Raw genomic sequence first — 57,671 nt, 5'->3', positions numbered from 1 at the left:
TTCTATAATAATCCCCCTCCACCCATTGGATATTTGTCAACTTTACAGCAATCGCAATTGCCATCAAAAAGATAGCGAATGCAACCAGATAAATTCTGTACGATATGTGTTTATCTTCTACTGCCATATTTTTTTGAAGAAACTTTTTTCTTCTTCTTTTTTAACTTCAATTTTAACTGGAGGAACTGTTGACGGAAAAATATTTTTTTCTACCATTTTTTCAGAAACTGTTGATTCCATTTTCAATTTCATTAGCTCCGAACGTCTGTCTACAAATTCCGAACGCAATTCTTTTACTTTATTTGTCAACTCAGTAATCTTAAAAACTTTTTGTTCAAATCGCTGCGTATTAGCAATCATAATTATAGCTAAAACAATTACAAAAACAATGAAACGCCAGTTTTTAACTGCATCATCATCGATCAGAAACCTTGCTTTTAATAGATTATAAACTCCGTTTTTCATTTTTTATATAACTAATTATATCTTTTCCGCTATTCGTAGTTTAGCACTTCTCGCTCTGTTATTTTCCTTTATTTCAGCAGCATCCGGCACAACTAATTTACCAACAGTTTTAAATGGAACCGAAAAATTACCAAAAAAGTCACGCTCAGGTTCTCCTTCAAACATGCCATTTTTCATAAATCGTTTTACCAATCTATCTTCTAAAGAATGATACGAAATCACGCTTAATCTACCGCTTGGATTTAATATTTCTAAGGATTGTTCCAAAAACTCTTTCAAAACATCCATCTCTTGATTTACTTCAATACGAATCGCTTGATAGATTTGAGCCAATATTTTATTTCTAACTCTTTCCGGTAGATATTTCGCCAATACCTCTTTCAATTTATCTGTGGTTTTGATTGGTTGCTCCTCTCTTGCTTCTACAATCGTTCTTGCTAAAACAGGTGCATTTTTCAATTCTCCATAATCCACGAATACTCTTTTCAGGTTCGCCTCATCATATTCATTAACCACACGATAGGCATTCAAATCATTTTTTTGACTCATTCTCATATCCAACTCTGCATTAAATCGGGTCGAAAAACCTCTTTCTGCAACATCAAACTGATGTGATGAAACCCCCAAATCACCTAAAATTCCATCAACACTTTTCACCCCGTAAAAACGTAAAAAACGTTTAATGAATCTAAAATTTTCATTAATAAGTGTAAATCTTTCGTCATCCAAAGCATTCGCTAAAGCATCCTCATCTTGGTCAAAGGCAAATAATTTTCCGTTTCGACCAAGTCTTTTTAAAATTTCTTTTGAATGACCACCGCCACCAAAAGTCACATCTACATAAATGCCGTCAGGCTTAATATTTAAACCATCTACTGATGCCTGAAGCAAAACCGGATTATGATATTCCATAGTCGTTGTCATTTATATTTCCCATTACTTCTTCTGCTAAATCAGCAAAATCTATTTCTTCATCACCTATAGATTTCTCATACAAGTCTTTATCCCAAATTTCCACAATATTGATTGCTGATGAAAACACTACCTCTTTACTAATACTAGCAAAAAGCACTAAATCCTTTGGCACTAATAATCGCCCCAAAGCATCTATCTCAACTATTTTCACCCCGGCAGTAAACTTGCGTATGAAATCATTGTTCTTTTTAACAAATCGGTTCAGCTTACTGATTTTTTCTGTCATCAATAGCCATTCCTGCATAGGGTACAACTCCAGACACGACTGAAAAACGGAACGCTTCAAAACGAACCCGTTTTGAAGAGAAGAGGCCAACTGCTTTTTCAAAGGTGCCGGTAACAACAACCTCCCTTTAGCATCGACTTTACATTCATATGTTCCAACAATTGTATCCAAGGAAAATGTATTAAATGGTGTAGAGCAAAAATATAAAAAATATTACCACATTTTACCACTATATACCACTTTGTTAATAAGTTTAACCACTTTTGAATAAAAACCCTTAATTTTTGGACAATCAGAACGTTATGTCAATTTTATTTTATTTGTAAGAAAGATAACATCATTAAAAAAGAAGACTAAAAACACTGTACAATTTGAATCTTACTATTGGCAAAAAGAGCAAATAATTAACATTTTAGATCATAAACAAGTAAAATTTATCATAATTAACTTAAAGAATTAACTAATTAAAATTGTCGTAAAAATTTATTTTTATTTTTTAAATCCTATATTTGTCAAAATTGAAAATCCGGATTCTAAAAACATGGAAAAATACTATAAAAAAGAAGGTAGATACAGCTATTATGAAGCTGGAGAAGGAATCCCTATTGTCATTCTTCACGGCTTGATGGGAGGGTTAAGTAATTTTGATGCTGTTGCCAGTTATTTTTCTAACAAAGGATACAAAATAATAATCCCTGATTTACCAATTTACACTCAAAGCATTCTAAAAACTAATGTTAAGAGTTTTGCTAAATACGTAAAAGATTTTATTACGTTTAAAGGCTTAGAACGAGTAATTCTTCTAGGAAATTCCCTTGGGGGACATATTGCTTTATACCATACAAAAATGTATCCTGAAAAAGTAGCAGGTCTCATAATAACTGGTAGCTCTGGACTTTACGAAAGTGCTATGGGAGACAGTTATCCAAAAAGAGGTGACTACGAATACATTAAGAAAAAAGCAGAAGATGTATTTTATGATCCAAAAGTAGCAACTAAAGAACTTATTGACGAAGTGTATGCTTCCGTAAATGACAGAATAAAATTAATCAAAACATTGACGATTGCCAAAAGCGCCATTCGTCATAATATGGCTAAAGATTTACCAAAAATGCATGTACAAACTTGTATTATTTGGGGTAAAAATGATAAGGTAACTCCTCCTGATGTTGCTGTAGAGTTTAATAAATTATTACCAAATTCTACTTTATATTGGATTGACCACTGTGGCCATGCTGCCATGATGGAACAGCCGGAAGAATTTAATCGTTTGCTGGAAGAGTGGCTATCAGTAACCCATTTGCAAGTACACGCTTAAAAAAAAGAATAATTAGATACGCAAATCATGAAAATTAATACTGCCGAATTTATTATCAGCAACTCTGATGTAACAAAATGTCCCAAAGACTTTATGCCAGAATATGCTTTTATAGGCCGATCAAATGTAGGTAAGTCCTCATTGATCAATATGCTGACTAATCAAAAGAAATTAGCGAAAACGTCTGGAAGACCGGGAAAAACACAATTAATTAACCATTTTTTAATTAACAACAATTGGTTTCTTGTCGATTTACCGGGTTATGGCTACGCCAAAGTTTCTAAAAAGACAAAATCTATTTTTCAGGAATTCATTACTGATTATTTTGAAACAAGAGAGCAATTAGTTTGTGCTTTTGTTTTAATTGATATTCGTCATGAAGCACAAACGATAGACATTGAATTCATGTCCTATATGGGAGAAAGTGAAATTCCATTTTGTATTGTTTTCACCAAAGCTGATAAAATCAGTAAAGTAAAAATTGATTCTCACGTTGCTGCTTACAAAAAGAAAATGTTTGCTAATAACTGGGCCGAAATGCCTCATTATTTTGTTACCTCAGCAACTGAATCTACAGGAAAAGAAGAATTATTAAGTTATATTGACGAAGTAAATCAAGAAGTTTTCAAAAATAACAATCAGTTTTAGAAATTCGATTCTCTTATTTAAAAACAAATAAAATCCCAAAACTTAAATAACAGTTTTGGGATTTTATATTTTAGATACTGAATCTAATTTATTTCGTCAGCTCCAATTTTTCTGCGAAATAATCGCAAAAATCTTTCATAGTATCCGCCATTTTTTCATCATCAGTAGCGCGTTTAAATGTTTCAGACATAGCCACTAAACTTTGATGAAAGAAAATTTTCATTTCATCTACAGGCATATCTTTAGTCCATAAATCGATACGCATACTCTCTTTGGCCTTACTGTCCCAAATAGACAACATAATAGCTTTAGCCTCCTGCGCCTCAACTCCACCGTCGTTAGCAGACCACATTAATTTTTCGGGAACACGATTATCGTCTAATTCGATTAGAAATTTAATTTCTGATGTATTTTTATCTGACATTATTTTTTAGGTTTGTATTTTGATTTTCCGAATATTTCTTTTGCATCTGTTTTGAATAAATCTGCGAGAGTCACATCATTATTTTTCATGTAAGAACGTACAATTTGCCAGCCAATCCAAGTGCCAACACGTCCTGGTGATTCATTATCAATTTCTAAATAAAACTTAGAAAATGGAGCCGCATTGATAAAACGAGGCAGTAGTTTTTGCTCATCACTATAGAATATTTCTTTTTCTATAAAATAACGCCACATATAACTTTCGTTTTCCTGGCACCATTTAATTTGTTCCGCCGTGTAACCCATTTTATCCGCATCACTATAATCCGGCAAAAGTAAGTCTTTTAAATATAATTGTTTTCCAAAATACACCATTTGATTCAGGAAATTTTTATCTGTAACAGGCGCAATCTTTCCAATAGAAAAGCTAGAAACTATATCCGGAATTATTTGCCCCTGCTCCAGGTTTTGACTTATATAATTTGGAAACTGATAAAATTTATGGTTTTTTCCTAAATACAATTCAAGAGGAATAATAACTAAACTATCCGCATAAATGGCTTTAGTATTATAATCCATTTCTGAGATTATTGTAATAACTTTTGGCGTTTTAGTCTTAGGGAAATAATATTTGATATGTTTAAAAAGAGAATTTAAATCCTTCTTCACAGGATTTAAATCTGGATATTTTTTTTGGACTTCTACATATAATTCTCGCCATAATGGATTTTGCATTTTATTAATCCATACACTATCGTCATTCCCACCGGGAAAGAAATAGGGAAACTTTTTTTTAATTTTTCCTATTTCTTGAGTTGGAGTTTCAAAAAATATTTTATCAAAACGCACTACTTCAACTTCTACAGGAATTTTATCAACTGCGTTTTCTATAGTATGTTTTTTATCACAAGATAAAAAAAAGAGACAAAAGACTATCAAAAACAAGTGTGTTTTCATATTTATTAATTAAGTTTGTAGCCAAAGTAATAGGGAAACGAATAAATTACGAATGATATTGCAAATATACATTCTCCTTTTTAATACCTAAACTATTATGATTAAAAATACCACCATGCAAGTTGAAAAAACAAATACACACATTGTAGATTGGTTAAAAACCTATGCAGAAAACGCAAAAGTAAATGGTTTTGTAATAGGAATCTCTGGTGGAGTTGATTCAGCAGTAACCTCAACACTTTGTGCACAAACCGGATTACAAGTTTTATGTGTAGAAATGCCCATACATCAGGCGCATAGCCACGTAACCCGCGGTCGTGAACATATTGAACAATTAAAAAACAGATTCCCTAATGTTACTAGTATTGAAGCTGATTTAACCTCAGTTTTTGAATCTTTCAAAAAAATTGTCCCGGATAATGTGGAAACAGATAAACTTCATTTATCTCTGGCGAATACACGTGCTCGTTTACGAATGACCACTTTGTATTATTTTGCTGGTATTTATGGATTATTGGTTGCCGGAACTGGAAATAAAGTCGAGGATTTTGGCGTTGGCTTTTTTACCAAATATGGGGATGGCGGTGTCGATTTAAGTCCAATTGCAGATTTAATGAAATCCGAAGTATATCTTTTAGGCAGTTATTTAAAAACACCGGATTCAATCTTGAAAGCCTCTCCATCTGATGGATTATTTGGAGATGAAAGAACCGATGAAGAACAATTAGGCGCCAGTTACGACGAATTAGAATGGGCAATGAATCAAGATGAATCAGGAAAATCAGCCAACGATTTTTCAGGAAGAGAAAAAACTGTTTTCGAGATTTATAAGCGATTAAATACTATCAATCAACATAAAATGAAAGCAATTCCGGTTTGTTTAATCCCAACAAACTAAAACATTAACATTTTTATACTGATTTTCAGTTATTTACAGAATTTATTTATTAAATTTACTATCCAAAATATAAACAACACTAAAAATTAAAACTATGATTAAAGTATGCTTAGCAGACAACTATCCCGTAGTGCATTTTGGAGTAAAATCTTACTTTAAGGATCACGCAGAAATATCAATTGTTGCCAATGTGGGGAATTTTTTGATGGTTCGGGATATACTCCTTACCAAGGACATTGATGTATTAATATTAGACCTGGAACTGGAAGGTCTTTCGAGTATTTTTGAAGTTAAAAATCTCTTGAAAAACTTCCCAAAAACTAAAATTATTATTTTCAGTGGTCTTTCAGAACAAATTTATGCACCTAATGCTATAAAAGCTGGTGTTTCTGGGTTTATTCACAAAAAAGAGAAACTAGAAACCTTAGGCATTTCGATTATTAAAGTCCATCAAGGAAAAATAATCATGAATGAAACAGTCAAGAAAAACTTGGCATTAATTGCAAAACAAAGCAAAAGCGAACGATTATATCGAAAGCTTTCCAATCGTGAAGTAGAAGTTTTACGCTATTTAAGTGATGGGAAAAAGAATCATGAAATTGCTGAAATTCTAAATCTTAACGAAAAAACAATTAGTACGTATAAATTACGTCTCTTAACAAAATTAAATGTCACTAATTTAGTTGATTTGGTAAACAAAGCAAAAACCTTAGAAATAGTTTAGTCTAGTAATATCTAGACATTACTCTTCCTAATTTTTTTGAAAACGAATGAATTAATGTGTTGTAATCCATTGTCAAAGAGAGAGGCTCTGTATTATCTGAATCCGGTTCAGATGATAGAGAGCTTTTTAGTTCTTCAATTATTTTCCCCACTAGATACCAACGCATAGTTAGAATCGTTTCAGATACATTTTGACTAATTGTCTCACTTTTAGACTTTGGAAAAATATTTTGTCCTTCCCAGTTGTGCAATACTACTCTTTCATCTTCCATCAAAATATCCGTAACCTCCTGTGCAAAATCAGGTTGCAAATGCATTAAATATTTTTCTAAACTGAAGTTTTCATTCTGATGGTAAAAATTTATCAGATCATTAAAAATAGCTCTAAACAAAGGATTAGCAAGCTCTACCTCATCTTCCTGCAGGCTCAAATAGATTCTCTGATATACTTTATAATCTTTTTTTTCTATAACATTTTCTATTTCCCCTTCCTCGTTTGTTCTCAAAAAAGCATCTTCAAACTCTTCTGTTTTATTTCCATATAACAAAAGAATCTCAATAATTTTACGTTCCAATCGATATAAAACATCTACTTTCTCTGCATCAATTGGATTTTCATTTTTGACAACTTCAAAAGCTTGTTGTTCCTGTTTTTGTTTTTTTCCAACTTCAGAAACATCTTTTTGAACTAATTGCGCCAAGGTACTTTGCAAAACCTGCTCCGAAATATCCATAATTCTCGAACATTCCTGAATGTAAATCTCTCGTTGAATTCTATCCGGAATCTTGGAAATACTCACTACCATATCCCTAATTAAATCCGCTTTTTTGATCGGATCATTCTTGGCTTCATTCATCAAAAGCGACGCTTTGAACTGAATGAAATCCTTGGCATTATTTTCAAGATATAAAACTAAATCATCATACGATGTTTTCTTGGCAAAACTGTCCGGGTCTTCTCCGTCAGGAAATGTACACACTTTTACATTCATCCCTTCCTCCAGAATTAAATCGATTCCACGGATAGAAGCGCGTAAACCTGCTGCATCGCCATCAAAAAGAACAGTAATATTCTTTGTTAATCTATTTATCAATCGAATTTGATCCGGTGTCAGAGCAGTTCCCGAAGAACTAACGACATTCTCAATTCCGGATTGATTGAATTGAATCACATCCGTATATCCTTCTACCAAATAACAATTATTCAATTTCGCAATAGATTGTTTGGCTTGAAAAATACCATACAACACTTTGCTTTTATGGTAAATTTCACTTTCGGGAGAATTCAGGTATTTGGCCGCTTTTTTATCATTGGTAAGAATCCGACCTCCAAAACCTAGCACTCTTCCTGACATACTTTCTATAGGAAACATAACACGCCCTTTGAACCTGTCGAAAGGCCTGTCATCTCGGGGAATTGTGAGACCTGTACCTTCCAGAAACTCTAATTTATACCCTTTACCTAATGCTTCTTTAGTAAAAGCATCCCAAGCTTCTGGTGAATATCCTAAACTAAATTTCTTAATAGTATCATTAGTAAATCCTCTTTCTTTAAAATAGGAATACCCTATTGCTTTGCCTTCTTCAGAATTAAAAAGGGTATTATGAAAATAGGTTTTTGCAAACTCAGAAACCAAATACATACTTTCCCGAACATCCGTAATGGCTTTCTCTTCATCACTTTGCTCCGTTTCTTCGATTTCAATATTGTATTTTTTAGCTAAATATCGTATGGCTTCCGGATAGGTGAAATGGGAATGTTCCATTAAGAAAGCCACAGAATTCCCTCCTTTTCCAGAACTAAAATCTTTCCAAATTCCCTTAGCAGGCGAAACCATGAACGATGGAGAACGCTCTTCAGAAAAAGGACTTAATCCCTTGAAGTTACTTCCTGCACGTTTTAGCTGTACAAAATCACCGATAACCTCCTCTACTCTGGCAGTTTCGAAAACAGTATCAATAGTGGCTTTTGAAATCAAGTTGTAATTTTTTTGAAATTCAAAGTTACAACGTTTAACTTGACAAATTATAGTTAGTACAAAAAAAAATCATCCCCTAGTAAAACCCATAAATCATTTTATTTGATAATTTAAAAAGTTATTAATATTTTACAAATCAAAGAAACATCTTAATTCATCATATTAATTCAGTTAAAAAAGTTATTAGTTTTTAACTTCCTGTAACTATTCAGCCTGTTCTAAAAAAAACATAGTTATAAACAATTTTGACTTTCTGTTTTTGAAAAAACAGCTTTATTGTAAACATTTGTTCATTACTAATTAACAACTATCTACTTGATTTGCTTTACTTTTTATGGGTGTTTATTTCCTTTGTGCCAAACAAATAGAAATTGAACTCCGACAAAAAACGTGTTGCTGAATTAGAGACCAAAGTTATCCGATTAGAATCATTAATTGAAAAATTACTTGATAAAATCGATGGCTTAACGCATCGTAAAAACAGCCGTAATAGTTCAGTTTCACCATCAAAAGACGAAAATAGGCCTTTAAAAACCAAAAGTCTTCGTGCCAATCAAGGCAAAAAAGTAGGCAAACAACCAGGACACGAAGGCAGTACCTTGGAAATGACTGTAAATCCAGATAGCATCACTGAACATAAACCAGAATTTTGCAATCATTGTGGTGATGATTTGTCTGACCAACCTGCAACATTTATTCTACGCAGACAAGTTTTTGATATACCTCCGATTATTCCTGAATTTTCAGAACACCGTATATTTCAAAAAACTTGTGCTTGTGGTCATCATACCAAAGCTTTATTCCCCAGCGGAGTTAACTCGCCTATCAGTTACGGATCTAACATTCAAGCTACAATTGCTTATATGCACACTAGACAATACTTGTCTTTTGAGAGAATGAGCGAATTTTTCAGTGATGTTTGTAATCTAAAAATCTCACAAGGCACTCTTTGTACCTTACGCAAAGGCTTTGCCCAAAAAGCCCAACCGGCCTACGAGTTGAATGCTCAAAAAGTAGAAAATGAAAAAGTGGTTGGAGGTGATGAAACAGGTGCTAAAGTCAATGGAAAAAAGGGATGGTTCTGGACTTTTCAAAGCCAAGTTGTCACTTATATTACATTTTCAAACAACAGAGGAACTGCTACTATAGATGGAAATTTCCCAAACGGCTTTATAAACTCCATACTCGTTCACGATTGCTGGCGGAGTTATTTTCAAATAAAATGCAAAACTCATCAGATATGTATCCCTCATTTACTTCGGGAACTTGTTTTTTTCGAAGAACGTTATGAATTTCAATGGGCTATAAACTTCAAGGAATTGCTATACGAAGCAATAGAACTTAAACGGAATTTAACCCCAATTCAATATCTCAATCCAATACTTCAAAGAGACAAAATCATTGAACGATTGTCCGTTTTGCTGCTAACTTCTGTTCCAAAAAACAGGAAGGATCTTTGTGCGTTCCATAAGCGGATACATAAATACAAGGAATATGTTTTTACTTTTTTATTCCATGACGAAGTCCCTCCAGACAACAACGCTTCTGAAAGAGCAATCCGCAATGTGAAAGTGAAACAAAAAATATCCGGTCAATTCAAAACTGAAAATGGGGCACAATTCTATGCGGTCATTCGTTCGGTAACAGATACCTGTATTAAAAACGGACCAAATGTTTTAGCTGCTTTTAAAACTATTGCTGTATTGCAACCTGAATAGTTACAACTTCCTTTTATATATCATAAAATAAACGTTATTTTGTAATTGATTCCCCCAATCTACATTCCAATTTATTGCTACATAAACAATTACTTTAAAAAACCTATGTCTATAATGCAGAATAAAAGAAAATTAATAAAATTATTCGATACCATAGATTTTCAGCAAGAATTTAATAGTATTCTATTATTTGTATCAGAAATATGCGAAGTCCCTTGTGTCTTTACATCATTAATTGATTTAACCGGTCAAACCATTAAAGCAAAAATAGGCGTAGATCTTATACCTGTCGCAACTAATATATTAGCATTTAATGAGAATATTATTCAGCAAAATAAAATTAAAATCGTTTCAGATATTAATAATGACGTTTCTAATCAATCTGAAAACTTAGTACATTTTTTCGCTGGGCTTCCAATATGTTTTAATGAAAATCTAGTTATCGGAACTATTTGTATTATGGATACTAAGCCGAAAGAGCTTTCCTCAATACAGTTAAAATATTTAGATCATGCTGTACAACAAATTCAATCTTTATTGCAATTACATATTGAAAACAGGGAATTACAAGAAACAATCAAACAGCAAGAAAATCAATTTCAACTATTTATTGATAATTCAAATGAAATTATCTACGAGATCAATTTAAAAGGAATAATTAGCTATGCTTCAAACAACTGGACTAAATATCTGGGTTATGATATTAAAGAGGTCTTAGGCAAAAGCAACGCTGACTTTCTCCACCCTGAAGATTTAGAAAATTGCATTGCATTTTTAGACAGAGTAATTAAAACCGGAGAAAATGAAGGGGAATTAATCTATAGAATTCGACATAAAGAAGGGCACTATGTTTGGCATGAAACACGTTTGAAATTATCACTAAAAAATGGCTCTCCATTTTTTATAGGAAACTGTAGAGACATTACTGAGCATATTGAGGTCAAACAGAAGCTACTGCAACAAAAAGATTTCTATGAAACCTTATTAAATAATTTACCAACCGATGTTGTAGTATTTGACTCTAATCACAAATACATCTATGTAAATCCAATAGCAATCAAAAATGAAGAGTTGCGCAAATTTATAATTGGAAAAGACGATTTTGAATATGCACAACATATGCAACGAGATCCCTCCATCGCTAGAAGTCGAAGGGAAAAATTTCTTGCAGCACTTCAAAAAGAGAAAACCTCATTTTGGGAAGAAACTTTACATTCTGAAGTTGATGGCATTACGTACCATGACCGAAAATTTACTCCAGTTTTTAATGATAATGGAAGTTTTAAAATGATGATCGGTTTTAGTGTCAACATAACAGAAAGTAAAAAAATTCAAGAGGAAATTCTCAAAAGCCGACAACTTACGGCCAGTATTATCCAAAATGTAGCTGTTGGGATTTTAGTTCAAGGACCACAATCCGAAATATTAGAAAATAATAAAGCAGCTTGCGAAATGTTAGGCCTTACCGAAGATCAACTCCTTGGTAAAACTTCTTTTGATGATACATGGAAAGTAATTCATCTAGATGGTTCAATTTTTAACGCCAATGAACATCCCGTACCGCAGGCGATACAAAAGTTGAAACCAATAAATAATATTGTCATGGGTGTTCATCGTCCGATGCGTAATGATTTGGTTTGGTTAATGGTTGATGCCATACCTGTATTTGGAGATCTTAATGAATTACTATATGTAATATGCTCTTTTAATGATATTACCGCACAAAAAAATGCAGAAGATTCCTTAAAAATCAGCAATGAGCGTTTTATTTATTCCAGTATAGCTACTTCGGATGCGCTTTGGGATTGGAATATGATTACGGATGAAATATTTGTTGGAGAAAGCTATTCTATTCTTTTTGGACATCAATTTGAGAATAACATTATAACAGGGCAAGAATGTGAGAATTTTATTCATCCAGATGACAAAGAAAACTATTTTGCATCTGCAGAAAAAGCCATAAATACAGATGCTTATAGATGGACGGAAGAATACCGTTATCTAAAATCAGATGGTACCTATGCTTATGTAAAAGACAAGACCGTTATCATACGTGATGATGAAGGTAAGGCAATCCGAATGATTGGAGCCATGCAAGATCTAACGAAGGAGGAAAAATTAAAAAATGAATTACAGCAGAGTGAAGAAAAATTTAAAGGAGCGTTTGAGAATTCTGCAGTAGGAATGGCTTTAGTTAATATAGAAGGGTATTATATAGAAGCGAATGACAGACTTTGTGGAATGCTTGGCTACTCAAATCAAGAAATGGAATTCCTGAAATTCCAAGAAATCACCCATTATGAAGACTTGACTCTTGATTTGGATTATAAAGAAAAATTAGACTCTGGAAAAACATCTAACTTCAGTTCAGAAAAAAGGTTTATTCATAAAAACAAATCTATTGTATGGGCACATATGTCTGTTTCGTCAGCAAAAAACAATAAGAATGAAATCAAGTATTATATAATCCAGATAATAGACATTACCGAAAGGAAAAAAATCGAAGAGGAAAACAAATTATTAATGGATGAAAACAACAGAAATAAAACTGCTCAGTTAAATGAAGCTAAGAATATGTATCGTCTTTTAGCCGATAATACTGTAGATTTAGTTTGTTTACATAATGCAGATACAACTTTTAAGTATATTTCACCATCAATACAAAATCTTCTAGGGTATTCTTCCGACGAATTACTAGGAAAATTTCCTTTGGATTATGCTCATCCAGAAGATAAAAATTATCTTCAAAAAAAAATGGACAAGTTCCTCACCCTGAAAACGGATGAACTAGTAATTGCAAGGTTTAAAAAAAGTAACAATGAATATATCTGGATTGAAATTAAAACAAGTTTAATTTTAGAGAACAAAGTTCTAATTGAAATTCAAACAAGTTCAAGAGATGTAACTTCTCAAAAAATAGCCGAAAAAGCAATTGAAAAAGCCCTGTCAAAAGAACGAGAATTAAATGAATTACGCACCAATTTAGTTGCCACCATTTCTCATGAATTCAGGACGCCTATGACTACTATTAGAACTAGCGCTGAACTAATATCTATGTATTTAGAAAATCAAAATATAGTAAACGGAAATCGTTTACAAAAACGAGTTACTATTATTACAGAGGAAATTGACCGAATAGTTGAACTAATGAATGCTGTATTAACCATTTCTAAAGAAGATTCCGGAAAGACTAATTTCAACCCTACTATATTTGATTTGAAAGAATTTTGTCTAGAAATAATTGACAGTTACTATCTCGATAAAATAAATCACGCAAAGGTTACAACAAATTTTAATGGCTCAACTTTCAAAGTTAATGCTGATAAAAAGCTAATGGAATATGGCATTTTTAATATTTTAAATAATGCTTTTAAATATTCTGAAAAATTTGAAGAGGTAATTCTTAATCTTTCTTCTGCTAGTGATACAATTATCCTTGAAATTATTGATTTTGGTATCGGCATTCCCAAAGAAGACCAACTTAAATTATTCAATACTTTTTTCAGAGCAAGTAATACCGACGGTTTTCAAGGAACTGGTTTAGGATTATATATCGCTAAAACATTCACTGAAAAAAATTCAGGAACAATTGCATTAGAAAGCGAATTAGGAAAAGGCACAAAAGTAACGATGAAATTTCCTTTAATAAAATAATTAAAAACGATGGCTAAAATATTAATTATTGACGATGAAGCAAGATTAAGAGAAACTATTTGCGAATTGCTTTCCTACGCAGGTTATGATATCCTTGATGCGCAAGACGGAATGGAAGGATTAGAAAAAGTCAAGCAATTTAAACCTGATCTTATCCTTTGTGACATCATGATGCCTATTCTTGACGGATATGGTTTCATGGAAAAGCACAATATTACTGATTACTCTAATATCCCTGTGATCTTTCTTACTGCCAGAATAGAACTTAAAGATCAAGAAAAAGGTAACGCTTTAGGAATTAAAGGATACTTAAAAAAGCCATTTATTTTTAAAGAATTAAAAAATATCATCGAATCACAATTACTATTAGCCAACACTTCTAAATAGATAACTAATACACTTGCCGTATCTATCTAATAAACAATTCATTAACAAAAAACTCTCAAACTATGCTTCTTTTAGGTTTTGGTAATCAAATTCCTGTTTAACTTTGGTTGTTAATATTGTAGAAACTGGAAATTTAGAAAGAAATATTTTGGCAAAGTGAAGGTTTTCTTTACTTACGAATATTTCGTTAAAATCATAATTAGTTTTATTTATCAGTAATCTATAAGAGTAATTCTCTATGCAACTCACTACAAAAATTAGAATTAATGCCAAAATTAAAGACTCGAATGTAGTACTTAAATATAAAGGTTGTAAAACCATTAAATAAAAGAAAACCGCAAATACTAATACTATAATATTGGCTGTAAAATCTCTTTTTTTTATTAATCTACTATTTGAAATTTGATTTAAGTCGATTACAGCATCACAATTTTTAAAAGTTACTTTGGATTCTGAAATTACAAAAAGAGAATTTTCCTCTAAATCTTTTTCGATTTTTATTGTATTTGTACTCATATATCTCTTATTGAATTAAATTTAAAGAATCTTCCCAAAACAGCTTACCACCTACTAAAGTTTAGTTCATTGCCCCAATAAACATTTAAGTAAGCTGCTTGGTAAGGATAATCCAAAACCTATGGTAAAAGTATATTGTCAAATTCTATTAACCTCATTTTTTAGTTATAGCTTAAAAAAAAATACTAATAATTTAATCCCAAAAGAAATTTAAGAAGTGAATCATACTTATAAAAAGTAAGTCTTTACTTTGTAATAGTATTTAAGTGAGCAGTTTATAATCTTAGCTAAAAAAAAATTCCCACAATAAAGACAATTACAATTAATCCGATTCCAATAACAAAGAGACTAAACATAACTATGTTATTTTCTGTTCCTGTTTCCTTATTATCAGGAAACAATCCTTTTAAATCATCCCAATCGGATTGAGATGGTCTTATTTTAAGTTTCATTAAAAGATCATTTAAAATTCCAAACATTACATTTTTTTGACGAAAACTAATCTATTTCTTTAAAATTGATTTATTTATTACTTCTGATTTAAAGAAAAGAGCCAATAATTTAAAATCATAAAAAAAACACTCTTTTAAAAGAGTGCTTTTTTTATGATTTTAAATTATTTATTCAGATTGTATTTACAAACTTTTAAAGCAACGATTGTTTTTCATTTTGGATTGATTTTATATAATCACGAGGAGTTGCATTAAGATATGATTTAAAGCAGGTAGAAAAATAAGAGAACGAGTTGAATCCCGTTTCATCAACTAAGTATTGTACATTTCTTTCTCCTAAATCAATGAGTTTAATAGCATAATCTAATTTAAACTCTCTTATGTATTGACTGGCATTTTTATTAGTGAGTTTCCTCACTCTTTTATCTAATGTTGATTTACTGATGAAAAGCTGACTTGACAATTCATTCATATCAATTTTTGATTTTAAATGTTTAACAAGAACTTCATTTAACGAGGTCAAAAAATCTTTTTCGGATAATTTAATTGTAACTTTTGAAAATGGGTCAGGAGAATATTTTTTCTCAATATTATTTTTAAGCTCAATTACATTTTTTATTTTGTAGACCAATTCCTTTACTTTAAAGGGTTTCATTATAAAATCATTTACTCCATTTTCCAACTGCCTGAATTTTATATCATCATTCATATTAGCCGTAATTATAATAAACGGAATGGTTTTAAATTTAGTATTTTTCTTGATTTTTAAAAACAGCTCTTCTCCACCCATAATAGGCATCATTAAATCACTTATAATGACATCCGGAATGTTTTTTTGAAAATATAGTAAAGCTTCTCCTCCATCTTTTAGCCATTTTACTTCAAAATCACTCATAATCAATAATTCTAAAATTGAGCTTCCTAAAGCTAAATCATCTTCGATTAAAACTATTTTTAATTTGTGTTTTCCCATCGTACTAAACTAACAATTTCTATTTTAATAAAACCTTATTTTATTTTAAACTATCAGTAATTAAATCCATTAAAAAATTTAATTAAAATACTTTTAACAAGAAATAAAAATACTAACAAAAAAACAAAAAAACAACTTTTTCACAACCCCTACGATCACAACAATGAAAAATCATTTATTGGGAATTTCTATTGCTAATCATGTTCTTTTAAAAGGACCTTCAGTTGAAGTTTCCCTAAATACTTGCATTGAAGTGTTAGGTGAAAGTCATGAAGTTGACAGATGTTATATCCTAAAAATAGAAAAAGATTGTATCAATTATTGTTATGAATGGTGTAATAGTGGCATAAGCCCTTTCCTGAACAATTCAAACCTAAAAAGAGAAATTTGCAATGAATTTTCTGAAATCCTCGCTAAATTATCCAATGATGAACCCATATACGGTTGCGTAAAAGATTGTAATAACGCGTCTTTTTCCAGAATTATGAAGGACCGCAATGTTCAATCCTATTTATTCACCCCTATTTTAGAGAACTCAGAACTCTGTGGTTGGATAGGTTACGAAAGTTGTAACGATGAAAAAAAATGGGATAACAATCAAATAGTTTCGCTTCATTTATTAGCTAAAAATATCGGAATCAGAATAAAGCACGATAAGATATTTGCCAACCTAGGTGATGATCTTGAATGTTTTAATTTTTATATTCAAGGGTCTCAATATTTTATTTGGGAATTAGATTTAAAAACATTTACTACTACAATTTCTCATAAGTGGGCTGAAATGATTGGCTACAATACTACTGGAATAGTTAATACCCATGATTTCTGGAAAAAAAACATCCATTTGGATGATATTGACCGATTAGAAAAAGAGCTGAAAGATTACATCTTAAACAAAGCGGTCTACTATGAAGGTATCTTTAGAATAAAGCATAAAAACGGACAGTTCATCTGGATAAAATATTATGGATTAATAAAAAAAGACAATAGTGGAAAACCCATTAAAATCATAGGAACCCATATAAATGTCAATGAAATTAAAGAAAAAGAAATACAATTACAGATATCAGAAGAAAAATTTAAATTTATTGCTGATCATAATTCTGATGTAATTTGCCAACATAATATTGATGGAAGTTATCGCTATGTTTCAAATTCTATAAAGGAAATTTTAGGATACGAACCTGACGAAATGCTCGATAAAATAGCTTTTTATTTTATACATCCAGACGATTTTAGGCGTGTACTTAACGCGTATAAAAAATGTATTAAGTATTCTAAATATAGAATATTAACTTATCGATTCAGAAAGAAAGACAACACATATATCTGGTTAGAAACCGCATCAAAAAATATTTTAAATGAGGAAAATGTTGTTGTAGGAGTTCAAACTTCTAGCAGAGATGTTAGTGAACGAATTAAATCCGAAAAAAAAATCAAAACTGCGCTCAAAAAAGAGAGAGAGATAAGTGAAATGAAATCAAGATTTGGCGCAATGGCATCCCATCAATTCAGGACGCCACTGACTGTTATCTATTCCAACGCGGAACTTATTGATCTTAAAACAAATCATCTTGATAAAGAAACAGTTAATTCTATTGAAAACATTACTTCAAGAATAAAAAAAGAAGTAGACCGAATGACTGAATTAATGAATAATATTTTAATTTTTGGGAAGTATGAATCTAAAAAAATTAAAAAAGAAATTAAAAAAATTAATCTCAATATATATATTAAAACATTAATCAATACTTATTTTAACAAAGAACTGCAGGAAGAAAAAATTGAAATAATAATAAAGGGTGAAAAAAAAGTACTGCATACTGATGAAACTTTATTGACTCATATTTTAACAAACTTAATTAGCAATGCATTTAAATACTCTGCCGGTAAATCTAATCCACTTATAATCATAACCTATTTAGAAAAAGAAATTGAAATAGAAGTAATTGATTATGGAATTGGAATTCCTGAGAATGAAACTCAATATCTCTTTACCTCTTTTTTTAGAGCTTCAAATACAAATACCATAATTGGTTCTGGCCTGGGTCTAGCAATTGTAAAACAATTTACAGATTTTTTAAAAGGACGAATCAAATTAAAAACCAAAGAAAATTTTGGAACAACAATAAAATTAATTTTTCCTTATGAACAAAAATAAAATTCTCTTAGTTGATGACGAATTAAATTTAAGAGAAACTATTAGCGAGCTACTTATCTATCAGAATTATTCCGTCAAATCTGCATGTAATGGACAAGAAGCATTAGACTTATTAGAATATTGGACACCAGACTTAATTATATGCGATATAATGATGCCGGTTATGGATGGCTATACATTACATGGAATAATTAAAGATATCCATTCTTTAAACTCAATACCTTTTATTTTTTTGACTGCAAAAAAAGAGCATAACCTAATGAGAAAATGTCTATTGGATGGCGCTGATGATTTTATATCTAAACCATTCAAAATAAAAGAATTAACATCCATTATAGAATCAAAAATAGAACGATTTTCAAAAATAAAGAATACTTACACTAATTTGTATCCAGGTAGAAAAAAAGTTTTTTTACATGAAATCAATACACCACTAAATGGAATTTTAGGACCGATTGAACTTCTAATGGAAAATCCAAAAGAGCTTGACAAAAAAGAAATATCCGCATTTTATGAATCGATTAAAATATCAGGTGAGCGATTAAATAGAACCATGCAAAATATAATTCTTTATCAAAATCTAAAAAACAACTTCATCGAATTTAACCTTAATTCAAGTGCTGACATATTAAATGAATTTTTAAAAACAAAAGAAAAAATTTTAAAAATTTATGAAGGTCAAGAAAAAAGAATCAGTTTTGAAATTGACAAAGCGACGATTAAAATCAATAGCGAGCATTTGCAATATATATTTTTTGAATTAATAGACAATGCCTTAAAATTCTCTTCAAATAACAAAGTAATTATTGTTTCTGGAGAACAGTTCAATAATGAATATTATGAATTAGTGATTCGGGATTTTGGGATTGGCTTCAGTGAACAGGAATTAAATAAAATAGGTGCTGCGCAACAATTTAATCGAGAAGAAAGAGAGCAGCAAGGATTAGGATTAGGACTCTTTTTAAGTAAAATTATTATAAAAAAATCAAATGGTGTTTTCACTATTGTATCCAAAGAAAATGAAGGAACAAGTATTAAAATATTCCTGCCTTTATGCGACACCCCAATTCTTGACTAAATTGTCTCTAAAATAAAAAAAACGCTTATTTCAAAGCGCTTTCAAAGAATAAAACTAACCAAACAAATTTTAATTTAAATCAAAACGCAATCCTAAGGAAACATTGTTTTGTTTCACTGCATTATCTTTAAACAAAGGATTCAAATCGTATTTCAGATACAAGCTTGTTTCTTTATAACCAATATAAGTGCTCAAACCATAAATAAAATTAGTCGTATTGAAATCTCCTCTGGTTTTTTCTATAGCTTTTAGATTGTTATCATCGTACTTAGTGATTTGTTTTGATTTCAAATTGATTCCCGTATAACCCCCTATTCCCAAACGGAAACTATTATGTGTTCTAAAAAAAGGTTTTCCTGCAGCATCTCTGTTACCCGAAAAATCAAATTCTAGGTGAACTGGCGCCACTAAATATACATTTCTAAAACGGGAGTCTTTCAAATCTATCACATTGACAATTAAATTAGTTTGATTGCCATTTACTGCAAAACTACGATTTTCTGTAGGACGAAGATTATTATACATTAGTGACAAACCATATTTAGCGTGCAAAAGGTTTTCATTCTTTAAAATTCTACTGTTATAGGTAACTCCCAATTCGTAGAAATGCGAACCTAGAAATCTATAATCCGAATCTTCTAACTTGCTATCCGTAATTAAATTATTGACACCTGCTGCAAGTACAAATTGAGAAGTTGTTCTCTTTTCACTTTGAATACTATCCTTATCTTTATCTCTATTTTTATTTTTACGGAAAGTAAAACTGTATCGTTTTGTAGAATCTTGCTCCTTAATTTTACCATCCACTTTCTCCTGCACTAAATTTTTCAGTTCTTCTTGAGCAATTGCAACTTTATTCTCAATTATTGTTGCCCTTGCCTGCGCCAACTGTTGTTTTTTGAAATCGGCTTGCTCTTTAGTTAGTGTTCCTTTTTCTAACTGAAGATTAACGTCCTCAACTTCTATTTTCAGTGCCGCTTTTTCTTCTTTTGTAATAGTTTCAATTTTTGACGCAATAGTTTTCGCACGTTTTTCGAATGTTTCCTGCCCAAGCATTTTACTGGCTAAAAGGCATAATAGTAGTGCTAAGTAAATCGTAAAATTTCTCATAGTGTTTTGATTTTAAAGATGATTGATGATTTTTATTCTAAGTTGCGATTGGCCAAAGCTACTTTTACTGTTTGGTAATTCTTACTTACCTTATTGATTACTTTCTCTCGAAAAGAAAGCTCTAATTCTCCATCAACCTGCAAGAGTAAATTACTGGCATTTACATGTACAACTGGTTTTTGGTTCAAATGATTTTCCTCTTTCGAAAGACTTTCAACAGCTGCCAGTAGTTCGTCAACTGGGACAGTGCTCGTTTGTTGTTTGATTGATTGTTGTTCTGTTTTTTGATTACTGATTGAAACTTCTGCTACTTGATTTTGATTTGAATAATTTTTACTGAGAATTGATGTTGATTTTACTACTGATTTTTTTTCGGCTTTAGCCAAATTATTTTGCCCAACTACATCTACCGTATACTCCATAATAGGAGTTAGCGCATTTAAAGGCGTCTTACTATTATTTTTCATCTCCGAATTCTGAAGCACAACTCTATTGTCTTGCTTTCCAATTTCGTTTTTATTTTGACTGAAATAAACTGTCCCAACCAATAAAAACCCTAAAATACTTGCAGCAATATACATCCATCGAAACTTCACTTTTGGTTTTTGCTTCGCCTGTTCGCTATTGCTCGGGTCAGCAGCCGTAAGCATTGCATCGAGTCTGTCCCAAGCCATTTGTGAAGGCTTAATCTCCCGAGAATTCAATTGCTCTTTAATCTGAGTTTCTATTTTATTCCGTTCCATACTCGTAATTTTTCAGTTTGACAATCTGCCCCTGCAACATTTTTCTCGCATGTGACAATTGCGATTTTGATGTTCCTTCATTAATACCCAACATACTGGCAATCTCGTGATGTTTGAATCCTTCGATAGCATATAAATTGAAAACCATTTTATAACCATCCGGCAAACTGTCTATCAAAAATTGGATATCATCAATTGAAAATTGGCTTTCGATATTATTAAAGCTTTCTTCAAAATAATCCTCATCTTCAATATATTTGACTTTTTTTGGACTCTGATAAAAGAAATGCATTCGTTCACCATGATTCTTCTAATCCAACCTTCGAAACTTCCTTTGTGCCGAAAATTTTTCAGATTCGTAAACACTTTCATAAAAGCAGTAATCATGATATCTTCGGCCTGATGAATGTCTTTTATGTATTGGCGGCAAACGCTTAACATTTTTGGAGAAAACTGGGTATAAATCTTTTGTTGAGCCTGCCGATTACTTTCGACAGCTAACTGGATCAATTCATTTTCCTCCTGATGTAAGTTGATTACTTTCAAAATATTTATAAAGTGTTTCTATAAGCATAGACGATCAACAATGCAAAAAGGTTGCATCGCAATTCAAATAAAATAATTTTTATAGTTCAAAAACCAGAAAAGACAGTAAAATCATTAGTTAATGACGATAAAATATTTTGGGAAAAATTATTTTTTTCTTTCAATCACATAATTGACCATCAAAATCAACGCATCTTTAAACTCAGAATGCCGATAATTATCTAAAAGCAAAAGTGCCTCTTGCTGGAATTCTACCATTTTTTGTTCGGCATAAAGCAAACCATTATTGTCTTTTACGAAAGCAATAACTTCTTTTACCCGTTTTTTATCTTTATTGTGGTTTTTAATGGAGTTAATCAACCAGCTTTTTTCTTTGGAAGTACATGTATTCAAAACATGAATAAGAGGCAAGGTCATCTTTTGTTCCTTGATGTCAATCCCTGTTGGTTTCCCGATGGCTTCATCTGTGTAATCGAATAAATCATCTTTTATTTGAAAAGCCATACCAATGAGTTCCCCAAATTTACGCATGTTCTCGACCTGGACTTCATCTTCAATAACAGACTTTGCACCAAGGCCACAACAGGCAGCAATAAGTGTCGCTGTCTTTTTTCGAATGATATCGTAATAAATATCTTCTGTGATATCAAGCCTTCTGGCTTTTTCTATTTGAAGCAATTCACCTTCGCTCATTTCCCGAACAGCAACAGAAATAATTCGTAGCAAATCGAAATCCCCATTGTCAATGGAAAGCAACAAGCCTTTAGACAACAAATAATCTCCAACAAGCACTGCAATTTTATTTTTCCAAAGCGCATTGATAGAGAAAAAACCTCTTCGACGATTGCTATCATCAACTACATCATCATGAACTAAAGTAGCGGTATGAATAAGTTCAATAACGCACGCTCCGCGATAGGTTCTTTCGTTTACACTTCCTTCGGAAACCATTTTGGCCGTCAGAAAAACAAACATTGGACGCATTTGCTTCCCTTTTCTATTAACGATATAGTACGTGATTCTGTTAAGCAAAGCCACTTGCGAAGTCATCGATTCGTAGAACTTTTTTTCAAAAAGTTCCATTTCATCAAATATAGGCTGCTTTATTTTAGAGGTGACATTCATTTAGAATTCAAATATACCATTTTTAATAAAAAAGTCACCTATTTATATTAAGTATGTGTTTTATTGTACAATTCAGGCATTATAATTCATTCTGATTATCATGCAAAATTTTAAATTCGTCAATTTCAATTTTAAAAAAAATCAATCATAAGTAAATTTTTATACATTTATCCCTTAATTGAGCCCCAATTAAACCTTTTATGCTTTTGCTAATCAAAGTCTTAACCTAAAAACCATTTATTATGAAAAAGAAAATTTTATTATTTGGAATGCTTTTGAGTATTGCCACTTTTACAAGTTGTTCTTCAGACTCAAATTCAACTACAGCAGACACAGCTGTTACAAGCAATGATGTTGCAGCGAATCAAAGTATGGATAATTCAATCGATGACATCTCGCTTATTGCTGATAATCAGTATGAATTAAGTGAAGGCTCTACAACAGGTAAAATAGTAGGGAATTATTATTCGATTCTGCCAACCTGTGCAACAATTAGTGATTTAGGCTCAACGGCTACTGTTAGAGTTATAACTATTACTTTCGGGACCACAACTAATGCTTGTTTGTTTAGAGGACACTCCGTAAAAGGTCAAATCATTTTGACTCGTACCATTGGAACCTCTTTTCCTAAAATAATGACTGTTACTTTTAACAATCTCTATATAAACGATAATAAACTGGATGGAATGTCGACTTGGAAAAGAGAAATGATTGGTGACGGAGTTACTTTACACCCTAAGACGACATTTACAATGACAGCTATGACATTGACTACAAAAGCAGGAGTTTATGTCCGTAATGGAGAAAGAACAAGAGAAATGACTGCAGGATTCTCGACCCGTTTAAGCCCAACAGACGATATATATTCAACTTACGGTACATTTACTACCACACATCCAAATGGATCTGTTTTTACGTCTTTAATTGAAGTAGCAATTCCTTTAATCAATAAAACTACTTGTAATTTACTGCAAGTTCCTATGCCTTTTCCAGTATCCGGCAAATTGAAAATTACAAAAAATTCTCATATTGCAACAATTGATTACGGAAACGGTGATTGCGATAATTTAGCCATGCTATCGATTGATGGTGCCACTGCAACTCCAATTGTCCTGGGTAATTAATTTATAGACAGATAAAAACCAAAAATGGAGTTCAATTATGAACTCCATTTTTTTTATGCTTCTTTATTTGCTAGTTGCCCGCAGGCAGCATCAATATCTTTACCTCGGCTTCGGCGCACCTTTACTACAATACCGCTAGTTTCGAGTGCTTTTATATACGCATTAATCGATTCTTCTGAGGCTTGCTGAAATTCGCCATCATCAATTGGGTTGTATTCTATAAGGTTGACTTTACAAGGAACGTATTTACAAAATTTCACTAATGCATCAATAGACTCTTTGTTGTCATTGATATCTTTCCAAACCACATATTCGTAGGAGATTTTGCTTTTGGTTTTTCTGTACCAATATTCTAATGATTCGCGTAGATCAGCCAAAGGAAAATTTTCACTGAAAGGCATGATTCGAGAACGGATTTCATCTATTGCGGAATGAAGAGAAACGGCCAGTTTAAATTTTACGTCATCATCAGCCAGTTTTTTTATCATTTTTGGCACCCCCGAAGTCGAAACCATAATACGTTTTGGCGACATTCCTAAACCTTCCGGAGAAATAATCATTTCAATCGCTTTCAATACATTGTTGTAATTCATGAGCGGTTCTCCCATTCCCATAAAAACAATATTTGACAGCGGATGATTGTAATACAAACGACTTTCTTTATCGATGGCAATCACCTGATCGTAAATTTCAGCTGGCTCCAGATTTCGCATTCTTTTTAAGCGCGCTGTTGCGCAAAAGTTACAATCTAAACTACAACCCACTTGACTGGAAACGCAAGCAGTTGTTCTTGTATTAGTTGGTATCAAAACCGATTCGACCACTAATCCATCATGCAAACGAACCGCATTTTTGACGGTTCCATCTTCACTTCGCTGCATGGTATCAACTTTGATATGATTAATCACAAAGTTCGCTTCAAGTATAGAACGTGTTTCCTTCGAAACATTAGTCATATCATCAAAACTGTGCGCACCTTTGCTCCACAACCATTCATAAACTTGATTCCCACGAAAGGATTTGTCGTTATTCGCCACAAAAAACTCACGTAATTGTTCTTTTGATAAGGCTCGTATGTCTTTTTTCTCAATTTGCATGGTGCAAAGTTAGTAAGTATTTTGAGGTTTTCGTTATTTGTGAATTTGGTTATTTGTAATTTTGTGAAAAAATTAAAAAAATGCATTTCATTTCCCCAGAATTAGAAAACTATATCGAGCAACATTCTGAAAAAGAACCTGCATTATTAGCAGCGCTCAATAAAGAAACCTATCAGAAGATTTTGTTGCCTCGCATGTTAAGCGGACATTTTCAGGGACGCGTTTTAAGTATGTTGAGTAAACTGATTTGTCCTGTGAATATTCTTGAAATCGGTACTTACACTGGCTATTCTGCATTGTGTTTATGCGAAGGCATCCAGGAAAGCGGGCATCTTCATACGATTGACATCAAAGAGGAATTAGTAGATTTTCAACGCAAGCATTTTGACAAATCTCCTTGGGGAAAGCAAATTGTACAACATCTTGGCGAAGCAGTTGAGATCATACCAACTCTTACCTTAAAATTTGATTTGGTTTTTATCGATGCTGATAAAGAAAATTACCTCAACTATTTTGAATTAATTCTTCCTAAAATGAATAAAGGCGGCATTATTTTATCCGACAATGTGTTGTGGAGCGGTAAGGTTTTAGAACCGTTGCAACCTAATGATTTAAGTACAAAAATCATTATGGAATACAATGAGTTATTGAAAAACGATCTTAGAGTAGAAACCGTTTTACTACCGATTCGCGATGGATTGACAGTGAGTAGGGTGCTTTAGGTTTTAGTCTTTTGGAAATTAAAAAGACATTTTGGAAACCAATATCCTAGCCCTGATGGAAGCGGCATCCTTTTCTAGTCCTGAACTTGTTTCATCCTGAAACAAAGTCAGGACTAGAAAAGATATAGCAAACAGCAGGAAAAAGCTCCTAAAAAAAATATTATTTGGGCGCAGTAAAGTATTTTTGCTGAACCAGCCCGTATATAATGAACATCATAAAGCCGAAAATAAAGCCGAAAAAATAACCCGTAAGAATATCTATTGGGTAATGCAATCCTAGATATATCCTACTATAAGCAAATATTAAGGGCCATAGGAAAAGAAAACCAAAATATTTAATTTTACTCTTGAAATTACAATATAAAAAAGTAGCCACGGCCATTGTATTTGCTGCATGACCTGAGAAAAAGCTAAACGAATAACTCTTTTTTACTACTCTAATAAAAGTATTGAGTGCAGGATCGTTACAGGGCCTCAATCGTTGAAATCCATTTTTGAATAAATTGGTCGTTTGGTCCGTAATAGTTATTAAAACGGCCACAAACAAAAGCAAAATCAAAGTTTGCTTTGCACCTAATTTTTTAAAAATTAAATAGGCTAATACCAGAAAGAATGGCAACCAATTAAGTTGTTTGGTAATCATTAACCAAAGAGGATCATAGGTTTCTGAACCTAAACCATTCAAATAAATAAATAATTGGGTATCAAGGGAAAGTAATTTTTCTAACATTAGATTTGGCGTTTAATAGGACCTGCAGCATCGTCAATTATTTCCTTCGTTTTTTCAATATGAGTAGCAGTTTCTCCAAGAAGATTTTCCTTAGCTTTATTGATTTCTGATGAAATATTCCCTGTCATGTCCGTCAATGATTTCGCATCAAAGCCATTAGCCTCAGCCCCTTTTTGTATTTCACTTTTTATATCATTAGTCGCATTTTTTATTTGCGCCATTGCTTTTCCCATGGTACGTGCTATTTCAGGCACTTTATCAGAACCAAAAAGCATTAGTACGATAAACATTATAAAAATTAATTCGCCTCCTCCTATGCCAAACATATTTCCTATTTTTAATTACTACAAAGATATCATTTTTTGAAACTTTGTGTTTTAAATTTTTCATAAAAAAAAGACTCAAAATTGAGTCTTTTTTTTATTTTTATTTTTCCCTAATCAAATTTCGTTTTTATTTCAACTTTTGGCCAAGTGTTATTCGTTACATCAATATCCGCCGTTTCTAATTTTGGGTCAATCTGAATCTTTTTTATTGCTTTTTCAGTAGCATATACTTTCTTAGCAGTATCGTTATTTTTCCTCCAGATTTGCGCCGGATATTTAAAAACTTCTTTCGTATCATCGTCATAAGTCATTTCAACAATAATAGGCATCAACATTCCTCCAGGCTTATTGAATTCTACTTCGTAAAAATACTTAGGTGCTTTTAAATTTGCTTTTTCTTCAGCTGAAAATTTTTGGTTTACATATTCCGAAAGTAATTTTACTTCTTCTACCTTCAATGGTTTCTTTGAAGCCAAATTTAATTCGGCGCTTTTATCAGAAACTAAATATACAAATGGTCCTTTATCCAAACCAAAACGTCCTTTTCTTACCTTGACATCTTTCAATTCTGCAGTTGGTGTTTCAGTAACATAATATTGTTTTACTTCATTTATACCAATATCAACAAAATCAGTCGAGTAAAACCAGCCTCTAAAAAACCAATCTAAATCTACTGCCGAAGCATCTTCCATTGTTCTAAAAAAATCTTCCGGCGTTGGATGTTTGAATTTCCATCTGTTTGCATATATTTTAAATGCATGGTCAAATAATTCTCTTCCCATAATGGTTTCTCTAAGAATATTTAAACCGGCAGCTGGTTTCCCATAAGCATTATTACCAAACTGAATAATATTTTCAGAGTTAGACATAATAGGCTCCAATAATTTTTGGTCTCCGCTCATGTAAGGAACAATTTTACTGGGAATTCCACGATTAGATGGAAAATTAGTTCCTAATTCTTGTTCGGCCATATATTGCATAAACGAGTTTAATCCTTCGTCCATCCAAGTCCATTGACGCTCATCAGAATTTACAATCATAGGGAAAAAGTTATGTCCTACTTCATGTATTACCACGCCCATCATTCCATTTTTTGTACGCTCGCTTGTCACGCCATTTTCGTCTGGACGTCCATAATTCCAACAAATCATAGGATATTCCATTCCTTGGTCTTCCGCTGAAACAGAAACTGCTTTTGGGTACGGATAATCGAAAGTGTGGGAGGAATAACTTTTTAAGGTATGAGCGACTGTTCTGGTAGAAGTTTCTCCCCAAAGCGGATTCGCTTCCTTTGGATAAACAGATTCAGCCATCACCACTTTATTGCTCAGCTGCACTGCCATTGCATCGTAGATAAACTTTCTAGAAGTGGCAATACCAAAATCTCTTACGTTTTTAGCACTAAATTTCCACGTCTTTTTCTTATCAGAAAATCCTTTTTCATTGACTTCAGCCTCTGCTTGAGTTACAATTACAACGGGTTTGTCAAATGATTTTTGAGCCAACTCGTATCTTTTAACCTGTGCTGGTGTAAACACTTCGCTTCTATTCATCAATTCTCCTGTCGCATCCATAACATGGTCTGCCGGAACGGTAACGTTCACATCAAAATTTCCAAAAGGCAAAGCAAATTCTCCACCTCCCCAAAATTGCATATTCTGCCAACCTTCAACATCATTATAAACGGCCATTCTAGGGTAAAACTGTGCAATTACATACAATTTATTTCCTTCTTTTTCGAAAGGTTCATAACCGGAACGACCTCCATCCTGAATGTAGTCATTAATATTGTACCACCATTTAGTTGAAAATATAAATTTTTCACCTGGTTTCAAAGGAGTAGCTAAGTTAATACGCATCATGGTTTGATTTATGACATAAGATAAGGGATTTCCTTTCGCATCTTTTACATATTCGATTTTAAACCCACGATCTGTACCTTGCTTCAGATATTTATTTGCAAATTTCTCCGCTGGCAAAACTTGTTCTATTTTTTCACCTTCTGCCAAGGGGGATTGTGAATTTTTAGCTGCTTGGTTTTGGTCCAATTGCACCCATAAATACTCTAAATTATCCGGCGAATTGTTGTAATAAGTTACGGTCTCCAAGCCACTTAATTTTGCGTTTTTATCATCTAATTCCACGTCTATTTTATAATCCGCTTGTTGCTGATAATAGGCTGGTCCGGGAGCTCCCGATGCCGTACGAAACATATTAGGCGTAGCTAATAAATCATACATCTGGCTGAACTTGTTCGTGTCGTACTTTCCTGGTTGTTTTGGGGTTACGGTAGATGCTTTTTCTTGGGCTAATAAAATCGCCGGAAGAAACAATAATAGAGATATTTTTTTCATAAATAAAAAGGGTAGTTATTTCAGTTTGTGAAAATAACAATTTTCAACAAAAGATACTTGCAATATTAATATTTTAACACTCCATTCCTTGAAGAATCGGTAAAGAGTATGCTATTTTTTGTACCCAGTACCGTAATATGTGTAATGTTTTGCTGCTCTGAGCTCCAATCTATTAAAACTGAATTAGAAATTTCAACCGAATAAATTTTGGAAACCCCTTTAATATTCGAATAGCATACCAAAACATCTCCATCCACTTCTTTACTCAAAAAAGTCATAGGTTTCGATTGCCCATTTACTTTGATTGAAAAATTTTCTGCAAGATATTTTTTAAGTAATATGACTTCCTCACTTGCTTCTTTTTCAGTTCCTAAATTCAACTTTTTATTATACTTTTTCTCCAAAGCCTTATTTAAATCATCGACAAAAATACGAGAAGTTATTTGCAACATTTTCTTTTCGGGAGCATAATTTACCTGATATATTGCCATATAAAATTTATGAACACTAAAGGCTGATGTTGTCAAAATTAAAAGTCCGAAAAAGGTATATAAGATTATTTTTTTCATTTGGCAAAAGTAGCAATTCTTTTAAACTCTTCGTTTTTTAGGTTTATTTTTAATACAGTAAACAACAATCATACCACCAATTTTCATAAAGTCTCTTCCGTTTTCAATTCTTAAAACCGGCTACTTTTAGTTTTCAATAGCAGTAATTTTTTTATACTCCTTGTTTTTAGTAACAAGGAAGTCAATTAATTGAAATTCATTTTCGGAATTAAGAAGCAATTTTGATTTAGGATCATTTTCACAAAAAATCAGAAAAAGTCTAATTTCATCATCCTTTAACTGTAATGTATTAGCGAAGAAATCATACCCAACCCTTTTCAAAGCTAGTTCGGTAAAACTTTTATTTTCTGTAAAATCTATTACCTCCAGATTATTTTTTCGCAATGATTTTAGAACATCTTTATAAATTCGTACAAAGTTCATTCCGTTTTCAATATTCCCATTCGGTGGCATTGTTCTATTCTTTGGAGAAGACTTTTCGTCGTCAAAATATTGCTTATCAACAATGCTCTGTGTATTTCCCAAATTTGGCTTTAGTACCTTTTTTACGGGAACAATAACTTCGATTAGCTGATTTGTAAATGCCTCCATTTTCACTCGTAATAGAGGAGTCGAAAGTTGTTTTTCAGTAAGTACAATTTTTCTGGATTTGAATGCTAAGCTCGAAAAAACCAAGGTGTCATTCACTTTTGCCAGAATACTAAAAAACCCTTTTGGTCCTATGAGCAGTCCCGTTTTAGAATTCACATTAAAAACGATCACATTTTCTAACTTAATAGAATCGTTTACGACCTGACCATGCAACGTTTTTCTTGTCAATATCTGACTCACACAAAATTGACAAAATAAACACAAAACAAGGATTGTTATTTTATTTTTCATTTTCAATGGTTTTATTATAATTTTCAGCTAAACTGACAATCAAAAACATCGTTAACGTTTTGTTCTTCGTACTCAATGCGTCTGCAAATGGGGGATCTTCAATACAATAATATTGAAATCCCCGTATATAATCACTCGGAATTTTCAGAGTTTCAGTGTAATATTTATTTTCAAAAAGAACTTCAAGTCTGGATAACGAATTTTCTTTTCTCTCTACAACAATTTCTTTTTTAAGCATTGCTTTACGTCCCGAAATTGTGTTTAACAAACCGTCAATACCACCGCCAGAGGTTGCGGTATATAATTTCCTTTCTGCAGGGCTGTATTTTTTTTGGCCATAAGGGATAATTCCCAGATTTTCAGCCGTTATTTTAGAGCTCTCATTGACGATAATTTCTTTTAGAGGAATGCTTTGGGTTGTCATTTGAATTGCAATCCGATTCGACAAAAAATCTCCCTTAGTGACTTTCTTCCGTAAAGTTACGAGATTCACAGCTGAAAATACTAAAATATCTCCTTCTTTTATAAATAGCGAAAAGAAACCATCTCTATCTGAAACAGTTCCACGCTGACTCCTTGAATTGAATACATTTATCCCTTCAACAGAATCAGCGGTGATTTTACCCAGAATTTCTTTTTCATTACTATTTTGTCCAAAAGCAATTTGTGTCAGAAAAAAGAAAACAAACAGTAGTGTATTATTTATTCTCACTGGCTATAATTTCGTTATACTTAACAGCTAATTCCCCAATCAAAAAAGAGGTCATTGTTTTATTATTAGATTTTAAAATAATTGTAAATTTTTCATTTTCCACAACATAATATTGAAATCCTTTTACATATTCAGAAGGTATTTTTAACTTATTTACAAAATAATCGATATCGAATAAATTATCCAGTTGCTTCAAATATGACTCTTTCTTCTCGACTTCAATCTCTTTTTTAAGCATCTTAGTTCTTCCATTAATTTTGTTTATCAGTGGATCAAGCGGCATTGATCCGCCTAATAAGTTCAATAACATTATGGGTTTGAAATCTCCTGCTGTTTCTAAGCGTCTTTCCGCTGCAGTATACTTCTTTTGACCATATGGAATAATCCCTAAGTTCTCAGCAGTAATTTTTGAATTTTCATTGATAATAACTTCTTCTAACGGAATACTCTTGGGAGTCATTTGAATTTTAATTTTACCCAAAACTAAATCTTGCTTATTTATTCTTCGATATAAAGTAGTAAGATTCACAGCTGAAAACACTAAAACATCGCCTTCTTTTGCAAATAGCGAAAAAGAACCGTCTTTACTTGAAACAGCTGTCTTCTGATTCGTTGAATTCAATACATTTATTCCTTCAACAGCAACAGAATCAGCGGTTATTTTACCTTGAATTTCTATTTCAGCATTATTTTGTCCAAATGCAATTTGGGTCAAAAAAAAGAAAGCGAACAATAGCGTATTATTTATTTTCACTGGCTATAATTTCGTTATACTTAACAGCTAATTCCCCAATCAAAAAAGAGGTCATTGTTTTATTATTCGATTTTAGAATAGTTGTAAATTTTTCATTTTCCACAACATAATATTCAAATCCTTTTACATATTCAGAAGGTATTTTTAACTTATTTACAAAATAATCTATATCGAATAAATTATCCAGTTGCTTCAAATACGACTCTTTCTTCTCGACTTCAATCTCTTTTTTAAGCATCTTAGTTCTTCCGGAAAGAAAATTCAATAAGGGATCTGCAGAAATAGAACCGCCTGCCATCCCGCTTACACTCGCCGACGCATTAAGGTCAGTAGCAGTATATAATTTACGTTCCGCAGCCGTATATTTTTTTTGATTATTAGGAACAATCCCCAATGATTCCGCATTGATATTTGTATATCTTCTAACGATCACTTCCTTTAATTGATTTACAATAGGATTCATTTTAACAGAAAATAAATCTTGTTGAAAATATTCCGAAGTGACGCCAACTCTTATCGTTTTAAATTGAGGCGCTGAAAACATTAACGTGTCTCCAATTGTAGCAGGTATCGAAAATTCCCCTTCTTTATTTGTAATCACAGCCTTTTCAGTTTTTAAATTAATGACATAAATCCCTTCAAGATTTGACAAGCCTGCAATAACTTTTCCATGCAAGTTTTCAGGAATTGGCTCTTGCGTTAATGCTTTTGTCGCCATCAAAATAAAAAAAACGCGTACAGCTCTAGTCATTAGGTTAAAGTGAAATTTGAATTATTGTAAGAATGGTAAAAGTATCTTACTCTTTTCTAAATTAATTACTAATAACTTGGTAAAAATATGTTAATTAAACATTATAAAAAACAACTTTAAAAAGCACGATTTAATATCTTTATCCCAAACTATTTTTACCTATATAAAAATGAAAAATATTATTATCGCTAGCACTTCAACCCTTCATGGAGGGGACTATTTAGACTATCTTTTACCTGAATTGAAGTTGCATTTCAAGGACTGTAAAACAATTTTTTTTATTCCATATGCACGTCCTGGTGGCATTTCACATGATGAATATACCGCAAAAGTAGCTTTGGCTTTCGCCAAAATAAATATAGCGGTCAAAGGAATCCATAAATTTGAAGATCCAACATCAGCAATTCAAGATGCGCAAGGAATTTTTACTGGTGGCGGTAATACGTTTTTATTGGTATCCCAATTGTACAAAAACAACATTATGACCATTCTTGCAGAAGCAGTAAAAAATGGAACGCCGTATTTAGGGACAAGCGCAGGAAGCAATATTTGTGGACTGACGATGCAAACTACTAATGACATGCCCATTATTTATCCTCCAAGTTTTAAAACCTTAGGGTGGATTCCTTTCAATTTGAATCCCCATTATTTAGATGCTGACAAACAATCACAACATATGGGCGAAACACGCGAAACAAGAATCAAAGAATTTCATGCATTTAACTCCGTCCCTGTTTTAGGATTACGAGAAGGAAGCTGGCTGGACGTTAAAGGTGAAAAAATAACTTTAAAAGGCAATTTATCAGCCAGACTTTTTAGACAAAACCAAATTCCTGAAGAATTAGAAAACGGATCTGATTTGAGTTTTATAAAATGATTTTGAAAGGAGATCAGAATAAAAAAAGCCGAAACAATTAAGTTTCGGCTTTGAAGAGCGAAAGACGAGGCTTCCCGTATCACTTCGTTCACGGGATATCCCGAAGTTTCGGGACTCGCACAATTTTAAAATAAAAAACCTCAAACAAAAGTTTGAGGTTTTTGGAGCGAAAGACGAGGCTCGAACTCGCGACAACCAGCTTGGAAGGCTGGAGCTCTACCAACTGAGCTACTTTCGCATTGAAACAGTAAAATAAAAAACCTCAAACCAGAATTTGAGGTTTAGAGCGAAAGACGAGGCTCGAACTCGCGACAACCAGCTTGGAAGGCTGGAGCTCTACCAACTGAGCTACTTTCGCATTAACAACGGTGCAAATATAGATAATAATATAGGTTCAATGCAAGTTTTTTTTTTGAAAAAAATCATAAAATTACATTCAAAAGCTTTTTAAGAAAGCACATTTTAGGCATAAAGAATTTAATATGAAATTATTATACCTTTATTTCCCTGAAAAATTATTTTACAAAGAATACAAAATATCATATAAATTAGTGCAAAAGAAACCTTTCCCTTACCTCATCCTGTTCTTCGACAAGGAAAACCAACAGAAAATACTTGTAGTAACGAAAAAATGGCATACCTAAAAAGATATGCCATTTGAAATCGAAAATATTGAGGAACATATTATAATGTTCAATAAATTACGAAATTAATTCAGAATCCAATTTAAAACTTCTTGATGGATGATAAATAAAGAAACACGATTTATTTTTTATCGCATTGATAATATCTTTAGACAATTCTACCGGTATAGCAGGACAACCCTGACTTCTCCCTAATCTATGATTACTTTGTACAAACGAATTAGAAACATATTCTGCCGCATGCATTACCACACCTCTATTTCTTGCGTTATTATTAATTCCTTTTTCCAATCCATCTAACTTAAGTGACATTCCGTGTTTTCCATTGTAAATCTCACCTGTAGCATAAAACCCTAAACTACTTTTATACGATTCTGCTGCATTTGAAAAAGAAGAGGCAAAATCATCACCTGTATTTCTTCCGTGCGCAACAAGGGAATTATACAGTATTGTATTTGTTGTCAAATCGATAACCCAAAGTCTTTTGGTACTAGATGACAAACTAAAATCAACCAAAGTCAAAATATCTTTTTGAACTAATCCTTTTTCTTTCAACAAATAAAAACCTTTCAAAGCTTCAGTAAAGCTTTCTAATTTTGGCAAACTAAATTCACTGGAATGCAAACTATTATAAACCATTTCAATCTTAGCGTCTATACTAGTAGTTACTACTTTGGCATATATTACAGGTTTAACAATCTTTGGTTCAGAAATATTGGGTTTGCTTGTTGAAAATGAAAAAAGTAAAAACAAAATTGCGGGTAACGTCTTATAAATCATTGAATATCTTTTAGTTAAATATTAATTTGGAATGGCAAACGTACACATAAATTCACCGTTGAAACAAAAATTATGATAAATTTAAATATAATATAACAAAATAAATTAAAAAATATTGCTTAATAACATTGAAATAAAAATACAATATCTACAAATTTTGTTATTTTTGTCCACATACATTACTAATTCATGGCGAAATATCATTATTTATCATTACTTATTTTAATTGTTTGCAGTATTACCACTTATGGTCAAAAAAAAGTCCTTCATGCAAAATCTATAAAGGATAACATTACAATTGACGGAAAAATAAATGAAGAAGCGTGGAATACTGCTTCCGTGGCTACTGATTTCGTTATGTATGAGCCTGATAACGGAAAACCAATTAGTACTGATAAAAAAACAGACGTAAAGATACTATACGATAATAACGCCATTTACGTTGCCGCTGTACTATATGACAATAATCCTGCCAAAATAAAAACAGAAATCACCAACCGCGATATTTTTGGAGTTTCCGATATTTTTTCCGTGTACATCAACGGGTTTAATGACGGACAGCAAGATTTTAGATTTTATGTAAGTTCAGCCGGTGTTCAAATGGATTGTTTAGCGACTGAAGACAGCGAAGATTTTACATGGGATGCCATTTGGGATAGTAAAGCAACACTTACTGATTTTGGCTGGGTTGTAGAGATGAAAATCCCATATGCCGCTTTGCGATTTTCGAACGCACAAAAGCAAACTTGGGGCATCAATTTCATGAGGGAAATTAAACGAGATGTCCAAAAATATACTTGGAACAGAGTTGACACCAAAATAGGCGCGGTGATTCCACAAGCTGGAATTCTTGAAGGGATAGAAAATATAAAAACGCCAACCCGTCTTTTCTTTATACCGTACTCCTCAGCCTACTATCAGCAAAACGAAATAGGATCTAGCACCACATTCAAAGCTGGCCTAGATATAAAATACGGAATTAATGATTCGTTTACATTAGATGCCATTTTAATACCTGACTTTGGGCAAACAAAATTTGACAATGCTATTTTGAATCTTGAACCTTTTGAACAAAGACTTGATGAAAATCGTCCTTTTTTTACTGAAGGAACGGATTTATTTAACAAAGGAGGGTTGTTCTATTCCAGAAGAATTGGTGGCGCACCAAGTACCGAACCACAAATTGCAGCTAATGAAGAAATCACCAATTACCCTAGTAGCGTGAAACTAATCAATGCTGTGAAAATTTCCGGCAGGACGGAGAAAGGTTTGGGAATTGGTTTTTTGAATGCTATTACTAAAAAAACATACGCTACCATACAAAACAATGACACCAACGAAACCAGAAAAGAAGTTATTGAACCATTGACTAATTACAATATGTTAGTTTTAGATCAGCGTTTTAACCAAAACTCATCGGTTTCGTTTGTGAATGCTAATACTACTCGCACTGGGAGTTTCAGGGATGCCAATGTTTCCGCTCTATTATTCGACTTGAATACAAAAGCAAATACGTATAGCTTATTTGGAGACTTTAAATACAGCTCCATTAATACAACCGAAGATTATACCGGTTTTAAAACCTCTCTAAGCTTTGCAAAAACAAGCGGAAAATATCGATACTACCTTTCCGGAAAATATCTCTCCAAAGATTATGATATCAATGATCTAGGAATTATTTTCTACACGAATTATCACAGTGCTTTTGCAAATGCCAGTTACAGAATCTTGAATCCTACAAAGTTTTTTAATACTTTTAAGGTAGAACAAGAATTAAATTTAGAAATCCAGAATACAACCGGTAAATTGCAAGAAGCTTGGTATAAAACGGTCGTAAAAGCCAGATCACGAAACAACAATTACTTTGAACTGGCCCTGGTTCTTACTCCCGTAGAAACTTTCGATTTTTATGAACCACGAGAAAATGGCCGGTATCTGCAAATGCCCAGAAGAGTTTCTTCTTATTTTGGAACAGAATTCAACACCAACAATGCTTTTACTTTTGATTTTACACCTAGTTTCACAAAATACGACCAAAACGGCAGAATTACTTACGGCCTGGCTCTGGGTCCTAAATACAGGTTTAATGATCAATTTTCATTGTCTTATGTATTAGATTATACCCGTAAAAAAAACGACAGAGGCTGGGTAGCTTTTGATGATGCCGGAATTATTTTTGCAGAGCGCAATAGGGAAATACTACAAAATGACATTACTGGAAAATATGCGATAAATAATAAAATGACCATCAACCTTACGGCCCGTTATTACTGGTCCTATTCTCAAAACCATGAATTTTTTACGCTGCAAAACAACGGTTATTTAATTCCAAACAATGAATATTCCGCTAATAAGGACCGGAATTTTAATTCTTGGAATTTTGATTTGGCTTATTCGTGGTGGTTTGCACCAGGAAGCGAAATTTCGTTTTTGTATCGAAACTATTCGCTTGAAAGAGCTAGTAGGGTTGAGAAGAATTTGAATACTAACTTTAAAAGTGTTTTTAATGGAAATCTCACAAATATTGTTTCTGTATCTATTCGCTATTTCATTGATTATAATGTAGTCAAAAATAAATTCTAACCTATATTAGATTTGTATAAAATGAGATTGAACACCTTGGTATTCAATCTCATTTTTTTATGCAAAAAAATACGACTTAAATTTTCCTTAAAAAACTGTAACGAATTCTTAAAAGTTTAGTCTATTATTAAAATTCAATCAAAAGAATTTCATCAATCAAATCAAATTAATCAAAACTGCATGCGAAAATTACTTCTAATACTCGTTCTCTTTTTTTCAGTTCTTGGCCATAGCCAAAAAAAAGTGCTGCAAACTAAATCTATTTCAGAAAACATAACCATCGACGGAAAAATAGATGAAGAAGCATGGAAATCAGCTCCCGTAGCATCAGATTTTATTATGTTTGAGCCAGATAACGGCAAGGCAATTCCAGAAAATAAAAAAACTGAAGTAAAAGTTTTATATGACAATGACGCCATCTATGTTGCGGCATTAATGTATGACAATGAGCCAAAAAAAATCATGAAAGAAATTTCACAAAGAGATAATTTTGGGTCATCAGATCTTTTTGGTGTTTTTGTAAATGGTTTTAATGACGGGCAACAAGATTTTCGTTTTATTGTTTCGGCATCTGACGGACAAGCAGACTGTCTCGGAACAGATACCAATGGAGAAGATTATTCCTGGGATGCCGTCTGGAAAAGCAAAGCCGTAATCACTGATTTTGGCTGGATTGTTGAAATGAGAATACCTTATGCTGCACTTCGTTTTTCTGGCGAAAACAAACAAACTTGGGGATTGAATTTTTTTAGAGAAATACAACGAGACAGACATAAATATTCGTGGAATTTTATCGATTCTAAACTTGGCACTTTTACACAACAATCCGGTACCTTAGAAGGAATTGAAAATATAAAACCTCCTACCCGACTTTTTCTTCTGCCTTATTCTTCCTTTTATGTAAATGCTGGAAAGGGACAGAAGACGTATGGTACAATCAAAGGCGGCTTGGATATAAAATACGGAATTAACGATGCTTTTACGCTGGATATGATTCTTATTCCAGATTTTGGACAAACAAAATATGACGATCAAATTTTAAACTTAGGTCCGTTTGAGCAGCAATTCAATGAAAACAGACCTTTTTTTACAGAAGGAACTGATTTATTCAGCAAAGGAAATTTATTATATTCAAGACGAATTGGTGGTAGACCATCAAATTATCCAACCGTTTCTAACGACGAAAAAATCATTGAAAATCCTTCAAGCGTTAATTTGATTAATGCGCTAAAAGTCTCCGGTCGAACAAAAGATGGTCTTGGAATAGGAATTTTGAATGCTGTTACTGAAAAAACATATGCGTCAATACAGAATAACGATACTCAAGAAATAAGAAAAGAAATGGTTGAACCCTTAGCAAATTATAATGTTTTGGTACTGGATCAGCGTTTCCGAAAAAACTCTTCGGTTTCATTTATAAACACCAATGTAACCCGAAATGGGAGTTTTCGCGATGGAAATGTATCTGCAATGGTTTGGGATTTAAATACCAAGAAAAACACGTATAATCTTTCTGGAAATTTCAAATACAGTTACATAAATGATATTGAAGACAAAAAAGGAACAGCAACATCGTTGAACTTAGGAGAGACTTCTGGCAAATACCGATACAGTGTAGGAACAGAAATAGTGTCAAAAAATTTCGATAATAATGATTTAGGAATCAATTTTGAAACTAACTATTATGCTATGTATGGAAATGCAAGTTATAGAATTTTAAATCCTACAAAACACTTCAATTCTTTCCGTGTAAATCTCAATTTATATACCCAGTTTCAAAAAGAGACTGGAAAAATTCAGGGAAATAAAATCAACCTTAACATTAATTCGAATAATAAACAAAATCATTTTTTTGGTTTAGGGATAAATGCCAGTCCAATTGAATCCCATGATTATTATGAGTCCAGAACGGAAAACAGGTATTTGATTTCTCCAAAAAGATTGGGCGGATGGTTCTACTTTTCTTCAAATTACAATAATAAGTTTGCTATTGACGTCAATCCTTCATTTGCTATATTGAGTGAACCCGGAAGAAATTCTTTTGGCATTGACATAGGCCCAAGATACCGTTTCAATGATAAATTTTCGTTGAATTACAACTTTAACTTTTTTAGACAAAACAACAATAAAGGTTTTGTAGACAGTATTGATGATGATTTAAATGCATCTACGGCTAATGCCATTATTTTTGCCAATCGAAATGTTATTACCTATTCCAACTCTCTTTCCGGGAAATATTCTGTTAACAGCAAAATGACTTTCAATCTTTCCTTACGCCATTATTGGTCGTACGCCGAAAATAAAAACTTCTTATCGTTGCAACAAAACGGCAGATTAGCGGATTATAATACTTACACCCAAAATAAGAACTCCAGTTTTTTCTCCTGGAATGGTGACATCTCCTATTCTTGGTGGTTTGCCCCAGGAAGCGAAATCTCTGTTTTATACAGAAATAATGCAGCCAATTTTCAGAGAGAAATAGATAAGGATTTCGGAAAAAAAGTAACTACTTTATTGACCAATGATCAACTAAAACACGTTTTTTCTATTAGTGTCCGTTATTTTATTGACTATAATGAAGTGAAAAACAAATTCTAAGTTGCATTAATTTCAAAAAAAAGCCTTTTCTGCCGCAAAATTATTGTTTTTTAATGGCGTAAATTCCTGAATGCATAATAGTCGTTTTGAATACTTCGAACATTTTTAGAAATACTTTATCTTTGTATAAAATCTTTTATAATGAACAAAAAAGTAATTCTAATGATATTAGACGGTTGGGGGAAATCTCCTGACCCTAAAGTGTCTGCAATCGATAATGCAAATATTCCATTTATAAATAGTCTTTATAAAAAATTCCCAAGCGCACAGCTTAGAACTGACGGCTTAAATGTAGGATTGCCAGAAGGACAAATGGGAAACAGCGAAGTAGGACACATGAACTTGGGTGCTGGCCGCATAGTATATCAGGATTTAGCTAAGATAAACCTTGCCGTAGCGCATAATACTTTGGCAAAAGAACAAGTATTAGTCGACGCTTTTACTTATGCAAAAGAAAACAATAAAAAAGTACATTTCTTAGGTCTTGTTTCTGATGGTGGTGTTCACTCGCATACTTCACATTTGCGAGGTTTGATTGATGCAACACAACAATACGGACTGCAGAAAGTATTCGTTCACGCCTTCACTGACGGCCGTGATGTTGATCCAAAATCCGGGAAAAATTATATTCAGGATTTACAAGATTATATTGACAATACAACTGTTAAAATAACTTCTGTTATTGGGCGATATTATGCTATGGATAGGGACAAACGCTGGGAAAGAGTAAAACTAGCCTACGATTTATTGGTAAACGGAATTGGAACACATTCAACAAACGCCGTTGCTTCAATAGAAGAAAGTTATGAAGTTAATGTAACCGATGAATTTATTCATCCAATGGTCATGGTGGATGAAAATGACAAACCATTAGCTACTATAGAAGAAGATGATGTCGTTATATTCTTCAATTTCAGAACTGACAGAGGAAGAGAACTGACCGAAGCGCTAACGCAGCAAGATTTCCATGAACAGAACATGCACAAATTAAATTTGTATTATGTAACGCTAACCAACTATGACGAAACGTATAAAAACGTAAAAGTTGTTTATAATAAAGATAACATTACCGAAACTCTTGGTGAAGTTTTAGAAAAAGCGCACAAAAAACAAATTCGTATTGCCGAAACCGAGAAATATCCTCACGTGACTTTCTTCTTTTCTGGTGGAAGAGAACAACCTTTTATTGGCGAAAGTCGCATCTTGAAAAATTCTCCAAAAGTGGCTACTTACGACTTACATCCAGAAATGAGCGCATTTGAATTGACAGATGCTTTAGTTCCTGAATTAGAGAAAGAAGAAGTAGATTTTGTATGTCTTAATTTTGCCAACGGCGATATGGTAGGACATACAGGAATTATGAGTGCTGCAATAAAAGCTTGTGAAGCTGTAGATAAATGTGTCGAAAAAGTAATAACAACCGCATTAGCCCACAATTATACAACTATTGTAATTGCAGATCACGGAAACTGTGAAACCATGATTAATCCCGACGGAAGTCCTAATACAGCCCATACGACAAACCCAGTTCCAATTATTTTGGTCGACAAAGATTTAAAACAAATACACGATGGTGTTTTGGGTGATATTGCTCCAACTATTTTAGAATTAATGGGAGTTGAAAAACCAGCAGTCATGACTTGTCACTCATTACTTTAAATAAAATAAATTCAAAAATTTATAAAAAAAAGCTACTCCATGTGAGTAGTTTTTTTTTATAAATAAAAGTTAAAATTTCATAATTGATAGTATTACTATTATATTTGCATAAAATATGATTAATTATGAATACAATACTATCCAATCTAAAAATACAAGTCAACGAAAAAATCTATGTTAAAGATCCCGAAACGTCTGCCTTGGGAAAAAAAATCATTGAGCAAAGTATCCTTTTGATTGATGAAATTGGGTTCGACAATTTTACGTTCAAGAAGCTTGGTGAAAAAATTGGTTCTAATGAAAGTTCTCTTTATCGGTATTTTGAAAACAAGCACAAACTATTGGTGTATTTATCCTCTTGGTATTGGAGCTGGATGGAATACAAACTTGTTTTTGCCACCACAAATATTACGGACCCAAAAGAAAAACTTAGAAACGCAATCACTATTGTTACTGAAAAAGTAATCGATGACAGCAGCACCGAACACATTAATGAGGCTATTCTAAACAAAATTATTATTGCGGAATTCACAAAAACGCTTCACACCAAAGAGGTTGATCAGGAAAACAAAGAAGGTTTTTTCCTGATTTACAAAAGAGTAATCAACAGAATTGTGAATATTGTAACCGAAGTAAATCCAAGTTATGTATACGCTAAATCTCTGGTATCGACAATTGTAGAAGGCAGTTTACATCAACACTTTCTGACCGAACACTTTACTAATATAACGGATTGTAATAGTTCTAAAAGTACAACACAATTTTATCTCCATTTGATCGAAAACGTTTTACGCTAAAAAATAAAAAAATATGACTCCTTTAAAACGATTTTACAATTTACTTGAATTAGACAAAAAAGATGTTTCTCAAATATTCTTTTATGCCATTTTTGCGGGATTAATCAGTTTATCTCTTCCTCTTGGAATTCAGGCCATTATCAATTTTATTCAATCTGGGAGAGTCAGTGCTTCATGGATTGTACTTATTATTTTAGTTGTTTTTGGTGTAGCTTTAGTAGGGATTTTATCCCTAATGCAATTGCGAATTACAGAAAATTTACAACAAAAAATATTTGTTCGGTCCTCTTTTGAATTTGCAGCACGTTTACCAAAAATAAAATCAGAGCAATTGTACAATAACTATCCTCCTGAATTAGCGAATCGTTTTTTTGATACTATGACGATTCAGAAAGGAACCTCTAAGTTATTAATCGATTTTTCGGCAGCCTTACTTCAAATTGTTTTTGGAATTCTATTGTTGTCATTATACCACCCCTACTTCATTATATTTGGTATTCTATTGCTTTTTCTCCTCTATTTCATTTTCAGGTTTTCATATAAATCAGGATTGGAAACTAGTTTGAAAGAGTCAAAATTCAAATATAAAGTTGCCGGTTGGCTGCAGGAAATGGCACGTAATAATTTCAGTTTCAAAAATGAACTTAATTATGATTTTGCTTTAGAAAAAAACAACCATATCGTAACCGATTATCTCAACTACCGTGAAAAACATTTTAATGTAATTAAAAGACAATTCACTCAGTTAATTGTTTTTAAAATCATTATTACTGCCAGTTTACTATCGATAGGCGGTTTTTTAGTCTTGTCCCAACAAATGAATATTGGGCAGTTTGTTGCTGCAGAAATCATTATTCTATTGGTAATTAATTCGGTTGAAAAAATCATTATTGGATTGGAAACTTTATATGATGTACTAACTTCTATCGAAAAAATTGGACAAGTAACAGATTTAGAGTTAGAGGAAGATTCAAATATAAAAAGCGAAACGTGCTACACAAATATCGTTTTGGAAACAGAAAACATTAAATTCAAATTTCCTGATTCCGAAAACGAGGTCCTAAATACAATCAGCCTGAAAATTGAACAAGGAGAAAAAATAGTAATTGAAGGTGACAACGGTTCCGGAAAAACAACACTGATACGGTTGCTTGCTGGTATAATACAGCCCACATCCGGTTCTTTTTACATCAATGATGACACGTTTAGAAAAATAAACCTAAAACAATACCGATCACAAATAGGAAGCGTTATCCAAAGTGAAACTCCATTTGAAGGGACAATATTAGAAAACATTACTTTTAATGATTCATCAATTCCTTTCGAAGATATAAAATGGGCAATTGATGGCGTTCAACTGAGTTCCTTTATCAAATCATTACCCAAAGGTTTAGATGCTAAGCTTTTTCCTGAAGGAAAGCAATTATCTTCATCTAATGCACAAAAAATATTACTGGCAAGAAGTATTATTCACAGACCTAAAATACTTTTTTACGAAGATCCGACTGATAGTATGGATGAAAAAGTAGCTAATGAAATTATTGATTTTATTACTTCCGATAAAAACAAATGGACAATTATAGTTTCCTCAAAAAATCCGCATTGGAAAACCAAATGTAGCCGAAGAATTACCATGCAAAACGGATTCATTCAACTGGACTCAAAAACTGATATATCATGCTAAACATATCCGACAATAAAACAAAACTACAGTCACTTGCTCAATATGAAACAGTAAAAAATTTAAGTAACAGACCGCACTATAAAATCTTAAACAGAATTATAGCAGGTGTTTCAATAATTGGGGTAATTGCACTGTTTTTACCTTGGACACAAAATGTTTCAGGAACTGGAGCTGTAACAACATTAAAACCAAACCAAAGACCACAATCTATTCAAAGTGTTATTTCTGGTCGAATAGAAAAATGGTATGTAAAAGAAGGTGATTTTGTAAAGAAAGGAGATACTATTCTTTTTATCTCGGAGATTAAAGAGGATTATATGGATCCGAATTTGGTAGAAAACACTAAAAATCAAATGAATGCGAAGAAACAATCTTTACAATCGTATGGTTCAAAAGTAAATACCTTGGGAGCACAAATTCAGGCTATTGAAAGTGAAAAAATGCTAAAACTGGAACAAGCTCAAAACAAAATTAAACAATCTCTTTTGAAAATAAAAAGCGACAGTATGGATCTGGTTGCCGTTAAAACACAACTAAAGATCGCAAACACACAATATAACAGGTCCTTGCAATTGAACAAAGAAGGTTTAAAACCATTAACCGACACCGAAGACAAAAGACTAAAACTCCAAGAAGTTGAAGCAAAAATCATCACGCAAGAAAACAAATTTTTAATAAGTAAAAATGAATTTATAAACGCAAAAGTAGAGATCAACAGGATAACTGCTGAATATTCAGAAAAAGTCTCCAAAGCCAATAGTGATAAATTTACTGCATTGAGCAGCCAATATGATACTGATGCTCAAGTAAATAAATTAGAAAATCAATATGTTAATTATAGCATTCGAAATGGTATGTATTATATCAAAGCCGCACAAAGTGGCTACATTAACAGGGCGTTGCAATCCGGCATTGGAGAAACGATTAAGGAAGGAACACCAATAGCCACAATTATGCCATCGGATTATGATATTGCAGTAGAAACATTTGTAAATCCAATTGACTTGCCTTTAATAAGTAAAGGCGAAAAAGTACGTGTTTGGTTTGACGGATGGCCTACGATCGTTTTTTCAGGATGGCCGGATATGTCTTATGGAACTTTTGGAGGTAAAGTTGTAGCGATAGAAAATTTTATCAGTGAAAATGGCAAATACAGAGTCTTAATTGCTCCTGATTCTTCCGAAGCAAAATGGCCTAAGCAATTAAGCATAGGCTCCGGAGCGCAAACTATTGCTCTATTACACAATGTGCCAATATGGTTTGAAATATGGAGAACACTGAACGGATTTCCTCCCAATTATTACAAAACTGGAACAAAAACAATAAAAGAAAAGAAATAATGAAGCAACTCCTTTTCGCCTTTCTATTATTTGGTTTTACCGCTTTTGGACAAGATTTTGGTTCCAAAGAACTGACCTATACCGAGTTTCTGGGCTATGTAAAAAAATTTCACCCGCTCGTTAAAAATGCCAACTTAGAAATCAATAAGGCACAGGCAAACTTGATGATGGCACGAGGTGGATTTGACCCAAAAATCGCGGTAGATTTTAGTAAAAAACAATTCAAAGACAAAGAATATTATTCGATTTTAAACAGCAGTTTCAAAATCCCAACTTGGTATGGAATTGAGATTAAAGCAGGGTTTGACAACAATGAAGGAATTTATCTGAATCCTGAAAATACGGTTCCCAATAAAGGATTAACATCGCTAGGAGTAACGATTCCGCTTGGACAGGGGTTATTTATTAATCAGAGAATGGCAGATGTTCGTAAAGCGAAAATGCAAATGCAATTGAGCCAATCCGAAAGAAAATTGCAGGCAATAGCTGTTCTGTATGATGCTTCACTTGCTTATTTTAATTGGAAAAAAAACTTCAACGAAGTAAAGCTGTATGAAGAATATAATAAAAATGCGCAAAAACGTTTCAAAGGAACTAAAACTTTAGTCGTACAAGGTGACAAACCTGCAATTGATAGTATTGAAGCCGGAATAAATGTGAAAAACCGAATGTTGAGTTTAGAAGATTCTACGCTTAAATTGGCTAAAGCCAAATTAGAACTCGCTAATTTCCTTTGGTTGGGAAATAACATTCCACTTGAATTATCAGACGAACTCATTCCCGAAAAACAGTTAGAATTCACGATTCAGGAAAGTTTAAAAACAAATGATTTGTTGAACGCCGATTTCTCCATCACCAATCATCCAAAAATAAATGCATTGCAGAGTAAAATAGACATATTGAATGTGGAAAAGAAATTGAAAGCTAATATGCTTTTACCAAAAATTGACGTTGGCTACTCCTATTTATCGGAACCCAGTTACATCGATAATTATCAATTTCAGAATTACAAAATAGGGTTAGATTTTTATTTCCCTTTATTTCTGCGAAAAGAGCGAGGAAGTTTAAAACTGGCGAAATACAAAGTTCAGGAAACCGAATTTACATTGGACTTAGAAAAAGTGCAATTGACCAATAAAATTAATGCCCAGAAACTGGAGATTGAATCGTTGTTAAAACAAAAGGAAATCATTAAAGGGTTGGTCCAAGACAATCTCACGATGCTTAATTCTGAAGAACGCTTATTCTCTTTTGGCGAGAGCTCCCTTTTTTTAATCAACACTAGAGAAAATAATTTAGTCAGCGCTCAGCTTTCCCAAATTGCTTTGGAGAATCGATTTTACGTCTCAAATTCAGAGCTTTTTAAAATTATGGCCAATCCGGATTAAATAATTTATAAAATCGTACTTTTGCAAACTGAAAAACAAGTAATATGATCATTGTAAAATCACGTGAAGAAATAGAATTAATGCGCGAAAGTGCCTTAATAGTATCAAAAACATTAGGAATGATTGCTTCTGAAATAAAAGAAGGAGTTACCACTTTATATCTTGACAAATTAGCTGAAGAATTCATTCGTGACCACGGAGCTGAACCAAGTTTTCTTGGATTATATGGTTTCCCAAACTCACTTTGCATGAGTCCGAACGCTCAAGTAGTGCACGGAATTCCAAACAATAAACCATTAGAAAGTGGTGATGTGATCTCGGTAGATTGTGGTGCCTACAAAAATGGATACCATGGAGATCACGCTTATTCTTTTGAGATTGGCGAAGTAGCTCCCGAAACTAAAAAATTATTACAAATAACCAAAGAATCATTATACGTAGGAATCCGAGAATTGAAATTAGGAAACCGCGTAGAAGATGTAGGAAATGCTATTCAACGATATACGGAAGCACATGGCTATGGTGTCGTTCGTGAACTGGTAGGTCATGGGTTAGGACAAAAAATGCATGAAGATCCAGAAATGCCTAACTATGGTAAAAAAGGAAGAGGAAAGCTTTTTGTTGAAGGAATGGTTGTGGCAATTGAGCCTATGATTAATATGGGAACCAGAAACATCAAACAACTCAAAGACGGTTGGACAATCCTTACTGCCGATGGAAAACCAAGTGCCCATTTCGAACACGATGTAGCTATTATCGACGGGAAACCAGAAATTCTATCGACGTTTGCTTATGTGTATAAAGCATTAGGAATTGTGAGTAATGAAGAGGATGAATTTAGAAGAGAGCCTCTTAAAATATAACACGAATTTCACAAATTTTCACAAATTATATTTTAAAAGTGCCATAGTAAATAAACAAACTTAAGAATTCAAACACATGGACGATCTTTATTTAAAAGAAGAAGCTTACAAGATTATTGGACTTTGCATGGAAGTTCATAAAATTCTTGGAAAAGGACATAGTGAGATTGTTTATGGAGATGCTTTAGAATATGAATTACAGAAAAATGAAATTCCTTATAACAGGGAATCTAAATATAATATAGCATATAAAGACACCATATTACCAAGTTATTATTTTGCAGATTTCGTTGTTTTTGATGAAATTATTTTAGAATTAAAAGCAATTCAAAGTTTAACTAGTGGTGAAATAAGACAAACTTTAAATTATCTGGCAGCTTCACAAAACAAACTAGCGATATTAGTTAATTTTGGGGAAGACAGTCTCAAATATCGAAGAATAATTCTTTAATAACAATATAAAATTAATGAAATCCATATTTTTCGCATCTGATCTATTTGTGAAAATTCGTGAAATTCGTGTTTAAATATACTACTTATCCGTGAAAAACCTTTTCAAATTAATACTCAATACCATACCTCGCCCACTATTAATACGATTAAGTTATGTAGCGCGTCCCGTTCTTGCCTTTGCATTAAAAGGAACTAAATTTACTGATCCTATTGACGGAAAAAGTTTTAAAATGTTCTTGCCTTATGGTTATGGAACCCAAAGAAACAACGTGCTTTCGCCAAGTACACTTTCATTGGAAAGACACCGTTTGCTTTGGCTATATTTAAATGAAAAAACTGATTTTTTTACTTCTGTAGCAAAAAAGAAAGTGTTGCATTTTGCACCCGAACAAGCTTTTTATAAATTGTTTCGAAATCAAAAGAATCTTGATTATACCACAACCGATTTATTCTCTCCTTTGGCAGATGTAAAAGCGGATATTTGTGATTTACCATTTGAAGACAATCAATATGATGTGATACTTTGCAATCACGTTTTGGAACACATACCAGATGATACGAAAGCAATGCAGGAATTATATCGCGTATTGAAACCCGGCGGAATGGCGATTTTACAAATTCCACAGGATTTATCCAGAGCCACCACTTTTGCTGACGACAGTATCACCGACCAAAAAGAACGCGCAAAAATCTTTGGGCAATACGATCACGTTCGTATCTATGGACGAGATTATTTTGACAAATTAAGGAGTATCGGTTTCAAAGTCGTTGAAGAAGATTACACTAATAAAATAGCACCTGAATTAGTAGAAAAATATTGTTTGGCAAAAGGGGAAATTATTCCTGTTTGTTTTAAATAAATAAGTTCAGACAGTAAATAATAAAGCCCGCTAAAAAAATATTTAGCGGGCTTTTTAGTATTAAATAATAAAGGTCATTAGCTTTTCTCAGGCATCAACATTCCAATTACTTTATCTTTTGTCAGATATTTTTTGGCAACATTCTGAATGTCTTTTGCCGTTATTTCACTGATTTTTTCTTCCGTTTGAAGAAGCTCAGCTGGATTCGTTCCATTTACAAATGACTTCGTAAAATTGCTTAACCAATATCTGTTGTCTTTGATATTCTTTTTGTAGTCAAGTAATTCCGCTTCTTTAAATTTAACAACATCTTTTGCTTCAGGTCCGTTGTCAATTATTTTTTGCAATTCTTTTAATGCAGAAGCAGTTAATTTCTCCGTATTTTCTGGTCCACATGGGAAACCTATACTAAAATTATATGAACCATTTGGCACTTTATTCATACTTCCTCTTGCGCTGATTCCGTAAACTCCACTTTCATTTTCTCTTAACTCTTCGATCAATTTTATAGTCAAAACCTCTCCTAAAGCTTCCATCGTTGCAGCTTCTTTATCAGAATAAACAGCGTCACCATAGTACATGATTGTTACAGAACTTTTTGGATCTGTTCCTTTATTTACTACTTTTTTCAAATCACCTTTAAGCATTCTGTAGCCTAAATCGGTCACTTTATCTTTTTTATCTGTAGAAGGCAAAGAAGCTAAATATTTAGTAGCATATGACTCCATAGTTTTGTCATCTACATTTCCAACGAAGTAAAATTCAAAATCTCCAGCATTTGCAAAACGCTCTTTGTATTTGTTGTATGCCAAAGTATAATCCGTTTCTCCCCAAGTTTTTTCATTTGGAATCAAACCATTAAATCTTGGATTTTCCTTGTTCAAATAACCGTAAAATTCTTGTTGAAAAAAGAATCCTGGTTGTGATGCCATATTTTTGAAAAAAGCAGATTGTTTTTGCTTGTATCCTTCAAAAGCAGTTGCATCTAAATTTAAATCTGTAAAATAAGCATGAGTCATTTGGAACAAATACTCTAAATCCTTAGGAGTAGTTTTCCCTCTCAAACCTTCAGTTGTATTTCCGATATAAGGATTTACACTGGCGATTTTACCTGTCATAAATTTATTGATATCATTCAATTTCAAACCGGAGAAACCAGCTTCCGTTAAAGCTCCGTTGGCAAACTGAACTTTTTTCATCACCTCATTAGAATACAAATTGCTTCCACCTAAACTTACCGCTTCAAAAAGAATCTCATCATTTTTAAAGTCGGTATTTTTATAAGTAACTTTAGCTCCGTTAGAAAGAAACAACGTTTTTGTACCCATAATATCATTACTTTCTCTTTTAATGATAGTTCCTGAAACAATGTCTGCTCTCAAAAGGCCCTTTGCCACAGCTACATCTTCATAAGGTTTAATTTGGTCAACATTCACTTGTAATGCATTCAAAACGTCTTGCTCTAAAGGTTTTTTAAGACCTGCTTTTTCTGGTCCAGTTAGAACAATAACGCGGTTATCATCTTTGATGTATTCTTTTATAAAACCATTTACATCTTTCAACTCAATTGTAGGCAAAATTTGTTTCATTGTAGCAAATGTCCATTCAATTCCTGGAGTCGGTTCCTTTTCTAAGAAATTAGCTTGGTATTCACCAACAAAACTTTCTGAATTAGTTTTATTTCTATCATTATATGATTTTTCGATAGTAGCTAAAAATTCAGCTTTTGATCGATCTAATTCTCCTTGCGTAAAACCAAATTTCTTAGCTCTTTCATTCTCAGTAACCAAAACCTTCAAAGCATCTAATTGCTTATCTTCTTGGGACATTGCTACTGACTGATACGCTTTTTTGTTTCTGGCCCAAGTCGCACCATGATAGGAATATCCATAGGTAAACGGCGGTGTGGCTGAATTAGCCAACTCACCCAACCTTGAATTCAACATGGTGGTAAATAATCCTTCAACTACATAATCTTTAAAATCTTTAATGGTAACAACGGATTTTGGCATACCATAATCCTTATACACCAATTGCACTTGTGCGCTTGTTGCTTCTTTATCACTTTCAATTGCTACGAAAGTTTCTTTGTGATTTGGCACCTCAAAAATTTTTCTTGGTTTTTCATTTTTAGGATTTTGATAGTTCGAAAAGTGAGCAACAACTTTTTTCTCCATTTCAGCTACATCAATGTCTCCAACAACGATAACACTCATTAAATCCGGGCGATACCAATCTTTATAGAAACTTACAAGTTTCTCATATTTAAAATTTTGCAAAATTTCTTTTTTACCAATTGGCAAACGATCTGCATAGTGAGATTTGTACATCATTTTTGGCAAATAACGACCCATCATTCTTTTTTGAGCACCTAAACCCAAACGGTATTCTTCAAGTACAACCCCTCTTTCTTTATCAATTTCTTCTGGAGTCAAGTTGGCATTAAAAGCCCAATCTTCAATGATATTAAAACCATTCTCTAATTTTTCCGGACTATCTGAAGGTATTGGAAGAAAATAAACTGTTTCGTCAAAACTCGTGTAAGCATTCAAATGTTGCCCGAATTTCACACCAATACTTTGTAGATAATCAACCAATTTGTTTTTTGGAAAACGTTTCGTTCCATTAAAACTCATGTGCTCCATAAAGTGAGCCAGTCCTTGCTGATCATCATTCTCAAGGATAGAACCTGCATTGATAACAAGTCTCAAATCGACTTTGTTCTCTGGTTTGGCATTTTTCTTGATGTAATAAGTAAGTCCATTTTTAAGTTTTCCTGTTTTAACACTGGAATCAAAAGGAATGGCTTTTGAATAATCAATTTCCTGTGCAAAAATCACAGCTGGAAATAGCAATAGCCCGAAAGCTAACTTACTAAGGTGTTTCATAATGTTTGGTTTATTTTTAGTCAAATCTAAAAAGATAAATTTAATTTCCACGCAATTATTACGAAATATTTAACAGAAATTACGCACAAATATATTTTAGCTTTTAACATAAAAACAACGCTGATTAAAATGAATTCTAATTACTATATTTACATTGTCCAAGCAATACAAAAGATGACAAAAATCTTTCCCAAAATATTTTCGCTATTCCTGCTGTTTTTCTATTATTGTGCTTTTTCACAAGCAGAAAATGAAGTAGCACCACCGTATAATATTAAAACCATTTCTTTTTCTCAAAACAACCAAAATGTAATCCCGATACTAAAATTAGGAGAAGGATTTCAACTGCAATTTGATGACTTATTTGGCAACGAGGCAAACTACTATTACGAAATCACGCATTGTGACTACAATTGGACAGCTTCGGAAATACCAAAAAGTGAGTACTTAAAAGGTTTTGACAATCAAAGAATTTCAGATTACACGAATTCTTTCAATACCTTGCAAATTTATTCGCACTACAGACTGTCAATTCCAAATCAATTTACACAATTACTTATAAGCGGAAATTACATTCTAAAAATTTTAAATGAAGATAAAGAAGTCGTTTTTTCCAGAAAATTCATTCTCTATGAAGATTTAGCTACCGTGCCTATTCAAGTAAAAAGAGCACGCACCGTCAGTAATTTAAATTTCAAACACAACTTAGAATTTACAATAAAATCGAATACCCTTACATTTCAAAACCCATTAAAAAATGTAAAAGTGATGTTGATGCAAAATGGACAATTCAATAATGCTATTAAAAACATTTCTCCCCAATATACCATCGGGAATGATTTAGTTTATAAATATGATACTCAAACCCAATTTTGGGCAGGAAATGAGTTTTTATATTTTGAAAATAAAGATATCAGAGCCGCAAATAACAATGTCGCTAGAGTAAATGCAGATAATGAAATCTACAGTTCGTATTTATATACCAATAATGCCCGAGCTAATTTCCCATATTCGGTAACAGAAGACATCAACGGGAATTTTGTAGTTAAGAACATCAATGCGCAGAATAACGAAATTGAAGCTGATTATGCCTGGGTATATTTTAGTCTTTCGGTACCGACTTTCAGAATTAATAAAGACATTTACATCACCGGAATGTTCAATAATTACAATTTGATCCCCGAATATAAAATGGATTACAATCCTAAAAAAGGAATCTATGAAAAAGCCCTATTGATCAAACAAGGATTCACAAATTTCCAATATACCGTTGCTGACAGCAAAGCAATTATTGACCATGAAAATACAATTGACGGAAATTTCTATCAAACAGAGAATGAATATTCCGTAATCGTTTATTACCGCGAAAACAAGGATCGCTATGATAGAGTAATTGGGAAAGGAATTGCCAACTCATTAAATATTATCAACTAAAAAAAATTCTAAAAATAGGGAAACGAAATCAATTTTTTGTAAATTTGTCAGTATTAAGCACCTAAATTATCTATTTAGTATGGTTTCTCAAATAACAAGAGGCATAAAAATATCAGTATTGACTAGTTTTGAAGGTACCTACTTCAAAAACTATAAGCTTCACTTTGCCTTTAGTTATGAAATAACAATTGAGAACCACAGTAAAGACTCTGTTCAATTAATTTCTCGTCATTGGGAAATTTTTGACTCCCTAAATGACATAGAAATCGTAGATGGCGAAGGAATAATTGGTAAAAAACCTGTTTTAAAACCAGGCGAATTTCATACGTACAGCTCTGGTTGTTTATTATCGTCTCCTTATGGCGCAATGAAAGGCTATTTTAACATGATCAATTTTACTTCCACAAAAAAATTCAAAGTAATAGTTCCTACTTTTAGATTGTGTGCGCCTTTTGCCTTGAATTAGCATTTATCTTCATTTTTTAAGTAGCTCATCCAGCTCTTAATTTCAAGTTTTTGTATCCTCCTTTATTTTTTTCTAAGTTAAATAAGGAGCTTCTAAAGTCGCTCTTATTTCACAAGAAAAAATATAACGAGACTACAAAAAGCTTTCCATTTCTATCTGGGCTAAAACGCTACGATCTAAACGCATCACTTTTAGTTTACAGCAAAAAATGACTTTTTTTCGAACAATCCTTCGTACTTTTGTGCATTATTTAAAAACACACTACAAGATTTCTAATTTTATAATTTTACAAATATGTTAAAAGGATTTTTTCATGTACCAAAAGCGGTAAACGAACCAGTAAAAGGATACGCACCAAATTCACCAGAAAAAGCTGCCGTTCAGGCAGCTTACACAAAAATGTGGAATTCTAAAATCGATGTGCCATTATATATTGGAAGCGAAGAAATTAGAACTGGAAATACAAAAAACATGACCGCTCCTCACGATCACAAACACGTGGTAGGAACCTATCATTTAGCCGAAAAAGCACATGTTGAGCAAGCAATTGCAAACGCATTAGAAGCTAAAACAGCATGGGCAAATATGGCTTGGGAACAAAGAGCAGCTATCTTCCTGAAAGCGGCTGAACTTATTGCAGGTCCTTATAGAGCAAGAATAAATGCCGCAACAATGATTGCGCAATCAAAAAACATACATCAAGCAGAGATTGATGCTTCTTGTGAATTTATTGACTTTTTACGTTTCAACGTAGAATTCATGACGCAAATTTACGGTGATCAGCCTAGTTCAAATTCAGATATGTGGAACCGCTTAGAATACAGACCTCTTGAAGGTTTTGTATATGCGATTACTCCATTCAACTTTACTGCTATTGCCGGAAATCTTCCCGCAAGTGCTGCAATGATGGGTAATGTTGTGATCTGGAAACCAAGCGACAGCCAAGTTTTCTCTGCACAAATCATTATTGAAGTATTTAAAGAAGCTGGTGTTCCTGATGGCGTTATAAACGTTGTTTTTGGAGATGCTTTGATGATTACTGACACTGTTTTGGCCAGTCGTGATTTCGCAGGAATTCACTTTACAGGTTCAACTCATGTGTTCAAAGATATTTGGGCAAAAATTGGGACTAATATTCACCATTACAAAACATATCCTAGAATTGTTGGAGAAACTGGAGGGAAAGATTTCATCATCGCGCATCCAAGTTCGAATCCAAAACAAGTGGCGACAGGAATTGTTCGCGGTGCTTTTGAATTTCAAGGTCAAAAATGTTCTGCCGCTTCAAGATCGTATGTTCCTAGAAGTTTGTGGCCAGCGATAAAAGAACAACTAATCACCGATACAAAATCCATGAAAATGGGTTCTCCTGAAGATTTCGGTAACTTTATTACTGCGGTAATTCACGAAGGTTCATTCGACAAATTAGCTGGTTTTATTGACCAAGCCAAAAAAGATGCGGATGCTGAAATTATAGTTGGAGGAAATTATGATAAATCTGTGGGGTATTTTATTGAACCAACTATTATTGTTACGACAAATGCTCATTACTCAACAATGGAAACCGAATTGTTTGGACCTGTAATGACGATTTTCGTTTACGAAGACGACAAATGGGAAGAAACTTTAGAGTTAGTTGATACGACTTCAGAATATGCTTTGACAGGTGCGGTTTTCAGTCAAGACCGTTATGCTATTGAGCAAGCAACTACCAAATTGCAAAATGCTGCCGGTAACTTCTATATCAACGACAAGCCAACAGGAGCCGTTGTAGGAATGCAGCCTTTTGGTGGCGCAAGAGCATCAGGAACGAATGACAAGGCAGGTTCAGCATTGAACTTATTGCGTTGGGCTTCGCCAAGAACGATTAAAGAAACTTTTATTACTCCAGAAGATTACAGATACGCATTTTTAGGAGAGTAAATCAGTCCTAAAGTTTGAAAGTCGTAAGTCTTAAAGAACTTTAACAAATACATAAAAAGCCGAATCTAAATTTTAGATTCGGCTTTCTTTTTACATTTTTTCATAAACACTTCTGTCTTTCGACCTTATGACTTTCGACCTTATGACTATGATTGAAACTTCAACGGTACATGCACCACTTTCTTAGTTTCAAAAAACTCATCTTCGAAAAAGTCAGCTAAATTGTATTCTGTAGCTTTTGGAAAATCCTTCAATTCTTCGGTTAAATCGCCTCCTTTTAGATAGAGAATTCCGTTTTTTAATTCGTGTTTGTTTTGTTTTTTAATTTTGGTTTTCACCCAAGAAACAAAATCTGGCATATTAGTAACGGCGCGACTCACGATAAAATCGAAATCACCTTTCACTAATTCAGCACGTAATTGTTCTGCTTTTACGTTTTTCAGTTCCAATGCTTCGGCAACAGCTTGAACCACCTTGATTTTTTTGGCAATAATATCAATCAGAAAAAAACGCGTTTCAGGAAAAAGAATAGCCAAAGGAATACCGGGAAATCCGCCGCCGGTTCCCACATCCAGAACATAAGTTCCCGGTTCAAATTTTATGATTTTGGCAATTCCCAAAGAATGTAATATATGTTTGGTATATAAAGCATCAATATCTTTTCTGGAAATAACATTTATTTTTTCGTTCCAATCGTGGTATAGAAAATCCAATTTTTGAAACTGATCTTTCTGAATATCAGTCAAATTAGGAAAATACTTAAGAATCTCGTCCATGTTCTAATTTTTTAACAAAAGTAATACTTTAGAGTTAAAATATTTATCCCAATTTTGCATATCCAAAAATTTATAATAATTACCTTTGAACTTTATTAAATCATATGATCAAAACGGCACCTACATTTGCAAAGCAAGACAATCTAAAATTTTTTAGAACGCTTAACTCGCGGGTAAACAATTACTTCAAAGAAAACAATATCCAAAAAACTGGGAATTGGAGCCTTTATTTGAAAACCGTAATTTTGATTACCGTTTTTCTTGCGCCTTATTTTTTAATTCTAACACTCGGCATGCCATTTTGGGCACACCTTCTTTTAACGATTGTTATGGGAATTGGAATGGCCGGAGTAGGAATGAATGTTATGCATGATGGAAATCACGGTTCGTACTCCAATAAAAATTGGGTAAACAAATTCATGGGAGGAACGATCTATGTTCTTGCTGGAAATGTTTACAACTGGCAAGTACAACACAACGTCTTGCATCATACCTATACCAACATTCCCGGTCATGATGAAGATTTAGATGCTGGACGTGTAATTCGTTTTACAAAAGATGC

Annotated in this window: 51 protein-coding genes, 2 tRNA genes and 1 pseudogene (2 of these 54 running past the window's edge); 26 read left to right on the top strand and 28 right to left on the bottom strand. The window is 32.8% G+C overall.

Features of this window, described 5'->3' with window-relative positions; translation table 11 throughout:
- The 4 genes in view from ACFX5F_RS02335 to mraZ are tightly spaced (at most 15 nt apart) and all read right to left on the bottom strand, a layout consistent with a single transcriptional unit that may run on beyond the window.
- Nucleotides 1-127, bottom strand: partial view of a penicillin-binding protein gene (locus ACFX5F_RS02335; protein ID WP_379849528.1) — the 5' end (the start) only. Its footprint begins 1,877 nt before the window's first position; 127 of the gene's 2,004 nt are visible here — the first part of the coding sequence; its start codon is at nt 125-127; its stop codon lies beyond the left edge, outside the window.
- Nucleotides 118-465 (bottom strand): FtsL-like putative cell division protein, encoded by a 348-nt coding sequence (locus ACFX5F_RS02330; RefSeq protein WP_073203992.1) that lies wholly within the window; start codon nt 463-465, stop codon nt 118-120. Before ACFX5F_RS02330 ends, ACFX5F_RS02335 begins: the two co-directional genes overlap by 10 nt.
- A 15-nt stretch (nt 466-480) precedes the next feature.
- Entirely contained in the window at nt 481-1,389 is a 909-nt protein-coding gene (rsmH, locus tag ACFX5F_RS02325; RefSeq protein ID WP_379849526.1) for a 16S rRNA (cytosine(1402)-N(4))-methyltransferase RsmH, read from the bottom strand.
- Nucleotides 1,364-1,837, bottom strand: a complete 474-nt coding sequence (gene mraZ, locus ACFX5F_RS02320) for a division/cell wall cluster transcriptional repressor MraZ (RefSeq protein WP_379849524.1) — start codon at nt 1,835-1,837, stop codon at nt 1,364-1,366. The genes rsmH and mraZ overlap by 26 nt, the downstream gene beginning before the upstream one ends.
- Before the next feature lie 370 nt (nt 1,838-2,207).
- Here mraZ and ACFX5F_RS02315 point away from each other — a divergent pair, with 370 nt between their 5' ends.
- Together ACFX5F_RS02315 and yihA are read left to right on the top strand one after the other, a co-directional pair.
- The gene (locus tag ACFX5F_RS02315) at nt 2,208-2,984 is read left to right on the top strand and encodes an alpha/beta fold hydrolase (RefSeq protein ID WP_379849522.1); all 777 of its coding nucleotides are present in this window, start codon (nt 2,208-2,210) and stop codon (nt 2,982-2,984) included.
- 27 nt (nt 2,985-3,011) lie between these two features.
- Nucleotides 3,012-3,632, top strand: coding sequence for a ribosome biogenesis GTP-binding protein YihA/YsxC (yihA, locus tag ACFX5F_RS02310; RefSeq protein WP_379849520.1), 621 nt, complete (start codon nt 3,012-3,014; stop codon nt 3,630-3,632).
- 88 nt (nt 3,633-3,720) lie between these two features.
- Here the strand turns inward: yihA and gldC are convergent, their stop codons facing one another.
- Together gldC and gldB are read right to left on the bottom strand one after the other, a co-directional pair.
- On the bottom strand, nt 3,721-4,056 hold the full coding sequence (gene gldC, locus ACFX5F_RS02305; RefSeq protein ID WP_379849518.1) for a gliding motility protein GldC: 336 nt from the start codon (nt 4,054-4,056) through the stop codon (nt 3,721-3,723).
- A complete protein-coding gene (gene gldB, locus ACFX5F_RS02300; protein ID WP_379849516.1) occupies nt 4,056-5,012 on the bottom strand; it encodes a gliding motility lipoprotein GldB in 957 nt (318 codons plus the stop codon). The genes gldC and gldB overlap by 1 nt, the downstream gene beginning before the upstream one ends.
- A 97-nt stretch (nt 5,013-5,109) precedes the next feature.
- On the opposite strand from gldB, the gene nadE reads away from it, so the two are divergent.
- Nucleotides 5,110-5,910, top strand: a complete 801-nt coding sequence (gene nadE, locus ACFX5F_RS02295; RefSeq protein ID WP_379849514.1) for an NAD(+) synthase — start codon at nt 5,110-5,112, stop codon at nt 5,908-5,910.
- A 94-nt stretch (nt 5,911-6,004) separates the two neighbouring features.
- Nucleotides 6,005-6,634 (top strand): response regulator transcription factor, encoded by a 630-nt coding sequence (locus tag ACFX5F_RS02290; RefSeq protein WP_103998840.1) that lies wholly within the window; start codon nt 6,005-6,007, stop codon nt 6,632-6,634.
- A 1-nt stretch (nt 6,635) separates the two neighbouring features.
- Here ACFX5F_RS02290 and dnaG read toward each other — a convergent pair whose 3' ends face one another.
- Nucleotides 6,636-8,612: a DNA primase gene (gene dnaG, locus ACFX5F_RS02285; RefSeq protein WP_379849512.1), complete on the bottom strand. Its 1,977-nt coding sequence runs from the start codon at nt 8,610-8,612 to the stop codon at nt 6,636-6,638.
- 371 nt (nt 8,613-8,983) lie between these two features.
- Here dnaG and tnpC point away from each other — a divergent pair, with 371 nt between their 5' ends.
- The 3 genes from tnpC (at nt 8,984) to ACFX5F_RS02270 (ending at nt 14,371) form a co-directional block, all read left to right on the top strand.
- Nucleotides 8,984-10,330, top strand: a complete 1,347-nt coding sequence (gene tnpC, locus ACFX5F_RS02280; RefSeq protein WP_379849510.1) for an IS66 family transposase — start codon at nt 8,984-8,986, stop codon at nt 10,328-10,330.
- Between the two features lie 114 nt (nt 10,331-10,444).
- Nucleotides 10,445-13,984, top strand: coding sequence for a PAS domain-containing sensor histidine kinase (locus tag ACFX5F_RS02275; RefSeq protein WP_379849508.1), 3,540 nt, complete (start codon nt 10,445-10,447; stop codon nt 13,982-13,984).
- A gap of 9 nt (nt 13,985-13,993) precedes the next feature.
- Nucleotides 13,994-14,371, top strand: a complete 378-nt coding sequence (locus ACFX5F_RS02270) for a response regulator (protein WP_379849506.1) — start codon at nt 13,994-13,996, stop codon at nt 14,369-14,371.
- A 60-nt stretch (nt 14,372-14,431) separates the two neighbouring features.
- Here ACFX5F_RS02270 and ACFX5F_RS02265 read toward each other — a convergent pair whose 3' ends face one another.
- From ACFX5F_RS02265 to ACFX5F_RS02255, 3 genes are all read right to left on the bottom strand, one after another.
- The gene (locus ACFX5F_RS02265) at nt 14,432-14,887 is read right to left on the bottom strand and encodes a hypothetical protein (protein ID WP_379849504.1); all 456 of its coding nucleotides are present in this window, start codon (nt 14,885-14,887) and stop codon (nt 14,432-14,434) included.
- 287 nt (nt 14,888-15,174) lie between these two features.
- Complete coding sequence (locus ACFX5F_RS02260) at nt 15,175-15,339, bottom strand: hypothetical protein (RefSeq protein ID WP_379849502.1); 165 nt, start codon at nt 15,337-15,339, stop codon at nt 15,175-15,177.
- Nucleotides 15,340-15,532: 193 nt separating this feature from the next.
- On the bottom strand, nt 15,533-16,312 hold the full coding sequence (locus ACFX5F_RS02255) for a response regulator transcription factor (protein ID WP_379849500.1): 780 nt from the start codon (nt 16,310-16,312) through the stop codon (nt 15,533-15,535).
- 163 nt (nt 16,313-16,475) lie between these two features.
- Between ACFX5F_RS02255 and ACFX5F_RS02250 the strand changes: the two genes are divergently transcribed.
- On the top strand, nt 16,476-18,473 hold the full coding sequence (locus ACFX5F_RS02250) for a PAS domain-containing protein (RefSeq protein ID WP_379849498.1): 1,998 nt from the start codon (nt 16,476-16,478) through the stop codon (nt 18,471-18,473).
- Nucleotides 18,460-19,551, top strand: a complete 1,092-nt coding sequence (locus tag ACFX5F_RS02245) for a hybrid sensor histidine kinase/response regulator (protein WP_379849496.1) — start codon at nt 18,460-18,462, stop codon at nt 19,549-19,551. The genes ACFX5F_RS02250 and ACFX5F_RS02245 overlap by 14 nt, the downstream gene beginning before the upstream one ends.
- 69 nt (nt 19,552-19,620) lie before the next feature.
- Here ACFX5F_RS02245 and ACFX5F_RS02240 read toward each other — a convergent pair whose 3' ends face one another.
- The 4 genes and pseudogenes from ACFX5F_RS02240 to ACFX5F_RS02225 all read right to left on the bottom strand — a co-directional run bounded on the left by ACFX5F_RS02240 (nt 19,621) and on the right by ACFX5F_RS02225 (nt 23,075).
- Nucleotides 19,621-20,661 carry a hypothetical protein gene (locus tag ACFX5F_RS02240; protein WP_379849494.1) on the bottom strand — a complete coding sequence of 347 codons (1,041 nt, stop codon included), beginning with the start codon at nt 20,659-20,661 and terminating at the stop codon, nt 19,621-19,623.
- Between the two features lie 32 nt (nt 20,662-20,693).
- The gene (locus ACFX5F_RS02235; RefSeq protein ID WP_379849492.1) at nt 20,694-21,404 is read right to left on the bottom strand and encodes a hypothetical protein; all 711 of its coding nucleotides are present in this window, start codon (nt 21,402-21,404) and stop codon (nt 20,694-20,696) included.
- A pseudogene (locus ACFX5F_RS02230) lies at nt 21,391-21,950 on the bottom strand (RNA polymerase sigma factor). The gene ACFX5F_RS02235 and the pseudogene ACFX5F_RS02230 overlap by 14 nt, the downstream one beginning before the upstream one ends.
- A gap of 147 nt (nt 21,951-22,097) precedes the next feature.
- Nucleotides 22,098-23,075, bottom strand: coding sequence for a polyprenyl synthetase family protein (locus tag ACFX5F_RS02225; protein WP_379849490.1), 978 nt, complete (start codon nt 23,073-23,075; stop codon nt 22,098-22,100).
- Nucleotides 23,076-23,317: 242 nt separating this feature from the next.
- On the opposite strand from ACFX5F_RS02225, the gene ACFX5F_RS02220 reads away from it, so the two are divergent.
- Nucleotides 23,318-24,199, top strand: coding sequence for a hypothetical protein (locus ACFX5F_RS02220; RefSeq protein ID WP_379849488.1), 882 nt, complete (start codon nt 23,318-23,320; stop codon nt 24,197-24,199).
- Nucleotides 24,200-24,252: 53 nt separating this feature from the next.
- Here ACFX5F_RS02220 and rlmN read toward each other — a convergent pair whose 3' ends face one another.
- On the bottom strand, nt 24,253-25,296 hold the full coding sequence (gene rlmN / locus ACFX5F_RS02215; RefSeq protein WP_379849486.1) for a dual-specificity RNA methyltransferase RlmN: 1,044 nt from the start codon (nt 25,294-25,296) through the stop codon (nt 24,253-24,255).
- Nucleotides 25,297-25,376: 80 nt separating this feature from the next.
- Here rlmN and ACFX5F_RS02210 point away from each other — a divergent pair, with 80 nt between their 5' ends.
- Nucleotides 25,377-26,018 carry an O-methyltransferase gene (locus ACFX5F_RS02210; RefSeq protein WP_379849484.1) on the top strand — a complete coding sequence of 214 codons (642 nt, stop codon included), beginning with the start codon at nt 25,377-25,379 and terminating at the stop codon, nt 26,016-26,018.
- Nucleotides 26,019-26,178: 160 nt separating this feature from the next.
- Here ACFX5F_RS02210 and ACFX5F_RS02205 read toward each other — a convergent pair whose 3' ends face one another.
- The 8 genes from ACFX5F_RS02205 to ACFX5F_RS02170 form a co-directional block, all read right to left on the bottom strand.
- Entirely contained in the window at nt 26,179-26,748 is a 570-nt protein-coding gene (locus tag ACFX5F_RS02205; RefSeq protein ID WP_379849482.1) for a phosphatase PAP2 family protein, read from the bottom strand.
- On the bottom strand, nt 26,748-27,074 hold the full coding sequence (locus ACFX5F_RS02200) for a Sec-independent protein translocase subunit TatA/TatB (protein ID WP_379849480.1): 327 nt from the start codon (nt 27,072-27,074) through the stop codon (nt 26,748-26,750). The genes ACFX5F_RS02205 and ACFX5F_RS02200 overlap by 1 nt, the downstream gene beginning before the upstream one ends.
- Nucleotides 27,075-27,184: 110 nt before the next feature.
- Nucleotides 27,185-29,428 carry a M1 family metallopeptidase gene (locus ACFX5F_RS02195; RefSeq protein ID WP_379849478.1) on the bottom strand — a complete coding sequence of 748 codons (2,244 nt, stop codon included), beginning with the start codon at nt 29,426-29,428 and terminating at the stop codon, nt 27,185-27,187.
- 65 nt (nt 29,429-29,493) lie between these two features.
- A complete protein-coding gene (locus ACFX5F_RS02190) occupies nt 29,494-29,997 on the bottom strand; it encodes a DUF6702 family protein (RefSeq protein WP_379849476.1) in 504 nt (167 codons plus the stop codon).
- 126 nt (nt 29,998-30,123) lie between these two features.
- The gene (gene bamP / locus ACFX5F_RS02185) at nt 30,124-30,879 is read right to left on the bottom strand and encodes a BamP family beta-barrel-assembly machinery protein (RefSeq protein WP_379849474.1); all 756 of its coding nucleotides are present in this window, start codon (nt 30,877-30,879) and stop codon (nt 30,124-30,126) included.
- Nucleotides 30,869-31,591 carry a carboxypeptidase-like regulatory domain-containing protein gene (locus ACFX5F_RS02180; protein ID WP_379849472.1) on the bottom strand — a complete coding sequence of 241 codons (723 nt, stop codon included), beginning with the start codon at nt 31,589-31,591 and terminating at the stop codon, nt 30,869-30,871. Before ACFX5F_RS02180 ends, bamP begins: the two co-directional genes overlap by 11 nt.
- Entirely contained in the window at nt 31,578-32,345 is a 768-nt protein-coding gene (locus ACFX5F_RS02175; protein ID WP_379849470.1) for a peptidase associated/transthyretin-like domain-containing protein, read from the bottom strand. The genes ACFX5F_RS02180 and ACFX5F_RS02175 overlap by 14 nt, the downstream gene beginning before the upstream one ends.
- Complete coding sequence (locus tag ACFX5F_RS02170; protein WP_379849468.1) at nt 32,332-33,096, bottom strand: hypothetical protein; 765 nt, start codon at nt 33,094-33,096, stop codon at nt 32,332-32,334. The genes ACFX5F_RS02175 and ACFX5F_RS02170 overlap by 14 nt, the downstream gene beginning before the upstream one ends.
- A gap of 169 nt (nt 33,097-33,265) precedes the next feature.
- Between ACFX5F_RS02170 and pepE the strand changes: the two genes are divergently transcribed.
- Entirely contained in the window at nt 33,266-33,973 is a 708-nt protein-coding gene (pepE, locus tag ACFX5F_RS02165) for a dipeptidase PepE (protein ID WP_379849466.1), read from the top strand.
- A 162-nt stretch (nt 33,974-34,135) separates the two neighbouring features.
- Here the strand turns inward: pepE and ACFX5F_RS02160 are convergent.
- The 3 genes from ACFX5F_RS02160 to ACFX5F_RS02150 form a co-directional block, all read right to left on the bottom strand.
- Nucleotides 34,136-34,211 (bottom strand) — tRNA-Gly (locus ACFX5F_RS02160).
- Between the two features lie 47 nt (nt 34,212-34,258).
- Nucleotides 34,259-34,331 (bottom strand) — tRNA-Gly (locus tag ACFX5F_RS02155).
- Nucleotides 34,332-34,674: 343 nt separating this feature from the next.
- The gene (locus ACFX5F_RS02150) at nt 34,675-35,397 is read right to left on the bottom strand and encodes a murein L,D-transpeptidase catalytic domain family protein (RefSeq protein ID WP_379849464.1); all 723 of its coding nucleotides are present in this window, start codon (nt 35,395-35,397) and stop codon (nt 34,675-34,677) included.
- Between the two features lie 189 nt (nt 35,398-35,586).
- On the opposite strand from ACFX5F_RS02150, the gene ACFX5F_RS02145 reads away from it, so the two are divergent.
- The 10 genes from ACFX5F_RS02145 (at nt 35,587) to ACFX5F_RS02100 (ending at nt 49,622) form a co-directional block, all read left to right on the top strand.
- Entirely contained in the window at nt 35,587-37,980 is a 2,394-nt protein-coding gene (locus ACFX5F_RS02145; protein ID WP_379849462.1) for a DUF5916 domain-containing protein, read from the top strand.
- Between the two features lie 180 nt (nt 37,981-38,160).
- Entirely contained in the window at nt 38,161-40,578 is a 2,418-nt protein-coding gene (locus ACFX5F_RS02140; RefSeq protein WP_379849460.1) for a DUF5916 domain-containing protein, read from the top strand.
- A 141-nt stretch (nt 40,579-40,719) separates the two neighbouring features.
- On the top strand, nt 40,720-42,237 hold the full coding sequence (gene gpmI / locus ACFX5F_RS02135) for a 2,3-bisphosphoglycerate-independent phosphoglycerate mutase (protein ID WP_379849458.1): 1,518 nt from the start codon (nt 40,720-40,722) through the stop codon (nt 42,235-42,237).
- 125 nt (nt 42,238-42,362) lie between these two features.
- The gene (locus ACFX5F_RS02130) at nt 42,363-43,034 is read left to right on the top strand and encodes a TetR/AcrR family transcriptional regulator (protein WP_379849456.1); all 672 of its coding nucleotides are present in this window, start codon (nt 42,363-42,365) and stop codon (nt 43,032-43,034) included.
- A gap of 13 nt (nt 43,035-43,047) precedes the next feature.
- Nucleotides 43,048-44,718, top strand: coding sequence for a peptidase domain-containing ABC transporter (locus ACFX5F_RS02125; RefSeq protein WP_379849454.1), 1,671 nt, complete (start codon nt 43,048-43,050; stop codon nt 44,716-44,718).
- A complete protein-coding gene (locus ACFX5F_RS02120) occupies nt 44,712-46,058 on the top strand; it encodes an HlyD family secretion protein (protein ID WP_379849453.1) in 1,347 nt (448 codons plus the stop codon). Before ACFX5F_RS02125 ends, ACFX5F_RS02120 begins: the two co-directional genes overlap by 7 nt.
- On the top strand, nt 46,058-47,446 hold the full coding sequence (locus ACFX5F_RS02115) for a TolC family protein (RefSeq protein WP_379849783.1): 1,389 nt from the start codon (nt 46,058-46,060) through the stop codon (nt 47,444-47,446). The genes ACFX5F_RS02120 and ACFX5F_RS02115 overlap by 1 nt, the downstream gene beginning before the upstream one ends.
- A gap of 44 nt (nt 47,447-47,490) precedes the next feature.
- Entirely contained in the window at nt 47,491-48,309 is an 819-nt protein-coding gene (gene map, locus ACFX5F_RS02110) for a type I methionyl aminopeptidase (RefSeq protein ID WP_379849452.1), read from the top strand.
- Nucleotides 48,310-48,385: 76 nt separating this feature from the next.
- Nucleotides 48,386-48,760: a GxxExxY protein gene (locus ACFX5F_RS02105; RefSeq protein ID WP_379849450.1), complete on the top strand. Its 375-nt coding sequence runs from the start codon at nt 48,386-48,388 to the stop codon at nt 48,758-48,760.
- 91 nt (nt 48,761-48,851) lie between these two features.
- Nucleotides 48,852-49,622 (top strand): class I SAM-dependent methyltransferase, encoded by a 771-nt coding sequence (locus ACFX5F_RS02100; protein WP_379849448.1) that lies wholly within the window; start codon nt 48,852-48,854, stop codon nt 49,620-49,622.
- A 77-nt stretch (nt 49,623-49,699) separates the two neighbouring features.
- Here ACFX5F_RS02100 and ACFX5F_RS02095 read toward each other — a convergent pair whose 3' ends face one another.
- Complete coding sequence (locus ACFX5F_RS02095) at nt 49,700-52,510, bottom strand: M16 family metallopeptidase (protein WP_379849446.1); 2,811 nt, start codon at nt 52,508-52,510, stop codon at nt 49,700-49,702.
- A gap of 174 nt (nt 52,511-52,684) precedes the next feature.
- Here ACFX5F_RS02095 and ACFX5F_RS02090 point away from each other — a divergent pair, with 174 nt between their 5' ends.
- From ACFX5F_RS02090 to pruA, 3 genes are all read left to right on the top strand, one after another.
- Complete coding sequence (locus ACFX5F_RS02090; RefSeq protein WP_379849444.1) at nt 52,685-53,944, top strand: type IX secretion system plug protein; 1,260 nt, start codon at nt 52,685-52,687, stop codon at nt 53,942-53,944.
- A 79-nt stretch (nt 53,945-54,023) separates the two neighbouring features.
- The gene (gene apaG / locus ACFX5F_RS02085) at nt 54,024-54,410 is read left to right on the top strand and encodes a Co2+/Mg2+ efflux protein ApaG (RefSeq protein WP_379849442.1); all 387 of its coding nucleotides are present in this window, start codon (nt 54,024-54,026) and stop codon (nt 54,408-54,410) included.
- A 294-nt stretch (nt 54,411-54,704) separates the two neighbouring features.
- A complete protein-coding gene (gene pruA, locus ACFX5F_RS02080; protein WP_379849440.1) occupies nt 54,705-56,333 on the top strand; it encodes an L-glutamate gamma-semialdehyde dehydrogenase in 1,629 nt (542 codons plus the stop codon).
- A gap of 146 nt (nt 56,334-56,479) precedes the next feature.
- On the opposite strand, the gene rsmG is transcribed toward pruA, so the two are convergent.
- The gene (gene rsmG / locus ACFX5F_RS02075) at nt 56,480-57,109 is read right to left on the bottom strand and encodes a 16S rRNA (guanine(527)-N(7))-methyltransferase RsmG (RefSeq protein WP_379849438.1); all 630 of its coding nucleotides are present in this window, start codon (nt 57,107-57,109) and stop codon (nt 56,480-56,482) included.
- A 104-nt stretch (nt 57,110-57,213) separates the two neighbouring features.
- On the opposite strand from rsmG, the gene ACFX5F_RS02070 reads away from it, so the two are divergent.
- Nucleotides 57,214-57,671, top strand: the 5' portion of a protein-coding gene (locus ACFX5F_RS02070) for a fatty acid desaturase family protein (protein ID WP_379849436.1). Its footprint extends 637 nt past the window's final position; the window shows 458 of its 1,095 coding nt (coding positions 1-458); its start codon is at nt 57,214-57,216; the stop codon falls past the right edge of the window.

Origin of the sequence: Flavobacterium zhoui (genome assembly GCF_042787235.1) — a bacterium.
In the GTDB taxonomy this organism is placed as follows: domain Bacteria; phylum Bacteroidota; class Bacteroidia; order Flavobacteriales; family Flavobacteriaceae; genus Flavobacterium; species Flavobacterium zhoui.
This window is presented reverse-complemented; position numbering and strand designations above follow the sequence as displayed.

Bases quoted from the DNA above. Each gene is read 5' to 3' on its own strand.
- ACFX5F_RS02125 (WP_379849454.1), top strand. From the start codon at position 43,048: ATGACTCCTTTAAAACGATTTTACAATTTACTTGAATTAGACAAAAAA.
- ACFX5F_RS02120 (WP_379849453.1), top strand. From the start codon at position 44,712: ATGCTAAACATATCCGACAATAAAACAAAACTACAGTCACTTGCTCAA.
- map (WP_379849452.1), top strand. From the start codon at position 47,491: ATGATCATTGTAAAATCACGTGAAGAAATAGAATTAATGCGCGAAAGT.
- ACFX5F_RS02245 (WP_379849496.1), top strand. From the start codon at position 18,460: ATGAACAAAAATAAAATTCTCTTAGTTGATGACGAATTAAATTTAAGA.
- yihA (WP_379849520.1), top strand. From the start codon at position 3,012: ATGAAAATTAATACTGCCGAATTTATTATCAGCAACTCTGATGTAACA.
- ACFX5F_RS02225 (WP_379849490.1), bottom strand. From the start codon at position 23,075: ATGAATGTCACCTCTAAAATAAAGCAGCCTATATTTGATGAAATGGAA.
- pruA (WP_379849440.1), top strand. From the start codon at position 54,705: ATGTTAAAAGGATTTTTTCATGTACCAAAAGCGGTAAACGAACCAGTA.
- ACFX5F_RS02270 (WP_379849506.1), top strand. From the start codon at position 13,994: ATGGCTAAAATATTAATTATTGACGATGAAGCAAGATTAAGAGAAACT.
- nadE (WP_379849514.1), top strand. From the start codon at position 5,110: ATGATTAAAAATACCACCATGCAAGTTGAAAAAACAAATACACACATT.
- ACFX5F_RS02145 (WP_379849462.1), top strand. From the start codon at position 35,587: ATGGCGAAATATCATTATTTATCATTACTTATTTTAATTGTTTGCAGT.
- pepE (WP_379849466.1), top strand. From the start codon at position 33,266: ATGAAAAATATTATTATCGCTAGCACTTCAACCCTTCATGGAGGGGAC.
- ACFX5F_RS02315 (WP_379849522.1), top strand. From the start codon at position 2,208: ATGGAAAAATACTATAAAAAAGAAGGTAGATACAGCTATTATGAAGCT.
- ACFX5F_RS02240 (WP_379849494.1), bottom strand. From the start codon at position 20,661: ATGAGAAATTTTACGATTTACTTAGCACTACTATTATGCCTTTTAGCC.
- ACFX5F_RS02255 (WP_379849500.1), bottom strand. From the start codon at position 16,312: ATGGGAAAACACAAATTAAAAATAGTTTTAATCGAAGATGATTTAGCT.
- ACFX5F_RS02115 (WP_379849783.1), top strand. From the start codon at position 46,058: ATGAAGCAACTCCTTTTCGCCTTTCTATTATTTGGTTTTACCGCTTTT.
- ACFX5F_RS02195 (WP_379849478.1), bottom strand. From the start codon at position 29,428: ATGAAAAAAATATCTCTATTATTGTTTCTTCCGGCGATTTTATTAGCC.
- ACFX5F_RS02130 (WP_379849456.1), top strand. From the start codon at position 42,363: ATGAATACAATACTATCCAATCTAAAAATACAAGTCAACGAAAAAATC.
- ACFX5F_RS02260 (WP_379849502.1), bottom strand. From the start codon at position 15,339: ATGAAACTTAAAATAAGACCATCTCAATCCGATTGGGATGATTTAAAA.
- ACFX5F_RS02220 (WP_379849488.1), top strand. From the start codon at position 23,318: ATGAAAAAGAAAATTTTATTATTTGGAATGCTTTTGAGTATTGCCACT.
- ACFX5F_RS02095 (WP_379849446.1), bottom strand. From the start codon at position 52,510: ATGAAACACCTTAGTAAGTTAGCTTTCGGGCTATTGCTATTTCCAGCT.
- ACFX5F_RS02140 (WP_379849460.1), top strand. From the start codon at position 38,161: ATGCGAAAATTACTTCTAATACTCGTTCTCTTTTTTTCAGTTCTTGGC.
- apaG (WP_379849442.1), top strand. From the start codon at position 54,024: ATGGTTTCTCAAATAACAAGAGGCATAAAAATATCAGTATTGACTAGT.
- gldB (WP_379849516.1), bottom strand. From the start codon at position 5,012: ATGAAAACACACTTGTTTTTGATAGTCTTTTGTCTCTTTTTTTTATCT.
- ACFX5F_RS02190 (WP_379849476.1), bottom strand. From the start codon at position 29,997: ATGAAAAAAATAATCTTATATACCTTTTTCGGACTTTTAATTTTGACA.
- ACFX5F_RS02330 (WP_073203992.1), bottom strand. From the start codon at position 465: ATGAAAAACGGAGTTTATAATCTATTAAAAGCAAGGTTTCTGATCGAT.
- ACFX5F_RS02150 (WP_379849464.1), bottom strand. From the start codon at position 35,397: ATGATTTATAAGACGTTACCCGCAATTTTGTTTTTACTTTTTTCATTT.
- ACFX5F_RS02275 (WP_379849508.1), top strand. From the start codon at position 10,445: ATGCAGAATAAAAGAAAATTAATAAAATTATTCGATACCATAGATTTT.
- ACFX5F_RS02200 (WP_379849480.1), bottom strand. From the start codon at position 27,074: ATGTTTGGCATAGGAGGAGGCGAATTAATTTTTATAATGTTTATCGTA.
- ACFX5F_RS02210 (WP_379849484.1), top strand. From the start codon at position 25,377: ATGCATTTCATTTCCCCAGAATTAGAAAACTATATCGAGCAACATTCT.
- rsmG (WP_379849438.1), bottom strand. From the start codon at position 57,109: ATGGACGAGATTCTTAAGTATTTTCCTAATTTGACTGATATTCAGAAA.
- ACFX5F_RS02205 (WP_379849482.1), bottom strand. From the start codon at position 26,748: ATGTTAGAAAAATTACTTTCCCTTGATACCCAATTATTTATTTATTTG.
- ACFX5F_RS02105 (WP_379849450.1), top strand. From the start codon at position 48,386: ATGGACGATCTTTATTTAAAAGAAGAAGCTTACAAGATTATTGGACTT.
- ACFX5F_RS02235 (WP_379849492.1), bottom strand. From the start codon at position 21,404: ATGGAACGGAATAAAATAGAAACTCAGATTAAAGAGCAATTGAATTCT.
- gldC (WP_379849518.1), bottom strand. From the start codon at position 4,056: ATGTCAGATAAAAATACATCAGAAATTAAATTTCTAATCGAATTAGAC.
- rsmH (WP_379849526.1), bottom strand. From the start codon at position 1,389: ATGACAACGACTATGGAATATCATAATCCGGTTTTGCTTCAGGCATCA.
- ACFX5F_RS02290 (WP_103998840.1), top strand. From the start codon at position 6,005: ATGATTAAAGTATGCTTAGCAGACAACTATCCCGTAGTGCATTTTGGA.
- ACFX5F_RS02250 (WP_379849498.1), top strand. From the start codon at position 16,476: ATGAAAAATCATTTATTGGGAATTTCTATTGCTAATCATGTTCTTTTA.
- gpmI (WP_379849458.1), top strand. From the start codon at position 40,720: ATGAACAAAAAAGTAATTCTAATGATATTAGACGGTTGGGGGAAATCT.
- ACFX5F_RS02265 (WP_379849504.1), bottom strand. From the start codon at position 14,887: ATGAGTACAAATACAATAAAAATCGAAAAAGATTTAGAGGAAAATTCT.
- bamP (WP_379849474.1), bottom strand. From the start codon at position 30,879: ATGAAAAATAAAATAACAATCCTTGTTTTGTGTTTATTTTGTCAATTT.
- rlmN (WP_379849486.1), bottom strand. From the start codon at position 25,296: ATGCAAATTGAGAAAAAAGACATACGAGCCTTATCAAAAGAACAATTA.
- ACFX5F_RS02090 (WP_379849444.1), top strand. From the start codon at position 52,685: ATGACAAAAATCTTTCCCAAAATATTTTCGCTATTCCTGCTGTTTTTC.
- ACFX5F_RS02170 (WP_379849468.1), bottom strand. From the start codon at position 33,096: ATGACTAGAGCTGTACGCGTTTTTTTTATTTTGATGGCGACAAAAGCA.